The 56158-nt window shown below is 61.7% G+C and carries 56 protein-coding genes, 1 tRNA gene and 3 pseudogenes (1 of these 60 cut by a window edge); 29 read left to right on the top strand and 31 right to left on the bottom strand.

The window, feature by feature from the left end; all coding sequences use genetic code 11:
• Positions 1–696 carry the 5' portion of an MFS transporter gene (locus AC1AUD_RS12020; RefSeq protein WP_476574614.1) on the bottom strand. Its footprint begins 633 nt before the window's first position, so 696 of the gene's 1329 nt are visible here — the first part of the coding sequence; its start codon is at positions 694–696; its stop codon lies beyond the left edge, outside the window.
• Positions 697–1034: 338 nt separating this feature from the next.
• Here AC1AUD_RS12020 and AC1AUD_RS12015 point away from each other — a divergent pair, with 338 nt between their 5' ends.
• Genes AC1AUD_RS12015 through AC1AUD_RS12005 form a run of 3 tightly spaced genes read left to right on the top strand, consistent with a single transcriptional unit; the run spans position 1035 to position 2446 of the window.
• Positions 1035–1844 (top strand): YdcF family protein, encoded by an 810-nt coding sequence (locus AC1AUD_RS12015; RefSeq protein WP_476574613.1) that lies wholly within the window; start codon positions 1035–1037, stop codon positions 1842–1844.
• Between the two features lie 50 nt (positions 1845–1894).
• Positions 1895–2086: a hypothetical protein gene (locus AC1AUD_RS12010; protein WP_476574612.1), complete on the top strand. Its 192-nt coding sequence runs from the start codon at positions 1895–1897 to the stop codon at positions 2084–2086.
• 24 nt (positions 2087–2110) lie between these two features.
• Positions 2111–2446 carry a DUF2442 domain-containing protein gene (locus AC1AUD_RS12005; protein WP_476574611.1) on the top strand — a complete coding sequence of 112 codons (336 nt, stop codon included), beginning with the start codon at positions 2111–2113 and terminating at the stop codon, positions 2444–2446.
• Between the two features lie 115 nt (positions 2447–2561).
• On the opposite strand, the gene AC1AUD_RS12000 is transcribed toward AC1AUD_RS12005, so the two are convergent.
• A complete protein-coding gene (locus tag AC1AUD_RS12000) occupies positions 2562–3338 on the bottom strand; it encodes a class I SAM-dependent methyltransferase (protein WP_476574610.1) in 777 nt (258 codons plus the stop codon).
• A gap of 315 nt (positions 3339–3653) precedes the next feature.
• On the opposite strand from AC1AUD_RS12000, the gene AC1AUD_RS11995 reads away from it, so the two are divergent.
• From AC1AUD_RS11995 to AC1AUD_RS11980, 4 genes are all read left to right on the top strand, one after another.
• Positions 3654–4463, top strand: coding sequence for an ABC transporter ATP-binding protein (locus AC1AUD_RS11995; protein ID WP_476574609.1), 810 nt, complete (start codon positions 3654–3656; stop codon positions 4461–4463).
• Positions 4460–6988: an FtsX-like permease family protein gene (locus AC1AUD_RS11990; RefSeq protein WP_476574608.1), complete on the top strand. Its 2529-nt coding sequence runs from the start codon at positions 4460–4462 to the stop codon at positions 6986–6988. The genes AC1AUD_RS11995 and AC1AUD_RS11990 overlap by 4 nt, the downstream gene beginning before the upstream one ends.
• Before the next feature lie 391 nt (positions 6989–7379).
• A complete protein-coding gene (locus AC1AUD_RS11985) occupies positions 7380–8612 on the top strand; it encodes an ATP-binding protein (RefSeq protein ID WP_476574607.1) in 1233 nt (410 codons plus the stop codon).
• Positions 8613–8945: 333 nt separating this feature from the next.
• Entirely contained in the window at positions 8946–9869 is a 924-nt protein-coding gene (locus tag AC1AUD_RS11980) for a metal ABC transporter solute-binding protein, Zn/Mn family (protein WP_476574606.1), read from the top strand.
• 641 nt (positions 9870–10510) lie between these two features.
• Here AC1AUD_RS11980 and AC1AUD_RS11975 read toward each other — a convergent pair.
• The 4 genes from AC1AUD_RS11975 to AC1AUD_RS11960 form a co-directional block, all read right to left on the bottom strand.
• Positions 10511–11203: a Fic/DOC family protein gene (locus AC1AUD_RS11975; RefSeq protein ID WP_476574605.1), complete on the bottom strand. Its 693-nt coding sequence runs from the start codon at positions 11201–11203 to the stop codon at positions 10511–10513.
• The gene (locus tag AC1AUD_RS11970) at positions 11166–11351 is read right to left on the bottom strand and encodes an antitoxin VbhA family protein (RefSeq protein ID WP_476574604.1); all 186 of its coding nucleotides are present in this window, start codon (positions 11349–11351) and stop codon (positions 11166–11168) included. The genes AC1AUD_RS11975 and AC1AUD_RS11970 overlap by 38 nt, the downstream gene beginning before the upstream one ends.
• 126 nt (positions 11352–11477) lie before the next feature.
• Entirely contained in the window at positions 11478–12140 is a 663-nt protein-coding gene (locus tag AC1AUD_RS11965) for a hypothetical protein (protein WP_476574603.1), read from the bottom strand.
• Positions 12137–12529, bottom strand: coding sequence for a PadR family transcriptional regulator (locus AC1AUD_RS11960; protein ID WP_476574602.1), 393 nt, complete (start codon positions 12527–12529; stop codon positions 12137–12139). Before AC1AUD_RS11960 ends, AC1AUD_RS11965 begins: the two co-directional genes overlap by 4 nt.
• Positions 12530–12796: 267 nt before the next feature.
• On the opposite strand from AC1AUD_RS11960, the gene AC1AUD_RS11955 reads away from it, so the two are divergent.
• The 7 genes from AC1AUD_RS11955 to AC1AUD_RS11925 all read left to right on the top strand — a co-directional run bounded on the left by AC1AUD_RS11955 (position 12797) and on the right by AC1AUD_RS11925 (position 15946).
• Positions 12797–13582 carry an Abi family protein gene (locus AC1AUD_RS11955; RefSeq protein ID WP_476574601.1) on the top strand — a complete coding sequence of 262 codons (786 nt, stop codon included), beginning with the start codon at positions 12797–12799 and terminating at the stop codon, positions 13580–13582.
• 268 nt (positions 13583–13850) lie between these two features.
• Positions 13851–14111 (top strand): hypothetical protein, encoded by a 261-nt coding sequence (locus AC1AUD_RS11950; protein ID WP_476574600.1) that lies wholly within the window; start codon positions 13851–13853, stop codon positions 14109–14111.
• Positions 14095–14367 (top strand): DUF4160 domain-containing protein, encoded by a 273-nt coding sequence (locus tag AC1AUD_RS11945; RefSeq protein ID WP_476574599.1) that lies wholly within the window; start codon positions 14095–14097, stop codon positions 14365–14367. Before AC1AUD_RS11950 ends, AC1AUD_RS11945 begins: the two co-directional genes overlap by 17 nt.
• Entirely contained in the window at positions 14348–14572 is a 225-nt protein-coding gene (locus AC1AUD_RS11940; RefSeq protein ID WP_476574598.1) for a hypothetical protein, read from the top strand. The genes AC1AUD_RS11945 and AC1AUD_RS11940 overlap by 20 nt, the downstream gene beginning before the upstream one ends.
• 507 nt (positions 14573–15079) lie before the next feature.
• The gene (locus tag AC1AUD_RS11935; protein ID WP_476574597.1) at positions 15080–15361 is read left to right on the top strand and encodes an AbrB/MazE/SpoVT family DNA-binding domain-containing protein; all 282 of its coding nucleotides are present in this window, start codon (positions 15080–15082) and stop codon (positions 15359–15361) included.
• 68 nt (positions 15362–15429) lie between these two features.
• Positions 15430–15690, top strand: coding sequence for a hypothetical protein (locus AC1AUD_RS11930; RefSeq protein WP_476574596.1), 261 nt, complete (start codon positions 15430–15432; stop codon positions 15688–15690).
• Positions 15659–15946 (top strand): DUF4160 domain-containing protein, encoded by a 288-nt coding sequence (locus tag AC1AUD_RS11925; RefSeq protein WP_476574595.1) that lies wholly within the window; start codon positions 15659–15661, stop codon positions 15944–15946. The genes AC1AUD_RS11930 and AC1AUD_RS11925 overlap by 32 nt, the downstream gene beginning before the upstream one ends.
• A 341-nt stretch (positions 15947–16287) precedes the next feature.
• On the opposite strand, the gene AC1AUD_RS11920 is transcribed toward AC1AUD_RS11925, so the two are convergent.
• Positions 16288–16950, bottom strand: coding sequence for a DUF1129 family protein (locus AC1AUD_RS11920; protein ID WP_476574594.1), 663 nt, complete (start codon positions 16948–16950; stop codon positions 16288–16290).
• On the bottom strand, positions 16947–17345 hold the full coding sequence (locus AC1AUD_RS11915; protein ID WP_476574593.1) for a PadR family transcriptional regulator: 399 nt from the start codon (positions 17343–17345) through the stop codon (positions 16947–16949). Before AC1AUD_RS11915 ends, AC1AUD_RS11920 begins: the two co-directional genes overlap by 4 nt.
• A gap of 198 nt (positions 17346–17543) precedes the next feature.
• Here AC1AUD_RS11915 and ettA point away from each other — a divergent pair, with 198 nt between their 5' ends.
• Together ettA and AC1AUD_RS11905 are read left to right on the top strand one after the other, a co-directional pair.
• Positions 17544–19223, top strand: coding sequence for an energy-dependent translational throttle protein EttA (gene ettA, locus AC1AUD_RS11910; protein WP_476574592.1), 1680 nt, complete (start codon positions 17544–17546; stop codon positions 19221–19223).
• A gap of 131 nt (positions 19224–19354) precedes the next feature.
• Entirely contained in the window at positions 19355–20305 is a 951-nt protein-coding gene (locus tag AC1AUD_RS11905; protein WP_476574591.1) for an acyl-CoA thioesterase, read from the top strand.
• Here AC1AUD_RS11905 and AC1AUD_RS11900 read toward each other — a convergent pair.
• The 12 genes from AC1AUD_RS11900 to AC1AUD_RS11845 all read right to left on the bottom strand — a co-directional run bounded on the left by AC1AUD_RS11900 (position 20302) and on the right by AC1AUD_RS11845 (position 35585).
• Complete coding sequence (locus AC1AUD_RS11900; RefSeq protein WP_476574590.1) at positions 20302–20844, bottom strand: DUF3180 family protein; 543 nt, start codon at positions 20842–20844, stop codon at positions 20302–20304. The genes AC1AUD_RS11905 and AC1AUD_RS11900 overlap by 4 nt on opposite strands.
• A 56-nt stretch (positions 20845–20900) precedes the next feature.
• Positions 20901–22553, bottom strand: coding sequence for a 2-amino-4-hydroxy-6-hydroxymethyldihydropteridine diphosphokinase (gene folK / locus AC1AUD_RS11895; protein WP_476574629.1), 1653 nt, complete (start codon positions 22551–22553; stop codon positions 20901–20903).
• Positions 22554–22610: 57 nt separating this feature from the next.
• Entirely contained in the window at positions 22611–23489 is an 879-nt protein-coding gene (folP, locus tag AC1AUD_RS11890) for a dihydropteroate synthase (RefSeq protein WP_476574589.1), read from the bottom strand.
• A gap of 178 nt (positions 23490–23667) precedes the next feature.
• Complete coding sequence (gene folE, locus AC1AUD_RS11885) at positions 23668–24255, bottom strand: GTP cyclohydrolase I FolE (protein ID WP_476574588.1); 588 nt, start codon at positions 24253–24255, stop codon at positions 23668–23670.
• Between the two features lie 94 nt (positions 24256–24349).
• A complete protein-coding gene (gene ftsH, locus AC1AUD_RS11880; RefSeq protein ID WP_476574587.1) occupies positions 24350–26440 on the bottom strand; it encodes an ATP-dependent zinc metalloprotease FtsH in 2091 nt (696 codons plus the stop codon).
• Positions 26437–27000 carry a hypoxanthine phosphoribosyltransferase gene (gene hpt, locus AC1AUD_RS11875; protein WP_476574586.1) on the bottom strand — a complete coding sequence of 188 codons (564 nt, stop codon included), beginning with the start codon at positions 26998–27000 and terminating at the stop codon, positions 26437–26439. The genes ftsH and hpt overlap by 4 nt, the downstream gene beginning before the upstream one ends.
• The gene (gene tilS / locus AC1AUD_RS11870) at positions 26987–28108 is read right to left on the bottom strand and encodes a tRNA lysidine(34) synthetase TilS (protein ID WP_476574585.1); all 1122 of its coding nucleotides are present in this window, start codon (positions 28106–28108) and stop codon (positions 26987–26989) included. The genes hpt and tilS overlap by 14 nt, the downstream gene beginning before the upstream one ends.
• Positions 28109–28242: 134 nt before the next feature.
• Entirely contained in the window at positions 28243–29739 is a 1497-nt protein-coding gene (gene dacB / locus AC1AUD_RS11865; RefSeq protein ID WP_476574584.1) for a D-alanyl-D-alanine carboxypeptidase/D-alanyl-D-alanine endopeptidase, read from the bottom strand.
• 3 nt (positions 29740–29742) lie between these two features.
• Positions 29743–31446 (bottom strand): ABC transporter permease, encoded by a 1704-nt coding sequence (locus AC1AUD_RS11860; protein WP_476574583.1) that lies wholly within the window; start codon positions 31444–31446, stop codon positions 29743–29745.
• Complete coding sequence (locus tag AC1AUD_RS11855; protein ID WP_476574628.1) at positions 31443–32384, bottom strand: ABC transporter ATP-binding protein; 942 nt, start codon at positions 32382–32384, stop codon at positions 31443–31445. Before AC1AUD_RS11855 ends, AC1AUD_RS11860 begins: the two co-directional genes overlap by 4 nt.
• A gap of 479 nt (positions 32385–32863) precedes the next feature.
• Positions 32864–34090, bottom strand: coding sequence for a glycosyltransferase family 2 protein (locus AC1AUD_RS11850; protein WP_476574582.1), 1227 nt, complete (start codon positions 34088–34090; stop codon positions 32864–32866).
• 1 nt (position 34091) lies between these two features.
• The gene (locus tag AC1AUD_RS11845) at positions 34092–35585 is read right to left on the bottom strand and encodes an AI-2E family transporter (RefSeq protein WP_476574581.1); all 1494 of its coding nucleotides are present in this window, start codon (positions 35583–35585) and stop codon (positions 34092–34094) included.
• Positions 35586–35711: 126 nt separating this feature from the next.
• Between AC1AUD_RS11845 and AC1AUD_RS11840 the strand changes: the two genes are divergently transcribed.
• Entirely contained in the window at positions 35712–36593 is an 882-nt protein-coding gene (locus AC1AUD_RS11840; RefSeq protein ID WP_476574580.1) for a glycosyltransferase family 2 protein, read from the top strand.
• A gap of 145 nt (positions 36594–36738) precedes the next feature.
• Here AC1AUD_RS11840 and fucO read toward each other — a convergent pair whose 3' ends face one another.
• The gene (gene fucO / locus AC1AUD_RS11835; RefSeq protein WP_476574579.1) at positions 36739–37890 is read right to left on the bottom strand and encodes a lactaldehyde reductase; all 1152 of its coding nucleotides are present in this window, start codon (positions 37888–37890) and stop codon (positions 36739–36741) included.
• Between the two features lie 173 nt (positions 37891–38063).
• Here fucO and AC1AUD_RS11830 point away from each other — a divergent pair.
• From AC1AUD_RS11830 to AC1AUD_RS11820, 3 genes are all read left to right on the top strand, one after another.
• Positions 38064–38135, top strand: a tRNA-Glu gene (locus AC1AUD_RS11830).
• 127 nt (positions 38136–38262) lie between these two features.
• Positions 38263–39267, top strand: a complete 1005-nt coding sequence (gene rhuM, locus AC1AUD_RS11825; RefSeq protein ID WP_476574578.1) for a RhuM family protein — start codon at positions 38263–38265, stop codon at positions 39265–39267.
• 834 nt (positions 39268–40101) lie between these two features.
• Positions 40102–41571, top strand: coding sequence for an ATP-binding protein (locus AC1AUD_RS11820; protein ID WP_476574577.1), 1470 nt, complete (start codon positions 40102–40104; stop codon positions 41569–41571).
• A gap of 220 nt (positions 41572–41791) precedes the next feature.
• Here AC1AUD_RS11820 and AC1AUD_RS11815 read toward each other — a convergent pair whose 3' ends face one another.
• Entirely contained in the window at positions 41792–42652 is an 861-nt protein-coding gene (locus AC1AUD_RS11815; protein ID WP_476574576.1) for an aldo/keto reductase, read from the bottom strand.
• A gap of 44 nt (positions 42653–42696) precedes the next feature.
• Positions 42697–42843 carry a hypothetical protein gene (locus AC1AUD_RS11810; RefSeq protein WP_476574575.1) on the bottom strand — a complete coding sequence of 49 codons (147 nt, stop codon included), beginning with the start codon at positions 42841–42843 and terminating at the stop codon, positions 42697–42699.
• Between the two features lie 69 nt (positions 42844–42912).
• Here AC1AUD_RS11810 and AC1AUD_RS11805 point away from each other — a divergent pair.
• Both AC1AUD_RS11805 and AC1AUD_RS11800 read left to right on the top strand, forming a co-directional pair.
• Positions 42913–43026 (top strand): annotated as a pseudogene (locus tag AC1AUD_RS11805) (LysR family transcriptional regulator); the annotation flags it as partial.
• Positions 43027–43071: 45 nt separating this feature from the next.
• Positions 43072–43659, top strand: a complete 588-nt coding sequence (locus tag AC1AUD_RS11800) for a substrate-binding domain-containing protein (protein WP_476574627.1) — start codon at positions 43072–43074, stop codon at positions 43657–43659.
• Positions 43660–43935: 276 nt separating this feature from the next.
• Here AC1AUD_RS11800 and AC1AUD_RS11795 read toward each other — a convergent pair whose 3' ends face one another.
• The 3 genes from AC1AUD_RS11795 to AC1AUD_RS11785 are packed head-to-tail and all read right to left on the bottom strand — an operon-like array spanning position 43936 to position 47518.
• A complete protein-coding gene (locus AC1AUD_RS11795) occupies positions 43936–45234 on the bottom strand; it encodes an ABC transporter permease (RefSeq protein WP_476574574.1) in 1299 nt (432 codons plus the stop codon).
• Entirely contained in the window at positions 45221–46519 is a 1299-nt protein-coding gene (locus tag AC1AUD_RS11790; protein ID WP_476574573.1) for an ABC transporter permease, read from the bottom strand. Before AC1AUD_RS11790 ends, AC1AUD_RS11795 begins: the two co-directional genes overlap by 14 nt.
• A gap of 24 nt (positions 46520–46543) precedes the next feature.
• Positions 46544–47518 (bottom strand): ABC transporter ATP-binding protein, encoded by a 975-nt coding sequence (locus tag AC1AUD_RS11785; RefSeq protein WP_476574572.1) that lies wholly within the window; start codon positions 47516–47518, stop codon positions 46544–46546.
• 124 nt (positions 47519–47642) lie between these two features.
• Between AC1AUD_RS11785 and AC1AUD_RS11780 the strand changes: the two genes are divergently transcribed.
• The 6 genes and pseudogenes from AC1AUD_RS11780 to AC1AUD_RS11755 all read left to right on the top strand — a co-directional run bounded on the left by AC1AUD_RS11780 (position 47643) and on the right by AC1AUD_RS11755 (position 52281).
• A complete protein-coding gene (locus AC1AUD_RS11780) occupies positions 47643–49001 on the top strand; it encodes a sensor histidine kinase (protein ID WP_476574571.1) in 1359 nt (452 codons plus the stop codon).
• A 50-nt stretch (positions 49002–49051) separates the two neighbouring features.
• Positions 49052–49743, top strand: a pseudogene (locus AC1AUD_RS11775) (response regulator).
• Between the two features lie 417 nt (positions 49744–50160).
• Positions 50161–50616, top strand: a complete 456-nt coding sequence (locus AC1AUD_RS11770) for a PadR family transcriptional regulator (RefSeq protein WP_476574570.1) — start codon at positions 50161–50163, stop codon at positions 50614–50616.
• A complete protein-coding gene (locus tag AC1AUD_RS11765; RefSeq protein WP_476574569.1) occupies positions 50613–51503 on the top strand; it encodes a DUF1700 domain-containing protein in 891 nt (296 codons plus the stop codon). Before AC1AUD_RS11770 ends, AC1AUD_RS11765 begins: the two co-directional genes overlap by 4 nt.
• Before the next feature lie 269 nt (positions 51504–51772).
• On the top strand, positions 51773–52093 hold the full coding sequence (locus tag AC1AUD_RS11760; protein WP_476574568.1) for a KilA-N domain-containing protein: 321 nt from the start codon (positions 51773–51775) through the stop codon (positions 52091–52093).
• Positions 52054–52281 (top strand): hypothetical protein, encoded by a 228-nt coding sequence (locus AC1AUD_RS11755; protein ID WP_476574567.1) that lies wholly within the window; start codon positions 52054–52056, stop codon positions 52279–52281. Before AC1AUD_RS11760 ends, AC1AUD_RS11755 begins: the two co-directional genes overlap by 40 nt.
• Before the next feature lie 68 nt (positions 52282–52349).
• Here AC1AUD_RS11755 and AC1AUD_RS11750 read toward each other — a convergent pair whose 3' ends face one another.
• Positions 52350–53339 carry an XRE family transcriptional regulator gene (locus AC1AUD_RS11750; protein ID WP_476574566.1) on the bottom strand — a complete coding sequence of 330 codons (990 nt, stop codon included), beginning with the start codon at positions 53337–53339 and terminating at the stop codon, positions 52350–52352.
• Between the two features lie 175 nt (positions 53340–53514).
• Here AC1AUD_RS11750 and AC1AUD_RS11745 point away from each other — a divergent pair, with 175 nt between their 5' ends.
• The gene (locus tag AC1AUD_RS11745) at positions 53515–54258 is read left to right on the top strand and encodes a tyrosine-type recombinase/integrase (protein ID WP_476574565.1); all 744 of its coding nucleotides are present in this window, start codon (positions 53515–53517) and stop codon (positions 54256–54258) included.
• Between the two features lie 9 nt (positions 54259–54267).
• On the opposite strand, the gene AC1AUD_RS11740 is transcribed toward AC1AUD_RS11745, so the two are convergent.
• From AC1AUD_RS11740 to AC1AUD_RS11725, 4 genes and pseudogenes are all read right to left on the bottom strand, one after another.
• Positions 54268–54495 carry a hypothetical protein gene (locus AC1AUD_RS11740; RefSeq protein WP_476574564.1) on the bottom strand — a complete coding sequence of 76 codons (228 nt, stop codon included), beginning with the start codon at positions 54493–54495 and terminating at the stop codon, positions 54268–54270.
• Positions 54492–55220 carry a peptidoglycan recognition protein family protein gene (locus tag AC1AUD_RS11735; protein ID WP_476574563.1) on the bottom strand — a complete coding sequence of 243 codons (729 nt, stop codon included), beginning with the start codon at positions 55218–55220 and terminating at the stop codon, positions 54492–54494. The genes AC1AUD_RS11740 and AC1AUD_RS11735 overlap by 4 nt, the downstream gene beginning before the upstream one ends.
• Positions 55217–55534, bottom strand: a complete 318-nt coding sequence (locus tag AC1AUD_RS11730) for a hypothetical protein (RefSeq protein WP_476574562.1) — start codon at positions 55532–55534, stop codon at positions 55217–55219. The genes AC1AUD_RS11735 and AC1AUD_RS11730 overlap by 4 nt, the downstream gene beginning before the upstream one ends.
• 6 nt (positions 55535–55540) lie before the next feature.
• Positions 55541–56158 (bottom strand): annotated as a pseudogene (locus AC1AUD_RS11725) (SGNH/GDSL hydrolase family protein); the annotation flags it as partial.

Here is a 56158-nt window from a genome sequence, read left to right as displayed (position 1 = left end):
GGCCGGACATGACGCGGTTGAGGTTGCGGAGAATGTGGCCGCCGAAGTCTTCGAACGCCCGGTCTCAGTCGTTCCCGCCGTGCCTGAAACCGACTCCGACTCCCCCGCCGGCTCGCGCGCCAACGCCAGCATCGCCAATTGCACGATACTGAACGCCGCCATACCGAGATACAGCGCCGCCCATGACCAGCTCGCCAGCAGCGCGCCGAGCACGGCCGAGACTCCCAGCATGATCTGCTGGCCGGCGAGCGCCTTCGAACTAAACGACAGATATCGTTCGCGCCCTTCGCTCCGCTCGACCATCTCGTACAGCAACGAGGTGTCGGATCCAGACAGGAAAGTGTGTGCCATCGCGCACAGCGCCATCGACCCGGCGAAAGCCGCGAAGCCGCCGGAGGCCAACATCGCGAGATGATAGAGGCCGAGCAGCGCGATGCCGCAGCCAATCGAGATCTTGCGCCCGAAACGGTCGGACACCCAGCCGGTCGGCACCTCGAAAACGACCACCGCCAGCTGGAAGATCGCCTCGCAAAGCGCGGCTTGGCGCACATCGAGCCCGCGTTCGGTCATATAGACCAGAAACAGCGTGCGGTCGAGCGCGAAGCCGGTGGAGGCAAGGAACACACAATAGAGCCGCAGGTTGAACGCGGGCGCGGCGCCCCGACGGGTTGAAGAATGCCCAAAATACGAAAGCATGACGTTTCCATTCCAAGATTGTCCGAACGATGACAGCGGAATGGGAGCGGCGTTCCAAGGTTCGTATAACGGCTCAACAGGCTCTCAAAAAGCCTCAATCAGCCGAAAATGGATACACTACTCCCCGGAAAACGCCAAATGCCGCATTTTTGAGCCATGGGAATATTGAGGCCACGCACCCGCGTGCCCCATGCGCAATCGCAATTCCCATATGTCATGTGTCTCACATTAGCGGTCTCCGCGGACCCGACGCCATGCTCTCACGACGAAGGTCATCCGCGGTGAGCGGCAACGCAACGGCATTACACTGGGTGCGATATCCTGAAAGGACCGCCATCATGACCAATGCCGTCGACCGTATTCTTCTCGTCATCTGTCTGGTTCTGGCGCTGGCATGCGTGGCATATGGGTTGGCGGTGCTGGGCACGCATTCCGGGACGAGTTTCTGGCTGGTGTGGATGGCGTTCGCCGCATTGTTTGTCATACTTGGGCTGAGCTTCTGGTTCCATTGGTGGGCGCTGATGCCAAAGATCGCGCGTAATGCGATCATCGCGCTGCTGGCGGTCGGACTGGTGTGCTTCGGCGCGGTCGAGGCTCGCATCATCGCGGCGATGAATGCGACGGCGGAGCCCGGGCTGGATTACGTGATCGTGCTCGGCGCGCAGGTGCGTGAGAGCGGACCGAGCCGCGTGCTGCGCTATCGGTTGGACAAGGCCATCGAATATCTCGAGGCGAATCCGGACGCCACATGCATCGTCTCGGGCGGGCAGGGCGCCAACGAACCGTTCCCCGAATCACAGGGCATGGCGGAGTATCTTGAGGAGCACGGCATCGATGGCAAACGCATCGTTCAAGAAGACAAGTCCACGACCACCGAGGAGAATATCCGCAATAGCGTGAAGCTCATCAACGAAACGGCGCATGACAGCGGCAACGGCTCCAGCACCGGCACCAATGTCAAGAACGTCTCCGTGGGGCTAGTCACCAATAATTTCCATATGTTCCGCGCCCTGCAGATCGCGCATGCAAATGGCCTGCCGCAGGCGCAGGGTCTCCCCGCCGGCTCCCCGCCCGACATGCTGGTCAACAACATGGTCCGCGAGTTCTTCGCCGAGATCAAATTCCTGCTGGGTTCTGCGCTCGGGTGACATCCGCATCATACGTAGTTGTACTGGCACCGCGCAAATGATGGCCCGGCATGAATGGCTACACTGGATATCAGCATGATCTCGACGTTGGGAGGCCCGCCATGCCGGAATTGAGTAGATTCTACGGAATCATCATCAAGCTGGTTGTTGCCTGGCTGGTTCTGCACGAGGACGAAATATACGCGGCATGGAACAACGCGGTGGCGAGCAAGCCTTTCGATCGCGTGGCACCGCTGTCCTGAAACAACGTTGGCGAAAGGACCATCATGTACGAATTGAACGGCATCATGTACGCTGGCGAAACCGTGCCGGAGCTCAAAGTGACCGCCGCCCGGGTGACCAACGATTGGATGATGCTCGTCACCTTCTCCAACGGCGAGACCCGCGTCTTCGACGGAACACGGCTGTGGGACAAACCGGTTTATGAGCCGTTGCACAATCAAGCGATATTCGACGACTTCGCAATCGACCACGGCATCCTCACCTGGGACCAAGGACATATCGACATCGGAACGAACAACCTCTATGACCTGTGCTATCCCTATGACACTATCGATGGCACCGTCCACTCCCCCGCCACACAGCGCGAACTCGTCCATTAAACGTTTCCCCACAGTGACCGAAAGGAACGCCGCGCTTGGCCACTTTGGAGACCAAGCGACCAGCAATGAGACCGTGGTGCGTGGGAGAAATGGACGACGTCAAGGCGTCGTTTCGTTATGCCAGCGACCCAAACGTTGGTTCGGCGCTGGCAGTGGCGACGGCGCGGATACGTCGGTAGTCGGCGACCCATCGGTCAGCCCGGGCATCCCACAATGTCGGCTCGAGATCCGTCTCGACCTCGGCGATCAGCTCGGCTTGTCCTTCGTCGGGCAGGGATTCCAGATCGGCGGCATGGAACTGACGCAGCCACAGGCCGAGTCCCCCGCGCCCGTTGTTCAACGGCGTCGGCCGGTCATATGATCGCACGGCCAGATCACGGAACCCTGCCTGAGCCAGACATGCGCGGAAGGTCTCATCCGTCGGGAAATTGAATCGCTGGAGGCGTGCGAGGCCACGTCGCGACAGCGCGGCGTCCACCGCGGCCTCGATACGCGCGATGTTGCCGCAAGCCCCGAATTCACACACCAGCAGTCCTCCGGGGCGCAGGGCGCGGTGGATGCCGCGCAGCAACGCATGATGATCGGCGATCCAGCGGAACACCGCGTTGGAGAACACCACATCGAACTCATGCTCGAATGTCAGCGCACAGGCGTCGCCGATCCGGAAGTCGATGCCGGGATGCAGCCGGCGGGCCTCCTCAATCATCGCCGGAGAAGAGTCAAGACCAATCACATGCTCCACCGCCCCCGCCAACTCGGCGGTCAGGGTGCCAGTGCCGCAACCCAAGTCCAGAAGCGTTCGCGTTCCCAACGGAACCAACTGTTCCAACAACCGCCCATAGTCACTGACGAACCCGTGGACGGCGTCATATGCCTTCGCATCCCATCGCATGCGCACGATGCTAGGGGGCCGGCGAGCGCACGATATCAAATATTTCAAATATTGAACATATGCTCACTATATGGATATCTACGCGCAGCCGTTCGCTTCCCACCACCGCCCGCGAAGTGACGCTCATCCCCCGGCATGATATCCGGCTGCGCGCGTTCATTCCCAGGGGTGAGCGGCGGATCAGAAGCATCCCATCGAACGATGCCCCGCACGGGAACGGCGACCGTACCGTGTGGGTGACCGTTGAAGTTGGGACGGTTTTTCAAAAATCATATGGGAGGGCATATGTTCACCAATAGTGAATCCAATGCAGGAATGACCGGAATCGCAGCGGTGGAGGCGCGCGACGTGCGCAAGACGTATGGCTCGGGCCCGTCCGCGACCGTGGCCGTGGCCGGCGTCTCGGCCAAGTTCGAACAAGGCAGGTTCACAGCGATCGTGGGTCCGTCGGGCTCGGGCAAGACGACGCTGCTGCATTTGCTCGCGGGACTGGACACTCCATCGGCGGGCAAGGTGTTCGTGGCGGGAACCGATATCTCCACGCTGTCCGACGACGCGCTGTCGGATCTGAGACGAGACCGGATCGGGTTCATTTTCCAGGACTTCAACCTGCTGCCATATCTGACGGCGGAGCAGAACATCGAACTGACCTACACGCTGCGCAAGAAACGCCCGGATCACGTGGCCGTGCGGACCATCGCGCGTGAGCTGGGCATCGAAAACCGTCTCGGCCACAGGCCGCAGGAGATGAGCGGAGGGCAGCGGCAGCGCGTGGCCGTGGCCCGGGCGCTGGTGGGCCGCCCCGCGGTGGTGTTCGCGGATGAGCCGACCGGCGCATTGGACGTCAAGTCGTCACGCCAGTTGCTGGCGATATTGTGCGATATGGCTTCGCGCCGCGGACAGACGATCGTGATGGTCACGCACGATCCCAACGCGGCCGCATATGCGGACCGCGCCTTAGTGGTGCGCGACGGTGCGATCGCCGCCGACATCAAGCATCCGGCCGCGGTGGATGTGGTGCGCGTGCTGGAACAGAGCGCCGATCCCGCTTCCGGTGACGTATCCGTGCCCGCTCCCCTGTCCACCGTCGGTAAGGTCGAGTCGAACCGGGAGGATGCACGATGATGCGGCTGGCTTGGGCGCAGTTCCGCCACGCGCCGTCACGACTACTATCCGTGCTGCTGGCAGTGATGCTATCGGCGGCGATGCTTGCCGGCACCGTTGTGTTCTCCGCCACCTCGACCGCAAGCATGCGGGCGACCACGGCCGCCCCTTTGGAGCCAGTGGACGCAGTCATTGATCCCGGCGATGCCAATCTGACGGACTTGTCTCCGACATGGGCCGAGGATGTGCTTGACAAGGCCGATGTGGATTCCGAAGTGAAGTCCACAGCGCCTTATCTTGCCGCCACTTACACCGCATATGGCTCGAAGGCGCGCGGCGTGGCGACCATCACCAGCATCGCGGACTCCGCATCGCTGCGTTGGTTTTCTCTCGAACAAGGCGATTGGCCGAAGGGCGACAATCAGATCGTCATCTCGCAGGACACGGCCGACCAACTGGGAGTCGGAGTCGGCGACACCGTCACACTGAAAACCGACGATGGCACGGAGCGCACGGCAACGGTCAGCGGAATCAACGACGTCAAGTTCAAACCATTCACCGGAACCGATTACGCGATGTATGCCGCCCCGAGCTTCTTCGCCGGTGCAACGCCCACGGAACTGTTCGTCAAGCTCGCCGACCCATCGGAAACCGACGGGATCACCGCCAAGATAGCGGACGCCGCCAAGTCGGCGGGCGTGGCCGCCTACACCGGCGAAGAGCTGGCCAGGCAGTCGGCGTCCCGCCTGGCGGGCGGCAGCACCCAGCTGACCGTCATCATGGCCGTGTTCGCGCTCATCGCCCTGTTCGCCGCTATGATGGTGATCTCCAGCACCTACAAGACCCTGATTGCGCAACGCACCCACGACATCGCCATGCTGCGTCTCATCGGCGCGCGCCGTGCGAATGTGCGTTCGTTGGTGTTATGCGAGGCGCTGATCGTGGGACTGATCGGAACCATCGCAGGCGGTGCGATCGGACTGGGCGGCGGATATGCGGCGATGGTCGCGACGGGACAGGCGTTCGGCGGATTCGCCGCCAATCCGGCGCTGTTGGCCGGCGCGTTGCTGCTCACCGTCGCGGCGACCGTCGCGGCGGCATGGATGACCGTGCGCCACGCCACCCGAATCCCACCCGTCCAAGCATTGCAAGGTGCCGCCGCCGGCGAGACATCCCTCGGCGCTCCCGCATCGCAGCGTCGCATGATATTGATCCTCGTCATCGGCACGGCATTCGCCACGCTCGGAGCGGCGCTGTTGTCGCTGGGCGCAACCATGAACCAGATGCCCGCCGCGTTGATCGGCGGACTGGCGTTGGCGACCGGACTATTGCTCGCGCTGCCGAGGCTCACGACACTCGTCATGCCCGCCATCGCACGCATGCTGTCCGCATGCGGGCTGTCGGGCCGTCTCGCCGCATCCAGCATGGCGGCCAATCCACAGCGGGCGGGCGCGACCATCACCGCGATGGCCTTCGGCATCAGCCTCATCGCCGCGCTGTCTTCAGCGGCGACCACCGGCACCGCCACCATCGCCGCCGACAACGACGAACGCTACCCCATCACCGCGGCCCTCTACACGCCCGACGGCAGCCCCCTGTCCGGCAGGGTACTCGACCGCCGCTCCCAGATCGGCGACGCCAAGGCGTCCTATCCCGTGCGCACGGCCGCCATCGATCAGGCTCCGGACGGCGGCAAAACCACACCGGTCGTTCTGGAGGTCGTGCCGGACGAGGCGATGACCACCTTCGGCCAAATCGATCCGAAGGGCGGATCGGGCTCGTCTTCGGAGCCGATGGCGCTCGCGCATCCCCGCTATATGAGCACCATCGGCATCGGCGAAGGCGACGGCATCGACCTTACCGTCGCCGGCACACAGCTGAGTCTGAAGGTTCGCCCCTCGCAACTGGCCGAATCGCCGCGTCTAGCCATCGTCGTCACCGACTCGACGCTCGCCACCCTTCCGGAGGACGCCCGTGCCGGCATCGAACAGGCTCTCTCGACCAGCATGATCTGGTTCAAGGCAGCCGACGGCATCGACCGCGGCCGGCTTGCCGAACAGGTCAATCAGCTCGCCGTGGCCGATCCGAACGCAACCGTCGGCGGCGGCATCGCCGAAAGCAACGACATCATGAGCGTGCTCGACATGCTGCTCATGCTCTCCTATGCGATGCTTGCCATCACCGTCATCATCAGCCTGACCGGACTGGCCAACCAACTCGCCCTGTCCGTGGCCGAACGTCGTGCCGAAATCAGCATGCTGCGCGCCTTGGGCGCCAGACGAGGTGTCGTACGGCTCTCCATCGCCTGGGAGGCGCTTGTCCTGACCATCATCGGCACACTCGTGGGACTGGCGGTCGGTATGCCTCTTGGCATCGCCGGCGTCAAGGCGCAGGTCGGCGGTATGACCGACCGATTCACCATCGCCATGCCTTGGATGCAGATCGGCGTGCTCGTGCCGGTCATCCTCGCCGCGTCGCTCCTCGCCTCCGCCATCCCCGCGAACCACGCCACCGCTATCGCGCCGGCCGAGGGCCTGACCAGCTGACGGACTCAATCCAGGGTTCAACAAAAGAGGCCGGTTCGAACCGGCCTCTTTTGCATGTGCCAACTTATGGCACCGCTCATTCAGAGCCAGTAGTCCGGGAGCACGACGAGCATGCAACCAGAGATCACTCCCTTGAGCATCTGCGAGGGGATGTGTTTTTGTTCCATTCGTCGCCCCTTTGCCTAACTCAGTTCTCCTCTATCTTTTTCCAAGACACCACAAACTACCTTATATTGCAAGCTAACTGGAGGCACCGGCATGCAATTCACTGGATGAAATTCACCCCAAAGCTTATTTCATCCAATTTATTGGATAAAATAGCTTTTCATAGCAGTTTTATCCAAAATAATAGATAAAAAGACACATGGCGAACACCGAGGGAGGCTGTGACATGGACACCGCATCCAATCAGCTCGTGGCGAGACCAAGCTATACCGATTGGTTGCGCCGGTGGAAAGACCGGGATGTCATCAAAGTCGTCACCGGGCTGAGGCGTTGCGGCAAATCGACGATACTGCGCCTCTTCCAGCGCGAGCTGCGCGACAGCGGAATCGACTCGAGCCATATCATCTCCATCAATTTCGAGGATTTGTCCGAGCGTCATCCGAGAGACCCCCAGCAACTGTACGATTCCATCGTTTCACGGCTTTCCCCCAGCGGCACCAACTACGTGTTCCTCGACGAAATCCAGCACGTCGAGCACTTCGAACGGGCGGTGGATGGGTTATACGTGCGCGACGATGTGGATCTCTACATCACCGGATCCAACGCCGAACTGCTGTCCAGCGAACTAGCGACATTATTGACCGGACGGTATGTGGAACTACGCATGCTGCCACTGTCGTTCGCCGAATTCCGCGCCGCAAGGCAAACGACCGCAATGGGCGCGCGAGAAACCGTGGAGACCAGTTTCGAACGATACCTCACCTATGGCGGGCTGCCCTATGCGACGAATCTGGAGGACCCGCAGGATCTCTCCGATTACTTGGGAGGAGTGTTCAACACCATCCTCGTGGCGGATGTCGCCAAACGCAATCCGCGCATGGACATGCGCGCGTTCAACGACGTCGCCGCTTTTCTGGCCGACAATATCGGCAATGCCAATTCACTCAACAGCATTGCCGGCTCGTTGAAGGCAAGCGGACGGAAGATCTCTCCCACCACGGTCAGTTCGTACATTTCGGCCATGACAGAGAATTATCTGATGTTCCGCTCGCGACGCTACGACCTACAGGGCAAGGCTTGGCTTTCGACCGAAGAGAAGCTGTATCTGGGCGACCTGGGGTTCCGCACCTGGCTCCTCGGTAAATCACAGGGAGATCTTGGGCACCGACTGGAAAACGTCGTGTATTTGGAGCTGCTACGACGCAATGCGTCGGTCGCGACAGGCAAATGGGCGACCAAAGAGGTGGATTTTGTCACCGAGGGAACAGACGGCACAAACTACTACCAAGTATCGCAGTCCGTGCTGGATCCCCGAACGCTGGAGCGGGAACTCGCACCCCTGCGAGCGTTACGGGACAACCATCCCAAGACACTGCTCACGTTGGACCGCATCGGACTAGGCGATTACCAAGGCATCCGCCATATCAACGTAATCGATTGGCTACTCGGCAAGGAATGACACAGAACGGCAGAAAGCAGTTCGGCCACGCCCGCTTCCACGACCGAACTACTTGAATGCGGTCGAATCGACGATTTCGGCGTATATCACAACCCCGTCAACCACCGCATGATCCGCGAGCGCAAAACCGACCCCGCAACCGCGCTGTTCGAATATCTTTCATGCATCCTCGCCCATAACCGGAGCGCCAACGAACCGGAACTATCTCACTTGCAACGACCGCCACGCATTCGCCTTTCGACACACCATCCCTTTTATTTGATAATGATTCTCATTATTGTATTATGAGGACGCGGACGACAACGGTCCGACCAAACACAGAAGGGATGCATCATGTCCATAACGACCATCGCAAAACACGCTTTCTCAGCCGGGACGGCAATCGTCCTGCTCGCCTCACTGGCAGCCTGCGGAGGCAGCTCCACCGCCACAAGCGCAAACCCTGACGACGACGAAGCGACGATCAACGTCGTCGCATCCATCAACCAATGGGGATCGGTGGCCAGAGACCTCGGCGGCGATCTGGTGAGGGTCACCGACATCATGACCAACACCAACGTCGAAGCGCATGGTTACGAGCCCACCGCATCCGACGTGGCCACATTCACCAAGGCGCAGGTCGCGGTGGTGAACGGCGCCGATTACGATTCATGGGCCTCCAAGGCCGCCGGACACACCGACGCCGATGTGGTGGACGCAGCGCGGACATGCAATATCAAAGACGGCGACAACCCGCACGTCTGGTTCTCCTCCGCAGTGCGCAACGCCACAGCCGACGCCATCACCAACGCCTATATCAAGGCAAACCCCGAGAACAAAGCGCAATTCGACAAGCTCAACGAAGCGTGGCACAGGAAATCCGATGCGCTTGAGGCAAAGATCGACGGTGCCTCCGACAAACTCAAAGGTCTCGACTATGCCGCCACCGAATCCGTGGCCTGGTATCTTGCCGACGATCTAGGCATGAGCGACGCCACGCCATCCGGCTACGCCAAGGCCGCGGCCAACGAATCCGAACCCAGCCCATCGGACCTTCAGCAATTCGCCGAAACCCTTGGTTCGGGCGACATCAAGCTCCTCGTCGTCAATTCCCAGGAAGCCGATTCCACGACCGCACAACTCACCGACGCTGCCAAGCATGCGAACGTGCCCATCGTCGGACTCACCGAACAAATGCCCCGAAACCATAACGACCTGCTGGAATGGATGGACTCGCTCGTCGACGAGATTTCCCGCGCGGCGGAAGCAATGCAGTGATTCGAGCGTTCAATATCCGTTACAGTGCATAGACGGGACATAAGGGCGCATAAAGCATTTGCCCGGAATCGAGCGACACCCCACCGGGCGACAGGCAGGGCGCCGAGCTCCTTCGACTGCGTTCGCTCGCAGGGCACGCGTCGCTGGTGACCCCAAACCGTCTGCGACCCGTGAGACATCGTCATCCGTGAGGGAGGCAAACCATTCGCACAGATCTCCGGACAGAAATTCGTAGCGATGCCTGCACCGGACGAGGGACGGCTTCAACAATCCCATAGCCCGCCAGGCGAGCAGCAGGATAGCACCAAACTCATCAATTACCATTGCTCGAGATCTTGACGATGATGCCGGATATGGCATCATCGTCAACCCCGGTGGCAACGACCGGACGAGGCTTGCTAGTCCCCGGACAATCCGGATATTCAACCCACATAAGCCACACGTCATATGGCCTGATGCCAGGCATTGTCATACACAGCGTCCTCGGGGTCGTCCCAATCGGACGGCATAATCGCATGCCCCGATTCAGAGCGTTTGAATTTGCGCACGGTATTGACCCTGACCACACGGCGCGACTCTCCGTCTGCCCCGAAAAGCCTCTTGAGAGCAGCGGGAATGTTTGTCTGATTCCTTATCCACAGCTACCGCAAATGTCCGGTCGTCACAAAATCGGCGTTGATCGGCTTTGTGTCATCGCACGGCACGGTAATGCGATTGAACATCTGTTCCAACGGAGCAAAATCACGATTCTCGGCAGCCAATCGGCTTGCCTCGTCATTCTCCTCGCCACTGACCTGTCGCCAATCAAGGTCGTATCCGGCATCATGACAGAGCAGCGTCCACAACATGCGCTGGGTTCTGCCATTGCCTTCTCTGAAAGGATGAACGAAGTTGTAGTTGTCATAGTGGTAGGCGAGCCGATGTGCAAACGCCGGCTTCCCCATGCCCCGAAGCATATGGTCGCGCGCCAATTCGCTTTGTGCCCACGCCAATCCCCTGCTGATATTCTGCGATGGCAGAAAGAACGCAGACCCCTCTGTATTCTTACGAATTTCCACTGTGCGGATCATGCCGGCCCAAGCATAGACATCTCGGAACAGCCGCCTATGGATTTCCTGCAATTCAGCCAAGCTACCGTCACGTACCGACGGAGGATCGGCGATGATTTCAAGGATACGAACGCCGACAAGCTCACCTTCCGCCTGTCGCAGCTCATCCCATGTGGAAGCACCGACCAAATTGCCGAGCACACCGGTTTTCTGGTCGATATAGGGGTCGACGAATTCCTCCTGAGGTTCAGTCGACATGGGCATCAAGAGCTTGCGTGCGATCATTACGCCGCCACGCGCGACGCATCAATTCCTCGATGGTCATGGTCCCACGGACGAATTCATCGCTATCCGCGCGGAATTCATCGGACACATACGCCCCTTCCATCTCCCCCGAATGGATGGCCTCTTCCACCGCACGTCTGCGATCCATAATTCACCTCCGCTTCGTCGATACCCATTGTACTGCGCACGCTTTGCCCGCGGAGCGATGGCGCTTAGCCCCAACCACTGCCGGCACCCCGGCATAACCGCTGATGTTCAAGCCACCAGGGCCCACTCAGAGGAGATAATCCAGGAGCACGGCGAGCGCGGTGAGGACGGCAGCGATTATCGCCAAAGCCATCGCCGGAACAGTGAACGATGTGGTGACGAAAGTTGAGATCGTCGTTCCGACGCCCAGGATCAGGCAATACACCACCCAGATGGCGACCTTGCGCCAATTCATGGAACCATGCGTAAAGCCGAAATCAAACGCATGTCGAGAAAGGGCCTGCACCGTGCCCACCGCAGCCGCGGCATACATGGCGAAGGCCACGAGCAAACCGACCTGAACCGGAACATTCGGCAGCATACCGTGCTTTGTCGCATCGACAACACCGACCACTAGCATGATCCAACACACCGACGCTAAGGCAGCGAGTGCCAAGCCAATCCAACCCAACATTCGACGCCAGAGAGACGCCGGCGCGACGGCCGCCACAATCGCATCGCAGAACTCCCGATAATCGCCGCCGATGACATCGCTTGCCGTCTGCCCGCGTCGGCGGCCATCAATCAACATACCAATGATGTCCCGACGCACCTCCTCCTGCTGCGTGGCGGTCAGACTTGTGGAACGCAGGTAGCAGACGATGCCGGTCATCGTATCGAAATCCACCGGGTCGATGCGGTTTTCCATCGCATTGTTGATTTTTCTCAAATGACGTGATGCCCTGCTCATGATCTTGCCCCTTTGCCTTGTTCAGATACTGCATTGTCGTCGTTCACATGCCTGTCATCGGTGAGCAGATTCTTCACGGCGACGGACAGCATGCCGAATTCATCGCGGAAGTCCGCCAGTTCGGACTCCCCTTGCTGGGTGATGGCGTAGTACTTGCGTTTCGGGCCCAGCTCCGAGGGGCGGTAGCTGGCGACAATGCAGCCGTTTTTCTCCAGCCGCAACAGCACCGGGTAGATCGTCCCCTCGGCGATGGCCCCGAAGCCATAGTCGCTCAGTTTCTGCGAAATCTCGTAGCCGTAGGTCTCCCCCCGCGCGATGACGGCAAGCATGCAGCCCGCAATCACTCCCCTAAGCATCTGCGAAGGAATACGCTTCTGCGTCATCGCCATTTCGACCTCCTTCCCGATTTGCTTCCACTATCTTGCGTTCCAAGATACCATATACTGCCTTATATTGCAAGATAGCTGGGACGAGACCCTTCGACCGTATTCGCTACGCTCACTTCGCCCAGGACGACAGGATGGAATAGCTCACTTGGAACGATCGTCGAAGGGCAACCTCGCCCAATCTTCGTCGCCATCTGATTTGCCCCGAGCGAACAATCGGGCTATACGTGCCGCAGCGCCATCGCTATAATGATTTGCGATGGCCCCGGTATGACCGCTGATTTTCAAGTCACCGGGGCTCACTCATCTTCAACGCAGAGGGGAGCGTCGATATCCAACACCGCAACGCTTAGTCGAAGCTGGATTGACAGTTGGTTGTCATCCTCTCGCTTTGATGTTTATGTCACCGCATGCAGTGGAGATCTCGGGGACGCGCTTGCGCTTTACGAGTGGAATATCACTCTAGGGCAGGTCTTGCTCAGAGATCTAGCCCATTTTGAAGTAGGTATGCGAAACGCATACGACACAGCCATCGTCAATCATTGGAACGGCACCGCCCACTGGCTATTTGATGATTCTTCACCAGCCCGCAGGCCAATCATGCGCAAGAGCGGAGGAGGACGGCTGCTGGACTCAAACCACATCAACCGCAAACAAATCGACCAAGCTAAGAACACTTTGGGAAGCAAGGCCACGGCAGATCGGGTGCTGTCATCCATGACACTGGGATTCTGGACGCATATGACCGACCGCACACACGAACGCGACCTATGGATCCCTGCATCCACCATGCTTGGCCGAAAGGCACCCAACCACGCCGAACTACATCGCGAGATTCAAACCATCAACACGCTGCGTAACCGAGTCGCCCATCACGAACACCTATTCAACCCAACCGACACAAGTCTTCTGCCAACGAAAGTCGATGAAATCATCCTGCGCCTATTCCGCCAACTTTGCCCAGAAGCCGCCGAATGGCTCTATCCCATGGATCAGCCCACGCCATTGGCACAGTTCATCGAACGAAACCCCATCTCCGGACGGATCCGCCTATAAATCACCCACCCCGACCAGTTCACCCCTTTTGGAATAATGGGAATGTTTGACCGATTCCCTATTCACTCAACAGAGAAACGGAAAGTACTGTGGCTGAATTTGTGTATCAGCACTAAAACCGCGTCATTTCAACGTTTCTAAGGAATAAAATCGACACAAACGGTTGTGTCGATGCTGGTATGTGTCATCCCTGTGTCATCTGGTTCGTTTCGAGCAAACCCACACAAGCGCATGGACTGAATATACTTGGAATCGTAGGAGGTCTGTCATGCGTATCTTCGATTATTACGAGACTGGCGATGGGGTCAAGGTCACGCACTCCGAGCTGACGCCCGAAAACAACGTGCTCGTATTCTTCGATAAAGGCGACCGGCACCTTGAGGTGGCCATTCCAGAAGGTCGTATCGTCAAGAACACAGGCTTCAGTGACAGCCAAGCAACGACGTTTCTCATCAGCACGGTTCGCGGCATGAAGTCCATCATGGACTATGCGCAACGCGGAGGAGTCAGCCATGCCTGGGCTCTATAGGATCAGCGGCTTCCTCGTCTACTTCTGGGCCAACGAGAACAATGAGCCCATTCACGTGCATGTAGCACGAGGCAAGCAATCCCCGTCTGCGGCCAAGTTCTGGATACTGGAAAACGGCGACGTGCGATTGGAAAAGACCAGCCCGGATATGTCCATGAAGGAACTCCGAGGCATAGCGGACTTCCTTCGTTCCGTCGCTCCGGACATCACCGTGGCATGGCAGGAAGTGTTTGGATATGTCCGCTTCCACGACTGAGCTGCACGATTGCGGACACATCGGCGATTTCGACGTGTATTACAATCCCATCAACCATCGCATGATTTGCGAGCGCAAATCCGACCTCGCCACTGCACTGTTTGAATATCCTTCCTGCACTCTCACCCGCAACTGGGGCGTTAACGAACTCGAACTCTCCCAATTGCAACAGCAGCTGCGCAACAAAACATACACCGAAGCGTGATGCCGATTTAGAGGTAATCGCCCAGAATCATGACGGAGAGATCCTTCGGCTCCGTTCGCTGCGCTCACTTTGCTCAGGATGACAGGGAAAAGAGCGCCTCCGCTCGACCATCCATCATCTGCCCCGACCCGGCTACCCCTTTTGGAATAATGGGAATGTTTGACCGATTCCCTATTCACTCAACAGAGAAACGGAAAGTACTGTGGCTGAGTTTGTGTATCAGCACTAAAACCGCGTCATTCCAACGTTTCTAAGGGATGAAATCGACACAAATGGTTGTGTCAATGCCTGTCTGCGTCATCTTTGTGTCATCTTTGCGTCAAGACGCGAAAGCCGCCTTGACGCCACCGACCGAGATACGGTCAATCTATGACCAGATTCTGAATCGTTCTTACGCTCCGAACAAAGCGCACCCGCGCATCGTTCGCACAACCACTCATACTTGTGCGCCACTGTTATGAGAGCTACACTGAAAGTAATGATTACCTTACAAGTAAGGAGATGGCGATGACTTCGGTATTGGATATGGCCAAGGTGACTTCGAAGGGCCAGATCACGATTCCCGCCAGCATCCGCAAGGCCGTCGGAGTCCGCGAGGGCGACAAGGTGCTGTTCGTACGCGAGGACAACGGCACCATCTCGCTGCACAGCTCCAACCTAGAGGCGTTGCGAGCCACGCAGGATGCGTTCGACGGGGCCGCGCAGGAGGCCGGACTCAACGACATGGACGATATGGTCGATCTGGTCAAGAGCGTGCGGGCCGAACGTACCGTGCAGCAAAGCGACTGATTCCCCATCATTGATCATCAAACTTCCCTACCGTTGTCCGAATATAATGAAAATGCAAGGAGGCCGAGATGCGTATCTTCGATTATTACGAAACCGGCGATGGAGTCAAGGTCACCCATTCCGACCTGACACCGGAGCATAATGTCTTGGTGTTCTTCGATAAAGGCAACCAGCATCTCGAAGTAACGCTCCCCGAGGGACGCATTGTCGAAAATCATGGATTTGATACCGCTGAAGCCGGCTCTTTTCTCATCAGCGCGGTGCGAGGCATGAAATCCATCATGGGCTACGCTCAGAATGGCGGAGTGGAACATGCCTGGACTGTATAGAATCAGTGGTTTCCTTGTCTATTTCTGGACCAACGAGAACAACGAGCCCATACACGTGCACGTAGCGAGGGGCAAGCAGTCGCCGTCCGCAGCAAAGTTTTGGATACTTGAGAACGGAGACATACGACTGGAGAAAAGCTCTTCCGACATGACGGCGAAGGAACTCCGAGGCATCACCGAATTCCTTCGTTCCGTCGCCCCGGATATCACGATGGCATGGCAGGAGATGTTCGGATATGTCCGATTCCACGACTGAGCTGCGGTCATGCGGTCAGATTAACGGCTTCGACCTCTACTACAATCCCATCAATCGTCGTATGATATGCGAGCGTAAGTCCGATCTTGCCACTGCACTGTTCGACTACCCTTCCTGCGTACTGGTACATAATTGGGGGGCCAGTAAGCAGGAGATACGACAGCTGCGCGAATACCTTGAGATAAGCGTATCCGCATTGCCGACCTCAACCAAAAACGGAGTGCCCCTGCCCGCAAACAAATGACCCCGGGTAAACCGGGGCCATCGGCGTAGAGCGCCTCGACTTTGTCCCGAAGCAACACAACAAGGGCACCAAGATCAACCGACAGCAGCGCCATCATTCAGTTGAAATAATCCAGAAGCACTGCGCACACAGCGAGAACACCAACAGCCATGGCAAGCACCGCCACCGGAACCGTGAATGATGCGGTGACGAAGGTCGAGGCCGCAGTCCCAATAACCAGGACCAGAACCCACACCACAAACAGGACGATCATGCACCAATTCATGGAACCGAATATATTGGCGAGATCAAATATGTGACGAGTGAAGGCCCGCACCATGACCACCGCAAACACGGCGTAGATGACGAAGGCCACCAGCATACCCACCTGAATCGGAACATCCGGCAGCATGTCGTGCTTCATCGCATCGACAACGCTGATCACCAGCATGATCCAACTCATCATTGCCAACGCCGCGAACAGCATTGCGATCCAATCCACAGTCCGTCGCAAAAGAGACACCGGAGCGACAGCAGCTACTATTTCGTCGCAGAACGCCCGATAATCACCGCCTATCACGTCACTCGCCGACTGTCCACGCCGACGACCATCGATCAACATGTCAATAATGTCCCGACGCACTTCTTCCCGCTGCACGGCTGTCAGACCCGTGGATTGCAGGTAGTTCACGATGCCCCTCATCGCATCGAGATCCTTAGGATCGAGACGGTTCCCCATCTCATTGTTGATTTTCCTCAGACGGCGTGCCGCTCTGCTCATGATCTTGCTCCTTTGCTTTGTTCGATTGATGTATGGATTGACACATTGTCGTTATCCGCATGCCCACCCTCAGCGAGCAGGTTCCTCACCGCAGCGGACAGCATGCCGAATTCGTCGCGGAAGTCCGCCAGTTCCGATTCACCTTGCTCGGTGATGGAGTAGTACTTGCGTTTCGGTCCTAGTTCAGAGGGACGATAGCTGGCGGTGACGCAGCCGTTCTTCTCCAGCCGCAGCAATACCGGGTAGATCGTTCCCTCTGCGATGGTCCCGAAACCATAGGCACTCAATTTCTGAGAAATCTCATAACCATAGGTCTCGCCTAGAGCGATGATGGCGAGCACACAGCCCGAAACGACTCCCTTGAGCATTTGCGAGGAAATCCGCTCTTGCCCCATCACTTACCTCCTTTCGTTGGTTTCAACTTTTTACTATCTTGCAATCCAAGATACCATAGACTACTTTGCATTGCAAAATAGTTAGGTATGAGATCATTAGACTTCGTTCGCCACCCGCCCCAACCCGTTCACCCCTTTTGGAATAATGGGAATGTTTGACCGATTCCCTATTCACTCAACAGAGAAACGGAAAGTACTGTGGCTGAATTTGTATTCCAGATGATCAAGGCGCGCAAGGCGTTCGGGGACCGCGTGATCCTCGACGACGTGACCCTGAGCTTCCTGCCGGGCGCGAAGATCGGCGTCGTGGGCCCCAACGGCATGGGCAAGTCCACGCTGCTCAAGATCATGGCCGGCATCGAAACCGTCTCCAACGGCGAGGCGACGCTGACGCCGGGCTTCACGGTGGGCATCCTCCAGCAGGAGCCGCCGCTGGACGACACCAAGACCGTGGGCGAGAACATCAAGATGGCCTTCGGCCCGATCGCCGAGAAGGTCGCGCGCTTCAACCAAATCGGCGAGGAGATGGCGAATCCGGACGCCGACTTCGACGCCCTTATGGAGGAGATGGGCACGCTGCAGAACGAGATCGACGCCGCCAACGGCTGGGATCTCGACTCGCAGCTCGAGCAGGCGATGGACGCGTTGCAGTGTCCCGACCCCGACACCCCGGTGAAGGTGTGCTCCGGCGGCGAGCGCCGCCGCGTGGCCCTGTGCAAGCTGCTGCTCGAAGCCCCCGACCTGCTGCTGCTCGACGAGCCCACGAACCACCTCGACGCCGAGTCGATCCTGTGGCTAGAGCAGTTCCTGCACCAGTACAAGGGCGCCGTCATCGCCGTCACCCACGACCGCTACTTCATGGACAATGTGGCCGAGTGGATCTGCGAGGTCGACCGCGGCCAGCTCTACCCCTACAAGGGCAACTACACGACCTACCTGGAGACCAAGGCCAAGCGTATGGAGATCCAGGGTGCCAAGGATGCCAAGCTCGCCAAGCGCCTGAAGGACGAGCTCGACTGGGTGCGCTCCTCCCCCAAGGCCCGTCAGGCCAAGAACAAGGCCCGTCTGGAGCGTTACGACCAGATGGAGCAGGAGGCGCGCAACAACAAGAAGCTCGACTTCTCCGAAATCCAGATCCCGGCAGGCCCGCGCCTGGGCTCGCAGGTGCTCGAGGCCGAGCACATCCACAAGGCCTTCGGCGACCGCGTGCTCATCGACGACCTGTCCTTCACGCTGCCGCGCAACGGCATCGTCGGCGTGATCGGCCCCAACGGCGTGGGCAAGTCCACGCTGTTCAAGACGATCGTCGGCCTGGAGCCGCTGACCAGCGGCGAGCTCAAGATCGGCGACACCGTCGAGATCAGCTACGTCGACCAGAACCGCGAAGGCCTCGACCCGAAGAAGAACCTGTGGGAGGCCGTCTCCGGCGGACTGGACTTCATCGAGGTCGCTGGCGTGGAGGTGCCGACGCGCGCCTATGTGGCCAGCTTCGGCTTCAAGGGATCCGACCAGCAGAAGCTCACGGGCGTGCTCTCCGGCGGCGAGCGCAACCGTCTGAACCTCGCGCTGACCCTGAAGCAGGGCGGCAACCTGCTGCTCCTCGACGAGCCCACGAACGATCTCGATGTCGAGACGCTGGAATCGTTGGAGAACGCGCTGCTGCAATTCCCGGGCTGCGCCGTCGTGATCTCCCACGACCGCTGGTTCCTCGATCGCGTCGCCACGCATATCCTCGCATGGGAGGGCGATGACGAGAACCCGGCGAAGTGGTATTGGTTCGAGGGCAACTTCCAGGCCTATCAGGAGAACAAGGTGGCGCGCCTCGGCGAGGAAGCGTCCCGCCCGCACCGTCTGCATCGCAAACTGACGCGTGTGTGACGTCTAAGCATCTTTCGCGATATACTCCCCGCCTAGGAAATGTTTCCGGGCGGGGATTTTCATATATTGTGCACACGCCCGTCACACAGCGTCGATAGACTGACGCGCAACGACACAGAATCGAGGCAGATATGACCGACGTGACCGCAGCGTCCGAAGACAAGGCGAAGGCGCCCATCACCCCGTTGGAGCATCTGGTGAACGTGCTGAGGCTCGGCTCCCCCTCCGACTATCGCAACCACACCTACGTCAACGGCGAAAGCCTCTACTTCCCCACCGGCCGCGTCTACGGCGGTCAGGTCATCGCCCAATCGCTGATGGCCGCCGCCAAGACGGTGCCGGAATCCCGTCTGCCGCATTCGATACACGGCTATTTCATTGCCGCGGGCGATATCCATCAGGATCTGCTGTTTGATGTGGAGACGCTGCGCGACGGCCGTTCCTTCTCCGCGCGCCGCGTCAACGTCACCCAGGCCGAGGGCCCGATATTGACGGCGATCGCCTCATTCCAAGAGTCCGGTCAGGAGGGCGTCGAGTTCGCCGACCAAATGCCGGAGAACGTGCCCGATCCCGACGCGCTGACCTCGGCCAAGCAGTTGATGACGCCGTTCGCCGACAAGTCGCCGTTCGCCGATTACTATGCGCAGCGTTCCCCCTTCGACATCCGCCACGTCACGCCGACCGTGATGCTGCGCCCCGACGCGCGGTCGGCCGGGGCGGATTCCGGCCGCCAGATGGTGTGGATGAAGGCGGACGGCCAAGTTGACGTCCCCCAGCTCATGCACCGCGCGATGCTGGCGCTGGGCTGCGATCAGGTGATGATGGAGCCGGTGCTGCGCCGCGCCGGCCTGTCGATTGCCACGCCGGGCATCTCCTATGCCTCGATCGACCATTCAATGTGGTGGTATCGCGACGTGGATGTCAACGAATGGCATCTCTACGTGCAGGACACGCCGACGGCCGCGCACGGACGCGGACTGGGCGTGGCGAAGGTGTATTCCGCCGACGGCGAACTGGTCGCCGCGATGGCGCAGGAGGCGATGATCCGCGTGCCCGAGGGGACACGGCGGGCGCAAGCCTAGTCGCGCTCCTTGGCCGCGGTGGGCGCCGCCAGACCGCGGGAGCGATCGGCGGCGCGCTTCATCTTCGGATGCTCCGCGCCCTCCGAGGGCGGCAGTTGGCACAGCCATTCGCCGATGATGCCGACGACCATATCCGCCAAGCAGATCACGCCGGTGACCGCGCATTCGAGCACGGCCTGCTGATAGAACGACGCCTCGATATGCGGCAGACTCACCAGAATCTGCCCGCCGTAATATCCGGCCAATGCCGCGCCCGCCAAGCCAAGCGCCTTGGCCAGCACCAGCGTGTAGAGCGCGCGCGTCGGATTGATGAAGGAATGCGGGCGCTTCTTCGGATCGGTGGAGGCGTATTTATGCACCTGCAGGGCGAGGACCAGCACCACCACGCCAAGCAGCGCGAGCAGACCCGCGACCAGCCAAGGCGCGCCGACCAGCGACAGGCTGGAACGCTCGCCATATGTCGCGATGCCCGCGCCCGCCAACAGGCCGAGCGCAATCGCGACGGCGAAATGCCACCACGGGGTTCGTCTCGCCTTCATAGGTCCTCCTTATCGTCCGCCGAAAACCGCTGAATTCCGCCGATTCCCGGCAGCACTCAGCCCACCTGTCCCAAGATCCAATCATCCGATAGCATGCCGACTCGCGCGGCATCCGGTGCCATCGCCAGCAGATAGGACACCGGATCGCCGCCGAGACGCGCGTCCGGATCCATATCGAGCCACGGGGCGAGCACGGCCGCATGTTGGCTCGCGGTGGGCCACGGCACGCGGCAGTCGGGATCGTCGCACGTCACGCCCTCCATATCCACCAGATCGAGATCAATCGCCTTGCCGTGCGTTTCCTCGATCGCGCCGAGGGCGACGATCAGCTCGCGCGCCGACATACGGCAGGTCAGTTGGATGACGGCGGCCATGCCGTCCGGCCCGTCAAAATTGCCGATGTGATACAGCGGCGATATGCCCTCGACCTGATTGCCGGGGATGCCGTCGAGCGCGACGATGGCCTCGCGGAACAGTCGCTCGGCATCGGTGGAGGTCGAGTCCATGGAGATCACGGCGCGGCGGGAGCGAAGAGCGTCGACGCCGGCGTTGGGATCGACGCCGAGGTTGGCATCATCGCGGGTCTCGCCATTGCCGTCGGTTTCGGACACAGGCTTGCTCACAGCGTCACCGGACCGGGAATCAGCCATATCGGCGGCGGATCCGTAGGCGCCCGAATCACCGCTCATCCAGTCGCGGGCCACGAGTTCAACCGGCGGTTCGTCGCCATCGGCCTCCTCCATCAGCCCGTCGGCGAGCTGGCGGACAGGGCCGCCGTGCAGTCCAGGCAGATCGGCGTCGGGGTCGAGCGCCGCCCATGGCACAAGTACGAAGGCGCGCTGCCAAGCACGCGGATGCGGCAGGCTCAGACCGGGTTCCTCGCTTTGCAGGCCATCGAAGTCGACGATATCGAGGTCGAGGGTGCGGCTCGCCCAATGGTCCTCGCGCGTGCGCCCATGCTCGGCCTCGATGCAGTTCAGGGCGGCGAGCAGTTCCCGCGCGCTCAGCGTGGTGTTGGCCTCGACGACGGCATTGAGGAAATCGGGCGTGCCGTCGGCCATGCCCCAGGCCGCGGTGCGATACAGCGGCGATATGCCTGTGATCTGCGTGCCTTCCAGCGCATCGATGGCACGCACGGCGTCGCGAAGCGTGGCGGTCACGTCGCCGATGTTGCCGCCGAGCGCCACGACGGCATGGTGGACGAGGGGCTTGGAGTCTGAATCGTGGGCAGGCGCCGAACCAAACATGGTTCCGGAAACAGAACCAGTGTCACCGATAGCAGTGATATCAGCGATATCGGCATTGCCGAAAGCAGTCTTCCCATGCCCCGCGCCGACCGGCCCTTCGCTTCCCATCCGCTCGCGCGTGATGGTCACGGCCACATCGGCGAAAGGCACGGTGATCGGAGCGTGCGGCTTGTGCACGGTGACCGTGGCGCGCCGCACCGCGGGGAAAGAGAGGATCATATCGGCGATGCGCGCGGCAAGGCGTTCGATCAGATCGACGTGCTCCCCCTCGATGATGGCGACGACACCCTTGGCGATGGCGCCGTAATCAACGGTATCGCCCAGCGCATCTGTGCGGCCAGCACGCGCAAGATCGAGGCCGAGCGTCGCGTCGACGACGAAAGTCTGCGCACGCTCGTGTTCGAAATCAAGCACGCCGTGCGTGCCGTTGGCGGTGATGCCGGTGATGGTGATGGTGTCCACGTCAGCCTCCTCGTACCGTTGCTGTTCTACCGTCATACTGTCATGCGGTCGCGTCCGTCACGCCGCCTCGTCCTGATACCGGCGCCACAGATCGCCGACGGCGACCGCGGCGCGGGACTTGGCGACGTCATGCACACGCACGGCCCACGCCCCATGTTCGGCGGAGAGCGCCGAGATGGCGGCGGTGGCATCGTCGCGCGCATCCATATCCGGCTCCGCCACACCCACGCCGTTGAGGACAGCGGTGACGAAGCGCTTGCGGGAGGCGCCGATCAGCACCGGGTATCCCTCGGCGCGGAAAACGTCGAGTCCGGCCAGCAGCGGCAGATTGTGCTCGATGCCAGGCTTGGAGAAGCCCAAGCCCGGGTCGATGATCACCTGCGCGGGGTCCACGCCGGCAGCGAGCACGTCGTCGACCTGATGCATGAGTTCGTCGTGCACGTCCTTCAGCACACCGTGCTCGTAGTGCGAGGTGTCCGCGTCGGGGGTGGCGCCGGCCGCGCCGGCCAGCCAGCCGCGCCAATGCTGCACGATATAAAGGCAGTCGGTGTCGGCCACGACATGCGGCAGCTCGCGGTCGAGCGTGCCGCCGGAAACGTCGTTGATGATATCCGCGCCGAGTTCGAGCGCGGCTGCGGCCACGCTGGCGCGGGTGGTGTCGATGGACAGGGGGACGCCGGTGGGGACCAGCGCCTTCACCGCGCCGGTGATGCGGGCGAGTTCGTCCTCTTCGCTGACGCGCTTGGCGCCGGGGCGGGTCGATTCGGCGCCGATATCGATGATGTCGGCGCCGGAAGAGGCCATATCGCGGCCGTGTCGGGCCGCGGCTGCGGGGTCGAGCCAGAGACCGCCGTCGGAGAAGGAGTCCTCGGTGATGTTGAGGACGCCCATGACCAAGGTGTGGTCGGGGGTGCGTAGGGTTTGTGTGGCGGGCATTGTGTGGTCCTTTCCGTGGGCGCTTCGGTTTTTAAGTTTTGGACTACCCCTCAGTCAACTTCGTTGACAGCTCCCCTCACAAGGGGAGCACTATTCGAGCTTCGCCGTTTGCGGCACTTGCTAAGCGAGTGCCGTCCTTCAGTCAACTTCGTTGACAGCTCCCCTCACAAGGGGAGCATCAGCGGTGGCTCATGATGAGGCTCATGGCTTCGGCCCGGGTGGCGGGGTTACGGAGCAGGCCGCGCACGGCGGAGGTGACGGTGCGGGCTTCGGACTTCTTGACTCCGCGCATCGACATGCACAGGTGCTCGCATTCGGTGACGACGATGACGCCGCGCGCGCCGGCGTATTCGACCAGTGCGTCGGCGATCTGCTGGGTCAGGCGCTCCTGCACCTGCGGACGACGGGCATAGACCTCGACGAGGCGCGCCAGCTTGGACAGGCCCATCACGCCATCCTTGGCCGGGATATAGCCCACATGGGCCACGCCATGGAACGGCAGCAGATGATGCTCGCATACCGAATACAGCTCGATGTCCTTGACCAGCACCAACTCGTCGGTGTCCACGTCGAAATGCTTCTCCAACACCGCCGCTGGCGAAGAGGATAGCCCGGCGAACAGCTCACGTCCGGCGCGGGCGATGCGATCCGGGGTGTCGACCAGCCCCTCGCGGTCCGGGTCCTCTCCAATCGACGTGAGGAACAGACGCACGGCGCGGCGCACGCCCTCCTCGTCATAGGTCCGTTCGACGTTCTCCTGGGTCATATCTCCGTCCTCTCCTTTGCTTTCCGTCATTGCGATATCGTCAAAACCCCACGGCAAAGGGCCCGGCCTTGCGGCGCGTGCCCTTGCATTCAGGTCACTCCCCCGGCTTCATTCCCACCGAGCGCTTAAGCGACTCGGGGATCTCCACCGGCGGCTTGTCGGAATCCGGCCGACGATCGTCGCTCAACCACACCGGGCGTTCCGGTGCCTTCTTGAGGTTCGCGAAGATGGCGGCGAGTTCCTTTTCGTTCAACGTCTCCTTGACCAGCAACTGGCGCACGAGTTCGTCGAGCACCTCGCGGTTCTCGTTAATGATGGTCCACGCCTCGGTGTGCGCGGTCTCGACGAGCTTCAACACCTCCTCGTCGATGATCTCGGCGGTGCGGTCGGAGTATTTGCGCGGGGCCAGGCCGTCCATGACGGTGGTCTGGTCGTCGTCATCCGTCCACTTGATCGCGCCGAGCTTGGCGGAGAAGCCGTATTCGCCGACCATGGTGCGGGCGATGGCCGTCGCCTTTTCGATGTCGTTGGACGCGCCGGTGGTCGGGTCGTGGAAGACGACCTCCTCGGCGGTGCGCCCGCCCATCGCGTAGGCCATCTGGTCGAGCAGCTGGTTGCGGGACTGGGAATAGCGGTCCTGGGTCGGCATGACGGCGGTGTAGCCGAGGGCACGGCCGCGCGGCAAAATCGTCACCTTGGTCACCGGATCGGTGTTGTGCAGCGCCGCGGCGACCAGCGCGTGGCCGCCCTCGTGATAGGCCGTGTTGCGCAGCTCTTCCAAGGCCATGCCCTTGGACTGGCGCTTGGGGCCGGCCTGCACGCGGTCGATGGCCTCGTCGATGGCGCGGTTGTCGATCAACTGCGCGCCGGCGCGGGCGCACAGCAACGCGGCTTCGTTGAGCACATTGGCCAGATCGGCGCCGGTGAAGCCCGGCGTGCGCACGGCGATCATATGCAGATCGACATCCGGCACGAAAGGCTTTCCCTTGGCATGCACCTTGAGGATCGCCTCGCGGCCTTCCAGATCCGGGGCTTCGACGCCCACCTGACGGTCGAAGCGCCCCGGGCGCAGCAGGGCCGGATCAAGCACGTCGGGACGGTTCGTCGCGGCGATGATGATGAGGTTGGTGTCGTTGTTGAAGCCGTCCATCTCGACGAGCAACTGGTTCAGCGTCTGCTCACGCTCGTCGTGACCGCCGCCCATGCCGGAGCCGCGCTTGCGGCCGACGGCATCGATCTCATCGATGAAGATGATGGCGGGGGCGTTCTTCTTCGCCTCCTCGAACAGGTCACGCACACGGGAGGCGCCGAGGCCGACGAACATCTCGACGAAGTCGGAGCCGGCCATCGAATAGAACGGCACACCCGCCTCGCCGGCGATGGCGCGGGCGAGCAGCGTCTTGCCGGTGCCGGGAGGGCCATAGAGCAGCACGCCGCGCGGGATGCGCGCGCCAAGCGCCTTGTATTTCGACGGATCCTTGAGGAAGTCCTTGATCTCCTCGACCTCGGCCACGGCCGCGGGCTCGCCGGCCACGTCGGAGAACTTGGTCGTCGGGGTCTGGCCTTCGAGCAGCTTGCCGCTGTTCTTCTTGCCGCCCATGCCGAACATGCCCCCGGCGCCACCCATGCGGCTCATGAGGAACCAGAACAGGCCGAAGATGATGATGAACGGCAGCAACGAGCTGATGAGATAGCTCAGCATGCTGGTCTGCTGGATGTCGGCGGTCCAGCCCTTGGCGGGATCGGCCTTCTGCACGGCCTGCAGCACCTGCGCGCCCTGGGCGAAGGTGTAGTAGAACTGCACGTTCTTGCCGTAGTTGCGCACCTTGCCGGTGTCCGGGTCCTTCTTGGAGAACTCGCTGGTGAGCTCGAGGCGCACGGCCTGCTTGTTGTCGGTGATCTTCGCATAGCTCACCTGGCCGTCCTTGAGCAGGGCCAGGCCATCCTTGGTGTCGATGGTCTGGGTGCCGCCGCCGGCGAACATCTGGAAGATCATGACGGCCATGAGCACGACGAGCACGCCCCACAGCCACGGGGAGCGCCACATCGGGCGCGGCCCGTCGGAGCGGTTGCCGTTGTTCGCGTTGCCGTTGCTATCGGCGTTGCCCCGGCGGAACGGGTTGGTGAATGGGTTGCCGTTGCCGTTGTTGGCATTCGGCTGACCCGGTCCCTGCGGATATGTCATGCCTGCTCTCCTTGGTAGACCGCGGGTTTCAGGACTGCGATCGAATCGAGGTTGCGGAAGCGCTCGTCATAGTCGAGGCCGAAGCCGACGACGAATTCGTCGGGGATTTCGAATCCGCGGTATCGGATCGGCACCTCGACCTCGTGGCGCGCCGGCTTTTCCAACAGCGCGAAGATCTCGACGGAGGCCGCGCCGCGCCGCTTGAGTTCGTCGATCAGCCAAGCTAGGGTGCGCCCCGAATCCACGATATCCTCGACGATAAGAATGTGCCGTCCGCGAACGTCGGCGGACAGGTCCTGGCGGATGGTGATGCTGCCGCTCGACTCGGTGCCCGAGCCATAGCTCGACAGGCTCATGAAATCCATCTCGACCGGAATGCTCATGGCCTGGGAGAACGCGGCCAGCGTGTTCACGGCCCCTTTGAGCACAGCGATCAGCAGCGGTGATTTGCCCGCGTAATCCCGGCTCGCCTGCGCGGCGCATTCCTTGATTTTGGCGTCGAGATCGGCCCTGCCGATCAACTCATGGTCGATGCATTCCTCTACGTCAGCGATTCGCATGCGCACCATCTTGGCATACGCGAATGACGTGTTTCTTGCGATTGGCTGAGTGCCCGCTGGGAAGATCGACGGGGCCTTGGCCATGCCAGTCCACGATGAGCCGGTCGATGGCTTCGACCTGCCGCGCATTGGCCGCGATGCCCGCCGATGACAACGCATGGGCGATGACGCGGCGCCGGATGGCCGGATGTTCGCCGGCGAGCGCCTTCGCGTCGAGGCTCAGGATCTCGGAGTCGGCTGCGCCCGGACGGACGACGGTTCGGGCGACGCGGGCGGCGGCTTGGTCGAGATAGTCCTTGTCGTCGCGTGCGAGACGCGCCCCATCCGCAAGTCGTTGGGTGACATCGGCGCCGGAGAAGGCGTTGATATACGGCAGCAGGTCATGGCGGATGCGCGAGCGCAGCGGATAGTCGCGCGGCAGCGGCACAGAACCGTTGGCCTCGCTAGATACAGGGGCAATATCCGGTCCATTGGTCGGATCGTCCCAATACTCAAGGCCGAGATCGTCGCAGATGCCGGTGGTATCGGCGCGGGTGAGGGACAGGAGGGGACGCAGGAACGGGACGCCGCCGCGTTCGACGCGCGCGGGCATACCAGCGAGCGCATCGACGCCACCGGAACGCAACAGTCCGATGAGCACGGTTTCGGCCTGATCATCGAGGGTGTGGGCGAGCAACACGGCGGCCGCGTCGAGGTTATGCGCGGCTTCGATCAAAGCGGCATACCTTGCTTCGCGGGCGGCGGCCTCCAGTCCTTCGCCGGCGGCATCCGCAACCTCCACGCGCCGTACCTCGACCGGTCCCAATCCAAAGGATCGGCACCGCCCAGCGGCTTCCTCGGCGACATCGGCGGAACCGGTTTGAAGACCATGATCGACGATAATCGCTCCGCAGCGCACCCCCAGCGAGGCACAGACCGTGCCGGCCACGGCGGCCAGCGCCATCGAATCGCGTCCGCCGGAACAGGCGACCAGCACCAACGGAGCATCGGCATCCGGCTTATGCTCGCCATGCTCGGCGAATCGCGGCGATTGCAGGCCGAGTCCGGCCGCCTCAAGCGCGGCGCGCACGGCGCCGACGGCGGCGCGCAGACGAGGTGAGTAGGCCATGTCATTCCTTTCCGAGACGAGGACACACAATCCATACGGATGGCATGGATGCCGCGAAAAACCGCAGCCGTGCGGATGACGCGAACAATACTGGCGGAACGGATCGCAGGACAAGCGTCATAGGCGAATCCGCCTCAGAGCTCCGCCAACTGCCCGACGAAGGCATCGATGGCCTCGCGGGCCGCGCCATAGTCCTCCGGATCGTTGACGATCACCGCGAAGGTGAGCGCGCCTCCCTCGATGCGCGACACATTGCCGCTCATCGAGGTGACGTTGGACAGGCTGCCGGTTTTGGCGCGCACCAATCCGGCGGAATCGCCGCCGATCCGCTTGCCGGCGGTGCCGACCAAGCCGGCCACGGACAACCCCTCCGCCGGGGCGGCCGCACCGCCGACCTCGATATTGCGGCTTTGGACGCCGACCAAGGTGCGCGCGCTCAGCACCGACCCGGGTGACAGGCCCGAGCAGTCCGACATCACCAATCCGGTGGTGTCGATGCCAAGGGTGCGCAGTTCCTCCCGCACGGCTTCGGTCGCGCCGGTCGGCGAGTTATCCTTGCCCATCGCCAACGCGGTCAGCCGCCCGAATTCCTCGGCGAGCGTATTGTCGGAATGACGCAGCATATAGGCCATGATCTCGCCCAGCGTGGCGGAGCTGACGGAGGCCAAGGACGAGCCAGCGGGGGCTGTGCCGGTGGCGACCTCGCCGTTCACGGCGATGCCTTGGTCCGCGAGCAACCGCGCGAAGGTGGCGGCCGCATCCTGCGCCGTGTGCTGGGATAGCGGCGGATATCCGGGCGCGTCGTCGGGATTGGCGGGCGCCTGGTTCGCGCCGGTCCACTGCCGGCCGCCGTCGACGGCCATCGAGGAGACACCGGTGTAATACACCTGGTCCGCGTTGATCTCGTCCATCCGCGCCGGATATCGTTTCTCGCCGAACAAGCCGTCGTCATATTCCAGATGAACCTCGGTGATGCCGCGCTGACGCAGGGCCGCGGCGGTGCGTTTGGCCAAAGTCGCGAGCCCCGCGCGACCGTTGGTGTGGTCGGGATCGGAGGCTCCGGCGGACAGCAGCATATCGCCGTTGCCCTTGAGCACCAGCGTGTCCGCGGATTCGCCCTGCCGCAGGTGGATCTCGGTGTCCAGCGTGGAGGCCATGTCAAGCGTGGAGGCGGCGGCAAGCGCGGTCAGCGTTTTCATCGTGGAGGCGGGTTCCAGCGCCTTGTCCGCGTCATGCGAGGCGACGATGGAGCCCGTGACGTCGCCGATGGCCGCGGACAGCGAACCGATGCCTTCGGTGGCGGCCAGACGGTCGATCAACGCCTGCGCCTTGGCGGCATCGATGGCGCGAACCTGCCCGAGGTCGGCGACCAATGCACTATCCCCCACGCCTTTCGCCGTCAGCGTCACGGGCACGGCGCGCGGGGCGACCTGACGCAGGGTCAGCAATCCTGGCGCAAGGTCGGCGATGTCCGCGGCGATATATCCCGCTCCCAACGCAAGCGTCAACGCGCAAGAGATGGCGACGGTCGCCACGCGGCGCGCACCATTGTTGCGATAGGCGCGATGTGCGCGACGAGCCCTGCGTGCCAACGGTTTCCTCCGTCCGCGGAAAATCTTCCGCGTATGCATGTGTTATTTCTGCAGCGACGCGAAGGATTCGAGGGTGGCGACGATCCTCACCGCGCGCGCATCCAGTATCTTACCGCCGAGGTGGGTACCGATGATGAGCACGATGACGCCATTGAGCAGACCAACCGGACCGATGGCCCATGCCAGCGCATCGAGACCGGCCGTGAAGCCGACGATCAGCGCGATGATGCCGGTCGGCAGCATCAGCAGGATCGAGCCGAAGATATGCACGAAGGGGAAGATGCCCGAGGCGGCGGCGCGGCCCTGCGGCGAGGAGAACGGTTTGTCGATCGAGGGCACCGGATACATCAACATGCCGGAGACGACCTCGGCCAAGCCCAGCACGGTCAGCAGAGTGCCGATGCCGACCAGCGTGCAGGCCATGCCCGTCGCCAATCCCTCGGGCGTGCGCCAATCGCCGCTGACCACGAGGATGCCGACGGCCAGCACCAGCAAGTAGGCGATGGAGATGCCGGCGTGCACGCGGATGCGGCCAAGCCGGTCATCGCGGCCTTTGAGCCCGGCGAGCACCTGCATTGTGAAGCCGCCGCCGTCATAGGAGATGCCATTGCCCTCGGTGGTCAGCATCAGCAGGCCCATCCACGTCAGCGACTGCCAGACCACGATCGACATGCCATGCGATTGCAGCGCGAAGATCGCCACCATCAGCACCGGGAACAGGAACATCAGCGATTGACGCGGATCGCGCTTGAGATAGGTCAGCAACCGGGCGGAGACCGCGCCGGAGGGGCTGTCGGGCATCCAGCCGAAGGCGCCGATGCCCTTGGCAACGGCACTGGAGGTGTCGGCGCCGACGGTCATCCGCTCGTGGCGCAGGCACCAGGTCACGCCCATGAAGCACAGGACCCAGGTCACGGCCAGCACCGCCAGTCGCCCGAGCAGAGCCAGCCATGCGCCGGCCGCCACATCGAAGGGCAGCTGGAAGGCGGCGCCCAGCGGCGTCCATGCGAGCACATCGGCCATCCGCACGCCAGCGGCCCCCAGGGCCTCGGCAAGTTCGGCGAAATCACGGTCGCCGGCCGTGGCACCGTTGAGGCTGCCGTTGATGATGAGATTCGGCAGCTGCATGCCGACGATGAAGACGACCATGACGATCAGATAGAAGGCGGAGCGACCTCGGCTCGACGTGACCAGCGTGGTGGCCAGCGCGATGATGAGGCGGCACAGGCTCATGATCGTCACCACCGCCAGCGGCGCGGCGATCACGGCCGCAACCACCGGCACCGGGCCCATCCACCGATAGGCCAGCGCCCACAGCGCGAAGGCGATGGTGCCGGCGATCGCGGGAATGCCGGACAGACCGGCGATCAGCAGACCGGCCGACAGCGTGCGGTCGGGAATGCCATACAACGCGAATTTGCGCGGGCTCAGGGTCGATCCCTCGCCCACATACATCAGCTGAATGATCACGACGAAAAGCGTGCCGAAGGCGGCCATGATAATCGTCAGCGCGCGGACCAACGCAGTATATGCCACCTGCGTTGCAGCCGAATCACGGCCCATGAAGCTGAAATCCAATGTTTCCGGCCCTTGTCCGACGATCACGGCGAGCCAGACCAAGCCCACGACGCCGCCGAGGGCGAACAGCAGACCGATGATATAGCCGACGACCTGCCAGGGGGATTTGCGCAGCGCCGCCAGCGTCAGCGCCCAACGCAGGCGCACCAGTGTCAGGGCCATGCTCATCGCGCGGCTCCGTCGAGAGGAGACGGCATATCGGGCACGGCTCCCGCGGCATTGCCGTCGCCGACCGCAGGCGGAATGGTCGCCGCCGGAGCGACCGACATATCCGTTCCATCATCCCCTGCGCCGCCGTCGAGCCAGTCGAGTTTGGCCGCCGCGTGCCGCCCGCCGACCAACGCGAGGAAACGCTCCTCGAGGTCGCCGCCGGCGGCCACCTCGTCGACGGTGCCGGCCGCGCACACCTGCCCGGCGTTGATGACGGCCACATGGGTGCACATCCGCTCGACCAGCGACATCACATGCGAGGAGATGATGACCGTGCCGCCGGTGGCGGCGTATTCGGCCAGGATGTCCTTGAGATTGGCGCTGGACACCGGGTCGACGGACTCGAACGGCTCGTCAAGCACCAGGATGCGCGGGGAATGGATCATCGCCGACGCCAGGCAGATCTTCTTGGTCATGCCGGCCGAATAATCGACGACCATCTTGTCGGCCGCACCCGTCAGGTCGAAGGCTCTGAGCAGATCGTCGGCGCGGCGCAGCGTCTCCGCGCGCCCCATGCCGCGCAGCATGCCCGAATAGACGAGCAGCTGACGTCCGGTCAGACGATCGAAGATCTGCCCCGCCTGCGGCATCACGCCAATCTCGCGCTTGGCGCGGTTGACATCGCTCCACACGTCGGCGCCGAGGATCATCGCGGTGCCAGCGTCGGGCACCAACAGGCCGGTGACCATATTGAGCGTCGTGGTCTTGCCAGCGCCGTTGGGGCCGACGAGGCCATAGAACGAACCGACCGGGATATCGAGGGCGAGGCCGTTGACGGCGATCTTGTCATCGAAACGTTTGTAAAGTCCGCGGATGGATACGGCGGCGTCTGGATCGGGCGGCAACGGTGCGGCGGCGACTGCCTCAGCCGGGGCGGCCGGCATGGAGTGGCCCATGGGGTCGTATGTCATACGGCCAGCTTATCCCATCGTTCGTTAGGTAGTCAGACCTCGTCCACACGCGTTTACCGGAGACCCGTCGGCCTCTCTTCGTCGGCTCCGTCCTCGCTTTCGCCGGAGCCATCCGCTGGTTTCGCCCACCGGCGCCACTTGCCGCCCTATCGGAGCCGTCCATCGGTTTCGCTCGTCGTTCCCACTCGCCGAACCCGCCCCCGTCGGAACCATATTGATCCCACTCACCGATCCCGTTCCATCGGAACCATATTCGTGAGCCATTTCTCCCTTTTCTCGTGCTAGGCACGATGTCACTATAAGAAAAGGGAGAAAATACGCCTTGATTTTCTTGCTTTTCTCGTGCTTATACCGTTGCTAGCACGAGAAAAGGGAGAAACAGGGAGGAGTCGGGGCTCGTTCGTTTGCGCCGAGGGCGCGCGTCCGGCTCATGCAATTCTCGGAGAGAATTACGGCCGGCCGCCTTATGCGCCTTTATGCTCGATGGGCTTCCACTGGGCCTTCGAGAAGATGGCCTGGAAGGAGATCGGAATATAGCTGAGCAGATAGATCGGGAAGCTCAGCGCGTAGGCGAAGAGCTCCTTGTTCGACGCACCGATATGGTCGCGCTCTGCGACGATCGTCAGCCCCGCGAGCGCCATGAAGCCAATCACGGAGAACACGATGCCGCCAGCCCAACCCGACAGCGCGGCAAGCTGACCGGACCATGTGACGAAACCAAGCGCGGCGAACAACGCGCCGAGGATGACACGGATCACGCCGAGCACCGTGAACGGGCACAGCAGCAGCGTGAAGTCGATGCAGGAGAAGTCGCGCTCACGCACGGCGCGCTTGATCAACGCCGGCCCGTAATACCGGAACACCTGCAGGAACCCCTTGCTCCAGCGCAGACGCTGCCGCCAGCTCTGCGCGAAGGTGACCGGCTGCTCGTCGTAGAGGATGGCGGTGCCGCAGTATCCGATGCGGTCGCCGTGCAGAATCGAATCCATCGTGAACTCGAGGTCCTCGGTCATCAGATGGAACTTCCAGCCCTTGTTGCGACGCATGACCTCCTGGCTGAACATGAAGCCGGTGCCGCCCACATGGCAGCTCGAGCCCAGGATCATGCGCGAGTTGTTGAGGAAACGGCTTTCACGGATGAACCACAGCGCCGAGCCGGAGGAGACCCAGTTGTCGTTGAGGTTGACGGAGTTGCGGTAGCTGGTCAGGATGCGGAATCCGGAGGCGAAGGCCTTGTTCATCTCCTCGAAGTAGTGGCGGTCGAGTTTGTTGTCGGCGTCGAAGACGAAGAACGCGTCGTAGGGGTCGGCCGCGCCGGATTCGATCATCGAATTGAGCAGGAAGGTCAGCGCGTATCCTTTGCCGACGAGCTCCTTGTTCTGTCGTTCGATGACATGGCAGCCGCGGGCACGCACGACCTCGGCCGTGTCATCGGTGCAGTTGTCGGCGACGAGCCAGATGTCGATGAGTTCGGCCGGATAGGTCTGCGCGCGAATCGAGTCGATGAGATTGCCGATCACATTGGATTCGTTGCGCGCCGAGATGAGCACGGCGTAGCGCTTGTCCATCGGCGCGTCGGGGAAGCGCACCGGTTTGGCGAACAGCGACATGACGATGCAGGCACCTTGGTAGATGAGTCCGACGGCGCCGATGACCATGAGCAGGATATCGAGGACTGTCAGCAATGCCATGTCAGCGCCACCCACTCCGCGGGTTGCGCATGGATTCGTCCCCGCCCTTGTCTTTGTCCTTGTCCGTGTCGCCGGACGCATTGTCCGCGTCATCCATGTCGTCCGCGTCCCGCGTGCCCCTGAGACCCTTGCCCGCGTTGCGGTCAAGCACACCCTTGGGGATGGCGACCGTGACGGACTCGTCCTCGTCGCGCCGCCCCTGCTCGTCGGCATCGATCGCGTAGACGGCCTCCTGCAGGCGGCGCAGCTCCTCGTTCATCGGCACATGCCCGCTCGACCCCTGCGCGGCGCGCGGCATATGACTGCTCACCGGCTTGATGACATGCTCGGCGAAGGCCTCCGCGCCCTCGACGACCTTCGACTTGTGCTCGGGCTCGGGATCGTTCATCAACGGCGAATCGACCAGCTCATATCGGCGAGCGTAGGTCTTGAAAATCGCCTGCAGGCTGGCAGTCATCGGCAGCGCGAGGAAGGCACCCAGCGCACCGAACAGCGAGCCGCCGACCAGCACGGCGAGGAAGGCGACCGCCGCGTTGATATCCATCGTGCGCTGCGAGATCTTGGGCGACAGGATGAGGTTCTCGACCTGCTGGTAGACGACGATGAACACCAGCACGGCGACCGCATAGGGCCAGCCGCGGTTGGCCCAGGCGAACAGCACCGGCAGGGCGCCGCCGATATAGGTGCCGACCGTCGGGATGAACTGCGAGACCAGACCGCAAAACAGGGCCAACGGCAGCCAGTAGGGCACGTGGATGACCTCGAGAAAGATCGCGGTGCACACGGCGTTGATCGCGGCGAGAATGGTGCGGGAGAACAGGAAGCTCGAGATCTGCTCCTGCACGATGGTCCACATGAGCAGGAAGCGGCGCTGCTGGCCGTCGCCGAGCCACTGGCACATCGAGCGACGCAGCTTGGGTCCGGCCGCGGAGACGTAATACGTGACCATGACGACGGTCAGGAGATTCAGCAGGAAGGAGAAGAAACCGGCCGCCGTGTTGATGGCGGTGCCGGCGATATTCGAAACCCACGAGGCCTGCAGGTTCTTGAAGATCTCGCCTCCGATGCTCGAAATGTTGGGCATCTCGAAGCCGGTGCGCGCGACCTGCTCGGCGATCTGCTGGTAAAGCCCGGGAAGGCCCTGCATCATCGAGATGACCTGCTGGACGAACATGTTGCCGAACAGTGCGAGCATACCGACCACGACGACGGCGAGCCCGACGAGCGTGACGCCCGAGGCGACGCCGCGTTTCCAACCGTGGCTCACCAGCCGCAGCACCAGCGGCTCGATGGCCAGCGCGATGAACAGGGAGATGATCACGTCGAGGACGATGGAATCGACCCTCCCCCACGAACGCCACAGGAACACCGCGACGAACACCGCGATGGCGGCGTATAGCAGCGCCCTTCCCCACCATTCCGGAGGCCTGCGCGCGTCCCCTTTCGCGGGGAACACCGAAGCCAGGTCTATCGTCTGTTGGTCGCGTTGGGTCATGGCCCCTTATTGTAGCCGGGGCGCGTCCGTGAGCCTTCTGTCATTCCCGTGGGCAGACCCCGAACGGACCCGGAGATATCCCTGAATATGGGATGGCGTGTACGCCCGCCCACCTATTCTGAAGGCATGCTGAACGTCTCGATCGTCATCCCCGCGTGGAACGAGGAGGAACGCATCGCCGATTGCCTGACCAACGCCACGCGGCAGACCGTCCAGCCGCACGAGGTGCTGGTGGTCGACAATCGCTCCACCGACGGCACCTGCCAGGTCGTCGAGGAATTCATGCGCGACCATCCCGGCGCCCCGGTGCGGCTGCTGCATCAGAACGAGGAACAGGGTCTCATCCCCACGCGCAATTACGGACTCAACCACGCCACCGGCGATGTGCTGGGGCGCGTGGACGCCGACTGCATGCTGAAGCCCGACTGGGTGGAGGTCGTCTCGGGCATCTTCACCGAGGACCCGCAGGCGATGGGCGCGACGGGACCGGTGACGTATTACGATATGCCGGCGCGGCACGCGAGTCTCAAGGGCGACGACAAGCTGCGCCGCCATTCCTATCGCGCCGACGGCGGACAGGTGCTGCTCTTCGGCTCGAATATGGCGCTGCGCGCGAGCGCATGGCGGCAGATCGCCGACGAGGTGTGCCTCGACCGCTCCGATGTGATGCACGAGGACGTCGATGTGTCACTGCATCTGCTGGGCAAGGGCATGCGGACCGTCTATTCCAAGCGGATGATCTGCGGGATCTCGGCGCGGCGCATGGACACGTCCTTCAAATCGTTCCATGCCTATATGAAGCGCTTCAAGAACACCTTCGAGGCGCATCCCGAGCATTGGCGCAAGCGCAAGTCCGAGCACACGCTGTATCTCATGTATCCGTGGCTGCGGGCACTCTACCCTGTTTATCAGCGGCTGCTTGACGCGCGTGACATCAACCCCGCCGAGCGCATGTGGTTCGAGGAGCAGGCCGCCATGGCCCGCCGCGACGGCGAGGAGCTGGAGTAGCCCGCCTAATAGCATTGTGCCCCCTCTGATGAGGGGGCTCCCGCGAAGCGGGTGGGGGAGAGAAATAGTGAGTTAGCTGGTTTTTCTCTCCCCCAGTCAGCTGTCGCTGACAGCCCCCTCGTCAGAGGGGGCACAATGCGTTCAACTACATCAAAGAAGCGTAGATCGCGCGGATGTCCTCGAGGGTGGCCTGACGCGGGTTGCCCGGGGTGCAGACGTCCTTGAAGGCGTCCTCGGCCAGACCGTCGAGATCGGCCTCGGTGGCGCCGACCTCGGAGATCGTGGTCGGGTTCTTGAGGTCCACGGTCAGCTTGTGAACGGCCTGCACGGCCTCCTCGCGCACCTTCTCGAGGTCGCCGGTGTAGGCGTCCTCGACGCCGAAGGCGTCGGCGATGTCACGGTACTTCTCGCCCGTGAAGTCCTTGTTGTATTCCATGACCGGGGCCAGCAGGATGCCGTTGGCAACACCGTGCGCCACGCCCAAGCGGCCACCCAGCGGGTGAGCCATGCCATGCACGAGGCCCAGGCCGACATTGGAATACGCCATGCCGGTGATATAGGAGGCGTAGGCCATCTGCTCGCCGGCCGGGATGTCGCCGTCGGCGGACTTGGCCAGGTTCTTGGCAATCATGCGGATCGTCTGCATCGACAGGCAATCCGACAGCGACCAGGCGCCCGGGGTGATGTAGCCCTCGATGGCGTGCGTCAGCGCGTCCAAACCGGTGGCGACCTTGAGGCCGCGCGGCATCGAATCGGTCAGGTCCGGGTCGACGAAGGCGACGATCGGGATGTCGTGCGGGTCGACGGCCACGAACTTGCGCTTGTTGGCGGTGTCGGTGATCACATAGTTGATCGTGGTCTCCGAGGCGGTGCCGGCGGTGGTCGGCACGCCGAAGATCGGCACGCTCGGGTTCTTCGTGTCGGCCACGCCCTCCAGGGAAAGCACGTCCGCGAACTCCGGATTCGCGGTCACGATGCCGATGCCCTTGCACGTGTCCTGCGGCGAGCCGCCGCCCAGGCCGATCAGGAAGTCCGCGCCGGAGGCAGCGAACTTCTCGACGCCGTCCTTGATGCACTCCACCGGCGGGTTCGGCTTGACGTTCGAGAACACCTCATAGGGCATGCCGGCCCCGTCGAGCACGTCCATGACCTTCCTGGCCGTGCCCGTCTCCAGCAGCACCGGGTCGGTCACGATGAACGCCTTCGTGAAGCCATGCGACTTCGCGACGGCGGGGATCTCCCTGATGGCGCCACGGCCGAAATACGCGGTCTGATTGAAAATCATGCGAAACACCATGTGGTTCTCCTTTGATTATGGATTACGCGTGAGGACCATCATTCTTCGGTGGTCCAACGGTTTCTCAGTGTAGTACTCGACACGCGGTTGAGCTGGAAATTTCCTGTGTGCCGCCATGACACGCCCGCATTTGCATAAATGACCAATAGCACGTATCATCACTCAAGTTGACTGCCCCCATCGTCTAACGGTTAGGACACCAGACTTTCAATCTGACAACGAGAGTTCGACTCTCTCTGGGGGTACTTCTCGAACCCGCTGGAAACAGCGGGTTTTAATGTATTAAGGATTAAACGCATTGTACGCACCTTGTTTTTGGTGCTCGGATGTGGCGAGAATAAAATACAAAGCCACAGCCGGAGGAACAGCGCAATGCCGTCTGATTTCGATCCTTCCAATCACGGTCAGGTGATTCTCTATAGAGCGGACGGTGTGAACGTGCCGGTGGAGGTCACCTATTGGGAACGCACGTTCTGGATGCCGCAGAAGAACATCGCGCAGCTTTTTGGCGTCAACGTGCCGGCGGTGTCGAAGCATCTAACGAACATCTATGCCGAGGGCGAGCTAACCGAATCGGCAACTATGTCGGAAATGGAAACAGTTCGGAACGAAGGCAACAGAACGGTTCGACGCACCATCCGCTTCTATAGCTTGGATGCAATCATCGCAGTCGGATACCGAATCAGCAGTCCGCAGGCCACCCGATTCCGCCAGTGGGCAACAAGCGTACTGCACGAATACATGATCAAGGGTTTCGCGCTCAATGATGACATGCTGAAGAACGGCAATACATTCGGCGAGGACTATTTCAAGGAACTCCTCGCCCGCGTGCGCGACATCCGCACCAGCGAGAAAAGGCTTTACAGGCAGGTATGCGAGATCTTCCAAGAGATCTGCATCGACTATGACAAGGACAGCCATATCGCCCGCGAGTTCTATCAGAATATGCAGAACCGGTTCCACTACGCCGCCCACGGACACACCGCGCCCGAAATCATCAACGAGCGCGCGGACGCCGGCCAACCGCATATGGGTCTGACCACATGGCAGGGTTCTCCCGAGGGACGCATCCATAGATCCGACGTGACGGTGGCGAAGATTTATCTGGATGAAGGCGAGCTGAGGCGGCTCAATTCGTTGACAAGCGGTTTCCTCGACATGATCGAGAACCGCGTCGCGGCAAGGCTGACCACTACGATGCCGGAGTTCATCGGACTTGTCTCGCAATACATCCAACTTGCCGGCGGCGCGGCATTGACCGACAAAGGTTCGGTCACGCGCAAGCAAGCCGACAAGAAGGCTATCGGCGAATACGAAAAATTTAATCAGGGGCAACTGTCGGACTTCGAAAAGTTCGCCAAGGAACTGAAAGCCTGACCGTCACGAACACAGCAATAGGCATCACAAGCCGGTTTCGTATGATTACCACCACCGTCCCGAGCAAATGACAGCTTCCCTCTGTCATTCCGAGCGAGCGGCAGCCCCCCTCGCTGTCATTCTGAGCGAGCGAAGCGAGTCGAAGAATCTCAACCGAGGATCCTTCGACTACGGCCTTCGGCCTTCGCTCAGGATGACAGTAGGGCATTGGCTTTCATTCAGGATGCCGAGTGGTGTCTTCAGTCCTCGCTCGGGATGAGCGCGCGTTTTGAAACAGTTGGTGGATTAGGCGAACAGTTGGCGGGTTCATAGGGAAGCAGCCCCGGAGTTTCGCCTATTTCGCGGGATGATAGCGGAGAGCCCCCACCAACTGTTCGCCTAATCCACCAACTGTTCGAGCGTTGTTCTCCCGACTGCTGTCATTCTGAGCGAGGGACAATTCCTCATTGTCATTCTTAGCGAGCGCAGCAAACTGAAAAATCTCTTTGCCGCGATGAGATGCTTCGACTTCGGCTGCGCCTCCGCTCAGCATGACAGAACGATGGGGCTCAGCATGACAATGCGACGGCACACCTCCGCTCAGGAGGATAAGAACATCAAGCATGTTGCTTCTATGAAACGGTTTATTTAAGTTGGTAGGCCCGTTCAAGCGATACCACCGGTCAAATCGTTGATATTCCAATGTTTCTTTATTTAAGGGAAAGCTGTCCGATATCTGCTCGATACGAACAGCTATCAGCTACCAGCAGAATCGACAACAGTTTTGCCGCGTTCGTCAGGTTTGCCTGCTTGTAGGCTTGAGGCAGCGAATGGATAAAGCAAGAGGAGACTGGCATGCTGGTTCAACTGGATGAAGCCACCCGATTCTCGCGCATGCCGGAAAGTCAATATTTCGACCGCAAGAGCGCCAGAATCAAGCCGGAGGATGCGGTTCGGCACATCATCGCATTCGCCAACGCCTCGGGCGGCCAGCTGGTCATCGGCATCGAGGACGATGGCACGGTCACGGGGTTCAGGCGAGAGAATGCCAAGCCGATCGAATCCTTCGAGCAGCTGCCGATCACGCTGTGCGCGCCCGCTCCGGTGGTGCAGGCGAGAAGAGTCCCTTGCGTCAACGATGCCGGCGAGGATGACGTGGTTTTGGTGCTGGACGTGGCGCCATCGTCGAACCACGTGGTCGAGAAACGTCTTGGTGGCGACGTGTACCTGCGCGAAGCGGACAACAGCGTGCGCTTGGATCGCGAGCAGGTGCGCGCCCTGGAGTACGACAAGGGCCAATTGTGGTTCGAGGACGAACCGGCTCGCGGCAACGCGAGAATCGACGACGTGGACCATGAGTTTCTGGCTCGGTACAAGCGGGTCATCGGCGCGGAGCACATGGACGACGAGCGTTTGCTGGAGGCCCGTGACTTCCTGCGCGATGGCCGGTTGACGAACGCCGGTGTGATTCTGTTCGCCGCCGATCCGATGCGCTTCCTGCCCTCGGCGTGGGTACGCGTGCTGCGCGTGGATGGCACCGAGCTGCGTACCGGGCGCAATCTGAACATCACCAAGGACGTGGAGTTCTCCGGCCCATTGGTCAGCGTGGTCGAGAAGGCCGGGGCGTTGATCGAAGCATTGCTGCGCGACTTCCAAATACTCGACGACAACGTGCGGTTCAAGACAGTGCCCGAATACCCGCGTTTCGCATGGTTCGAAGGCTTGGTCAACGCAGTGGCTCACCGCGACTACTCATTGCAGGGCGACTACACGCGCGTGATGATTTTCGACGACCGACTGGAGATCACAAGCCCAGGCACACTGCCCAACCGGGTGACCTTGGAGAACATGCGCACCACCCGGTTCGCACGCAATCCGAAGATCTGCCATGTGCTCACCTCGTTCGAGATGGTGCGCGAACTCAACGAAGGCGTGCACCGCATGTACGAGGAAATGGACGAACTGGGCCTGCCCGCGCCCGAGTTCAGCGAGCCCAGCGGCATGGTCGTCAAGCTCGTGCTGCGCAACGACATCGCCCGGCGAGTGCCCTACGTGGCCGCAGCCGACGCAGCTATGGATATGGTCAGGAACAAAACAGAAGACCACAACCATGCGACGAGCAGCCGAAAGCCCACTCCCGTAGAACGCATAGCACTGGACATCGTTGCACGCGATGGCAAGGTTAGTACACGGATTCTGGCAGACAGCGCCGCAGTGAGCACTAAAACCGCCTCCGGTGTGCTGGCATCTCTGTCAGAACAGGGATTGCTGACATGGCATGGTTCCAGTCAGCGAGATCCCAAGCAGTACTACTCCACCCGATAGCTTCGGAGTATTTCGGAGTAGCTTCGGAGTATTTCGGAGTAGCTTCGGAGTATTTTGAATCGCGCAAAACTATAGCGCAGACTCGCAAGGAGATGAAGAGAGCCAGATTCTCCATGCTCCGCAAGCCCTGCGCCTGCGTTATGCCACGACTTCCCCGTTGCCATTCCGAGCGATTCCCTCCTCTGTCATTCTGAGTGAACGATGCCTAGGCAACCGCGTGTCATTTGCCGCTGAAGACGGGGAAATGGGTGAATTCGACGTAATCCTTGAGTGGTTCGATGGACTTGAGGCGTGCCATGTCGTCGTCGGTGATTTCGAAGTCGAGGGCGATGTTGGCGCGCATATGCTCCGGGTTCGCGGTTTTGGGCAGCGGCAGCGTGCCGAGTTGCAGGTCGTAGCGGATGCATAGCTGCGGCACCGTCACACCATAGCGTCCGGCCATTTCCACAAGTTCCGGGCGGTGCAGGATCTCACCGTGCGCCACCGGAGAGTATGCCTCGACGAGGATACCGAGGGATTGGCAGTGGTCGATGAGCGCGGTGGGCGTGTTGCCCACGTGCACGAGCAGTTGGTTGACCATCGGCGCGACCGCGCAGGAATCCATGATGGTGGCAAGATCGGTTTCCTTGAAGTTGGATACGCCGACGGCGCGCAGTTTGCCGGCCTCGTAGGCCTCCTCCATCGCGCGCCAAGTCTGACGGTTGCCCTCGGCATAGTCGCCGCCGCGGAAATCCGCCCACGGTTGCGGGCTGTGGATGAGCATCAGGTCGATATGGTCGAACCCCATGCGTTCCAGTGATTCATCAATGGCTTTGGCCGCGCCGTCATAAGTTTTGACCTCCGCTGCGAGCTTCGTGGTGACGAACACCTCATTGCGCGGCAGTCCGCAGGTGCGCACGCCTTCGCCGACGCCGGCCTCGTTGCCGTAGGCCTGGGCCGTGTCGATATGACGGTATCCGGTCTTAATGGCATCACGCACAGCCTGCGCGGCCGGTTCGCCGTCCTCGATGAACCACGTGCCCAAGCCCAGCTTCGGGACGCGCACGCCGTTGGACAGTTCATAGGTTTCCTGTGCGATCATGACGTTCTCCTTTGCGGTAGTGATGACAATAGTGGGACACTGTGCTATCTCGCGGCGTCAAGCCGCACGGACAACGCGATGCAGACGATCAGCACATCAAGACAGCTCAGGAAGAACGCGGTGGCCGCCGCGACCACGGGGAGATGCAACGTGCGCGCGGGCGAAACCGGGGAGGCGTGAGGCGCAGCCATTTGCAATGCCTTTCTTACGGGGTTACGGGGGAGAGAAAATGCCGCGCATCATGGTAAACGGCGGCGGCCGACGTGCTGCGCATGAGCCAGCCGACGCTATCCCGCCAGATCCAAAACCTCGAACAAAAGGTCGGAACGCCCCTGTTCGTGCGCGGAACCCACGGCCGAGCTCCGGAACTGACGGAAGGGGGACGCTTACTGCGCCGTCGCGCGGAAGGGCTTGTAGCGTTGCACGACAAGGCGCTGGCCGAATTGGAGGAGCTGTCCGGCGAACCGTCCGGCGAGGTCAGCATCGGCGCCGCCGAATGCGAGACAGTACGCCTGCTGGCCCAGGCAATGGTCAAAGTGCGCGAACGGCATCCCCGCATCCGATTCCATATGTATGACGCGAATGTGTCCGATGTGCTCGAGCGCATCGATGCGGGCTTGGATGATTTCGGGCTGGTGCTTGAACCGGCGGATCTGTCCCGCTACGATTTTCTGAATCTGCCGCCCCTGGACCAATGGGCGCTCGTGATGCGGCGTGACCATCCCCTTGCGGGGTGCACCTCGATCCGCAAGGAAGACCTTGCCGGTGTTCCCCTGATCGTTCCCCGCAATTCATCCAAGCGCAACGACCTGTCGGGGTGGCTTGAGGGCGGCGTCGACGCACTGAACGTGGTCGGTACCGCGAACATCCTGCATAATTCCGAGCTGATGGTCGAGGAAGGGTTCGGATGCAAGCTGGCGTTGGCCGATTCCCTGATCGCCGGCAGGTCGGACCGGGCTTCGGGACTGGTCGCAGACCACTTGAGCCACCCGTCATGGCGCGGATGAGTCTGATCTGGCGCAAAGGCCAGCCGATGTCGCGCGTCTGCCGAACATATCTGGATGCAGTGCGCCGTCTGGCTACGGCGTGACGCGTCTTCCGCCAGTGACGCCACCCCAGTTTTCTCCCATATCGTTATGAAATATGAAAGTAGGAGCCGAATTCCCTGTGCATCATGGGGCCGGCTCCCGCGCTATGCGGGATGGACACTTGCAGTTCTAAGCCTATGGCCTATAGGAACGTAGCGCTTAAGAGTTCGCTTTGGCTGCCAGTCCTAGGCAATCTCATATGGCCGCCATGAAGCGTTGGCTCGTTCTCACCCGTCCGACGGCCAGGCCCAGACTTATGAAGGCGGCGGCGAAGAGCAGGAGGATGCCGACCGACGTGCCCCACGAGGTCAGGTTGGGCGAGCCAACGACAATGGAATCTCGCCCGCCAAAGGAGTCGTAGACCGCTTGGACGAACCACCATCCGGGTGTGAAGCGGCACAGGGCCACCATCGGTCCGGCCATCATCGAGGCGGGAACCCATGCGCTTGACAGGAACACGAGCGCCAGGGAGACCACGTTGGAAATGCCGCTGAGCGCGTTGGCGGACACGCCGAATTGGCCGACCATGAATCCGAAGGCCAGGGCCATGACGGTTAGCGCGAGCGCCGCAACCAATGCGAGCGCGACTCCCGGCGAGTTGATCAGCGCGGTGCCGCCCGGCGTCAGGGCGAGCATGACCAGCGCGAGCAGCGAGTAATACACCCACGCCATCAATCCGACGGTGCCGCTGGCGGCCATGATCGCCAGCCCGGTGCCCGCACTCGTGGCGGGCGAGGCGGCGAGCCGGGAACGGATGCGGCCGGTGGTGAAACGGGTGACCACCAGTCCCACAGCCAAGGTCAACGCCGCCATCATCGGATAGATCATCGAGGAGACGACGGTGCCGAAGGCCGTGGCGGCAATCGCGGACTGGTCCTGCGTCTGGGCGGATTTAGTGGCGACGACGCGCACTTCGGGAACGTCGCGCTGGTTCTCCGTTGCCGTTGCGATGGCGTCGCTCAGCGCGGATCGAAGGTCGGAGCCAGAAATATCGGTGGCACCCGCCGATGCCTCGACCGCCAGCGCCGAGCGGACGGCGGACACGAATCCATCGACCTGGACGCGCGCCAACGCGGCCGAACCGGAGGAATAACTGGTGACCGTCTCCAATTGAGGAAGGTCGCCGCCCGTTTGCGCGGCTTGCGCGAGGTCGGCGGCGTACCCTTCTGGCACAACGACCATCAGCTTGACGGCATCGGTGGCGACGGCGTCCTGCATGGTTCGCAGGTCGTCGCGCACCTCGACCAACTCGGACTTGCCTTCAAGCGCTTTGCGCAATCCACGGCCGAAAGCGTGACCGGATTCAGTATCGCGGTCGACGACGGCCACCGTGGCTTTGTCAGGGCTGAAGGACATGCTGTCGCCGCTGGAAGCAAGCATGCTCACGACGCCCACGGACAGAACGACCATCAGCGCGGATGTGCCGAGCAGGTACCCCAGAATGGCTCCCAGATGGCCCCGGATGACGCGGAGCGCGGCTTTACAGGTGCGCATAACGATGCCTCCTCAGCAGGACGACGGACAGAACCAGGCCGACGCCGCCCATGACCAGCAGTCGGCCGATGGTGACGGCGAACGGGGTGAGCGAATCGTAATACAGCAGGTCGTAGAACAATTCCGAGACTTGCTTGACCGGGGAAATGAGATGAAGGATGGGCACGGATTGGGCGATGCGATCGTTGATCTGCATCGAGAAAGTCCCCATGAGGCCGGCAAGCGTGGACAGGCCGACCGACAGCGTGGTGGCCACCACGCTTTTGGCTTCGATGGTGAGCTTGGGCACGGCGCCCAGCGCCAGGCCAAGCGCGCTGGCGACGAACGAGGCGACCAAAATGCCCAGTTCGGCCAGCCATTCGCGCCCACCCACCGCGATGCCGAGCACGAAGCGGATATAGAGGAACGCGACGCTCAGGGACAGGAATGACATGAGCCAACCGGAGAGGAACACACCAAGTGCCATGCGTGCTTTTGGTAGCGGGCCGGCGCTGAGGCGCGCACCGGAGTCGGACAGGTTGGCTTGGAGACTCACAATCGACGTGCAAGCGAACAGCATGCCCATCATGGCCGCCATGCCAAGCAGGGCGAAATGGTAGCGGGCCATCGCATCGGGTTGGAAATGGGTGAGTGTGATTTCGCGGGTCGCGGATTGCTGGGATGCGGCGGCATCTGACGTGGCGGCCTGGACGAGTCGTTCGAGACGCGCCGGGTCTGAGGCGAGCGTGGAGTCGGCTTGTATGGACCGGCCTACGGCCCCGGCGATGGTGGCGCGCTGTGTGTTGAAGGAGTCGACCGCGCTCGCCAGCGCGGACAGTGTGATGGAGATTGGGCTGCCGCCATTGGCCTTGGCCGCTTGGACCTGCCCCGCCGCCGAAGCGGAGACGGACAGGGCGATATCACCCTCGCTATCGGCCGTCATCATGGCCTGCACGTCCCCATTGTCCAGCATCCGCCGCGCAGCGGTCTCATCAGCCGCCTCCCGGACGCGAATAAGTGCCGTATCCTCCTGGGACGGCGCTGTATCCTGTTGCGTCGCGGACTGGCTGTCGGCTTGTGGCTTTTCGGATATGGACGTGACGAATTCCTCGGCGCCGGTGGCTTTGCTCCAGGCGTCGTCGCGCACGACGGCGACGGGCATGGAATCGATGACATTGGCTTCGTCCATGTTGCCGAACACGCCTTGCAGCAGTGTGGCGAGGATGATCGGGAAACAGAACATCCAGAACAGGCCCGTTTTCTCGCGCAGGCTAATACGCGTCATGGCCAGGAAAGTGCTCCACATGATGCCGCTCCTTTCGCTTCGCGCTCACTGGTCGCGCAGTGCGGTTCCGGTCAGTTCGAGGAACACGTCGTTCAGGGTGGGTGGACGGCTGGTCAGATGTCCGAAGGCCACGCCGGCGGATTTGAGTGTGTCGAGCAGATCCACGAGATTGTTCTCGCCGCGCCGGCAACGCACATCGAGTTCCTTGCCGTCCCAATCCGCCTCGATGACGAAGCCGAGCATCCGCACCCGTTCGAGGACGCCATCGGGCAGGTCGAGCACGGAGATGGTGATGCGCTCGCCCATGCCGATCATGTTCTTGAGTTCCTCGGCGGTGCCGAGCGCCAGATGCCGCCCGTGGTCCATGATGAGGATGCGGTCGGCGATCTGTTCGACTTCCTCCATGTAATGGCTCGTGTAGACGATGGTCGCGCCCTCGCGGTTGAGCCGTTGGATGCCTTCGAGGATGGCGTTGCGACTCTGCGGATCGACGGCCACCGTCGGCTCGTCCAGGAAGATGAGGTCGGGCCGGTGGACGATGCCACATGCGATGTTGAGGCGGCGTAGGAGTCCGCCGGACAGCTTGCCCGGGCGGAAACGCCGGAACTCGCTCAACCCCACGAAATCGATGGCCTGGTCCACCAGTTCGGCGCGACGGGCGCGCCCGGGCACATACAGCGAGCAGAAATAATCGATGTTCTCGCCCACGGTCAACTCGTCGAATACCGCCACGTTCTGCGGCACGATGCCGATGCGGCGCTTGAGCTCGTAGGAGTTGGACCCCATTCTTTCGCCGAACACGCGGATATCGCCCGCGTCATAATTCAGCAGCGCCAGGATGCAGTTGATGGCCGTGGATTTGCCGGACCTGTTGGGGCCGAGCAGGCCAAAGACCTCGCCTTGGCGCACCTCAAGGTCGAAATAGTCAAGCGCCAGCATATCCCCGTAGCGTTTGACCAATCCGTTGACGGACACGGCCGCGGGGCGCTCCCCGCGCGCCGGTTGCGTTGACGCGTTCATCCTTTCCTCCTTCGTTTGCTTCCATCATCCTCCTCGCACGCCGCGCGACACCGGTGCCATCCGTCACATTCCTCGCCCTCTCAGTGACATTTGTCACCATGCGGCCGGGGTTAGACTGGCGGATATGCGAGGATTATGCGCCAAGTTGCTGCTGGCGGCGTTATGCGCGGCGTTGGCCGCGTCGGACGTTCCCACGGCAGGACCGGGCGCGCCCGCCGTGGGAACGTTGACGGCGCTGCTGTGCGCGGTATGCGCCGCTGGACTGGGCGAATGGCTTATCGGCGTGTATCCCGCCAGCGGACACACGGCGGTCGTCACAGGGAAGTCGGCCGACATGCGAGCCATGTCACGGCTTCCCGTTGCCGCCATGCCCGGGGCGCTCCTTTCCCTGTGCGCGTTAGTGTTTGTTCCTTTCGAGGCGATGCTGCCGGTCGTCGCCTTCGACAGTGCGAAAGCCGCTGAGGCTCCCTCGCACTCGGCCGTCTCACGCGCATCGTTGTCAAGCCCTTCTCTGCCTGTCATCATCACCATCGTCATGAGGCTCGCATGGCTGATGCCGTTGGGGTGGCATGCATTCCGCGCCCGTGACGAGATAAGCGAACTGGCATCTCTGGCGATTCTTGCGTTGCTATGCGCGGTCGCGTGGGCGTGGGGCGCGTCATTCGGCCGGGAGGAACGCTTGCTCGCCGCCTTGCGCCAAGCGCAGGACAGCCGGCGCGGCACAGTGCGCGATCTCAAAGCGCAGATTGATGATTCGCAGGAGGCGCAGCTCTCCGCCGTCCACGAGGCGCGACTGTCAGAGCGCACACGCATCGCACGGGATATCCATGACAATGTGGGCCATCTGCTCACACGCGCCATCATGCAGACCGAGGCGGCGCGCGTGGTGGCCGAAGCCCGCGCGGACGGGCCGGCCGCCGATGGATTCGCACAGGTCTCGGCCACGGTGAACGAGGCGATGACGATGGTGCGCCGCTCCGTGCATGATCTGGATGACGCGGGGCAGGATTTCGCCGATCTCATCCGTGCCGCATCCCTCGGCAATGGTCACGACGGCCCCGAGGTGACGCTGCGCAACACCATCCAGCAAGCGCCGGCGGTCGTGGGCCGTTGTTTCGCGGCGATCATCCGCGAGGCACTGACCAATGCGACGCGCCACGGACACGCCGCGCACGCGACGGTAAGCGCGCAGGATTTCCCCGCGTTCTGGCAACTGGTCATCCAAGACGACGGTGCGACGGCGAACGATACGCAAGCTGGTTTGGCAACAGCCGGAACGCGTATCCCTCATGATTTCTCCGCCGACGCGTTCGCCTTGGATGCGCGAGTCATGGGGCTGGCGGATATCGATGCCCGCGTGGCGGCAATGGGCGGCGTGTCCACCCACGGACCGCACGGGTCGGGATGGAGGGTGTTCGTTTCGATACCCAAAAGCCGGTTCGGCGCATCGTTCGACACAAGTTCGATGCCGGCGGACGATTGACGGACACTGCGGATTAGGACGGGACGCAGCAGGATAAAGGACGGAAAGATATGAAGGTTGCGATTGCGGATGACGACGCGATCGTCTGCTCGTCGTTGTCGACGATTCTGACGGCCACGGGCGCGGCCGAGGTGATATGGACGGCGGGCGACGGGGCTGAGGCGATGGCGAAGTATGAGTCGGGACCGGCGATGCGCCCCGATGTGCTGCTTCTCGACGTGCAGATGCCCGGCACGGACGGGCTGGCCGCCGCCGAACAGATCCTAGCCTTCGATCCAGCGGCGCGCATCCTGTTCCTGACCACCTTCGCCGACCGGGACTATATCTCGCGCGCGATGGCCCTCGGCGCAAAGGGCTATCTCATCAAACAGGACGTGGCTTCGGTGGCCCCGGCCCTCCAGGCCGTCATGGCCGGGCAGGTCGTGCTCGGCAGCGAAGTGCTTGGCAAACTCACCGCCACGCCGCCGCAGCATGGCATGACGGGCGCCGTGGCGGGCGATACCGGCGATGCCAAGGGCACAACGCCGGCCTTGCGCTCAGCGATCACGACATGGCGCGCCTATCCGACAGGGAACGATCCATCGCCGCGCTGGTCGCGCAGGGACTCGACAACCGCGACATCGCCTCACGGATGTTCCTCTCCGAAGGCACGGTGCGCAACCGCATCAGCGACATCCTCGACAAACTGTCGCTGGACAACCGCACCCAACTGGCCATCGCCTGGCTCCACGCTCACCACTGACAAAAGATCCACCTGGGCGACCCGTGCAAGAGCAAGCCCGGGAACCTGCGCACCGTCATCCGCCACCCCATCGTTTGACGAAACAAACGTGGGCCCATGGCGCCCCACTGTCATTCTGAGCGAGCGGAGCGAACGAAGAATCTCTCTGCCACGTTGAGACGCTTCGGCTTCGGCTACGCTGACAGGCCTCGCCTGTCCGTCGCGGTCTGAAGGCCGCTTCCCTCGCCTACGGAAGCCCCACCGGGGCTTCCGCTTAACGGCTCAGTGCTCAGCATGACAGGGGGCAGCCACATCGCAGTTCAGCTTCATTTTTTATCCATGCGACACACAATATTATTTGTTACGTTATACTATGTGCTATATAGTATTATGTAACGCATAGCGGGCAGCAATGCCATGACGCAGAAAGGAGGGCTTATGGACAGCAAAACCAGGCGCGGATTCCTGGAGGCGTGCGTGCTCACGGCCGTGAACGAGCGTGAATCATATGGGTATCAGATCATACGGGATGTGCCGGCGGCGCTCGGACTGACCGAATCGACGCTGTATCCGCTGCTCAAGCGATTGGAGGCGGCGCACTGCATCAGCGTGCGGTCGGCCGAGCACAACGGGCGGCTGCGCAAGTACTACCGCACCACCGACGAGGGCAAGGCGCGCATCGAGGACTTCCTCGCCGACTGGCCCGATATCGAGGCTGTCTACCGGTATGTCGCCGGGGAACGGCAGAGGGCCGACACCGAATGCATACCCGTTGGTGCCGTCGATCCCGTAGATTCCGCCGCCGCATATCCCACCGATTCCAGCACCACCAATTCCAATACCCCCGATTCCGACACCGACAACCGCACCACTGACGACAAGGACGCATCATGAACCGCACCGAATATCTGAGCAAGCTGGCCGCGCAGATCGCCACGCTGCCCGACGAGGAGATCACCCGCTCGCTCGCCTTCTACAGCGAGGCGATCGACGACCGCATGGAAGCGGGCCTGAGCGAGGAGGAGGCCGTCGCGCAGTTGGAGCCGCCGGCGGTCGCGGCCCGCATCATCATCGAGGAACTGCCCATCGTGCCGCGTGCGGTCGCCGTCACGAGGCGGCGCAGCGAAACCCTGTTCCTCACGCTGGCGATCATCGGCTCACCCATATGGCTGAGCTTGGCGATCGGCATTGTCGGCGCCGCGGCGGGCATCTATATCGCGATCTGGGCGATGGTATTCGCGCTATGGGCCATCGTCATCTGCTTCATCGCAGGACCACTGCTCGGCATCGGCGTGCTGCTCTGGAACCTCGCCACCACGGGATTCACCACCGGCGCCTTCGCCAATGGACTATGGCAGTTCGGCATCGGTTTGATTCTCGGCGGACTGGGCCTGCTGTTGATCCGCCCGACCATCGCGGCCACACGAAGGCTGGCCGGACTGTCCGTGCGCTGGATCAAGGCCGTGGCCGCGCGATTCGTGCGGCGTGACGCGGCGGCACCGGCAGCGACATCACGGACGCAGGCACCGACGAAGCCGCTCACCGCCAGCGACAATCCCGATTCGGCAACCATTGCCGGCACCATCATCGCAGCGCGCAACGCAAAGGCTGAACGCATCTGGCACACCGTGTTCATCGCCGCCCCGATCTGCATCAGCGCAGGCATCGTCGTACTCGTCGCAGCCCTCGCCATCAATCACTGGGGAGTCAATCAGCTGGTAGACGTCGCCGGAACACTACTGGCGGACCATTTCGTCCTCCTGCGCATGCTTGGAGTGTGATAATTCATGCTGATAGGCGCAGAAAGCATTGCCCAATCATATTGATGCCACGCAACGCTGTTCTATTGTCTAAATACAAGTGCGACACTTGAGGCTAGTCAACTGTCCCCCTAGATTGCAGCCTAGTGACGCTCGTTTCCCCAAACGAACGTCACGCTTCTATTACGCAGTGGGCGAACGTCATTGCGTCGACTTCGCTACAATGGCCGGACACAGCTGGTTTTCCGAAGCGGGAATCAACCGGAAACATGGGGGAAGCGAGGAAGGGCATGAGCAAGGAAACGCAAGGCACATTCAACGTGAATGGTCTCGAAGTCAGAGTCGTTTCGCACGGGAAAGACGATGATTACATATCGCTGACCGATCTGGCCAAGCAAAAGGTCAGGCCTGGCGAGGACCCATCAGTTGCCATTCAAAACTGGATGAGGAACCGAAATACCGTGGAACTCCTCGGAATCTGGGAAACATTGAACAACCCAGATTTTAAACCCCTCGAATTCGATGCGTTTAAAAAACGAAGCGGGACGCAAACCCGGATGCGGACGGAAATATGCGCGACCACGCCAGCGTCACGCAGAACCTCGTGCTGAGCAATCTAGAGAATCTCAACGCCGTCATGCTGCGCGACGGTATGGATAGACGCGAACGCACGCTACGGCTCAACGAAATCGCCAGGCAACAGATGGAGGCCTTCAGCGACAATCCGACCATCAAGAGACTCGAATCCGGCAACGGCAAGCGGCACATCAATCCAAGTCATTCCACACCAAAAGAGTGACGATGCGCCACCTTGTCGCATCCACAAGACGAACGTAACAAGCTAACGCCCTCGTGGCATAACGACGCTCATTTGTCTTTGCGGAAGAGGTCGATGATGAGGGTGGCGATGCCGCAGAGCATGCCGCCGATGGGCCAGGCGAGCCAGAAGAGGCCCTGGCCGGTCTGCCAGCCGCCTGCATCGTCCATCTCGTTCACCGGTTTGCCGGTGAAAAGCAACACCAGACCGACGATGGTGGCGATGAGCATGATGACGCCGCACACCGTGCCGATGAGCCGGTCATGGAAATCCTCTTCTCCCGCACGTTCTCGGCGTTCCTTCTCGGCGTCCTTGTTGTAGTCGGCGATATCCATAAGCCCTTTGCGCATGCCGACATGGACGATGATGCCCACGCCGGCCCCGATCAACACCAGCAGCAGACTCACCGGCCAACCGTCCGAAATGCCCTGCACCTCGTCGAACCATAGCATCGTCGCCACACCCATCAGAATCAGGCCGATGCCGACGGTTATGCCGACCGCAGTGCGGCGCGTGGCGCGGGCATGGTCCTCGTCGACGTAGAAATCCTCGATGAATGGATGCCTGCGTTGGAATTCGGCATGAGCCATGCCAGCCGGGATGATGAACGCCAGACCGACGATCACGCCAATCACGACGCAGAGGAAGGTCAGGAACGAATTGGTCGGATTGATCCCAAGGATGGAATTGTCCTCGTCGAACATCAGCCCTGCGGCCACACCCCAGATAATCGCGGCGACGCCGGCGGGAATCATCAGCGAGAAACGTCGACAATGTTCGTCATATCCGGTCATATCCTGCGCCGGCGCAACGGCGGGCGTCATCAGCGGAGCGGTGCCGAGGATCGTGGAGGACGCACCGTCAGCGGCAGCAGTGGCGTCCGCTGTCTCAGCGGCATCGCGCATGGCCGCGCCGGATGATACGGCAGCCGCGGCCTCATCATCGGCCGTTCTGTCCGCCTGCGCCCGGCTCACATCGCCCATGACCAGATCGTCGAGCGTGCAGCCGAACAGATCGCAGATCACGAGCAGCTTATCCATCTCGGGATAAACGACTTGGGCCGGAAATGGTCGCAAAGTGCGTGGAACATGCCGAGTACGCCTTGACGGCGTAGAAAGTTGGTGTGTCATGCCGAATAGTCGTTTGGATGTCCCTAATGCTTGGCGGGGGCCGATAGCCGAATGGCTGGCCGTCCGACGCGCCGCCGGACAGAGCGTGAAGACGGTCAAGAACAGGCGTTGCGAAATAGAATATGTGGCACGCGGGTTGAAAACCGGCCCGGCGAAGGTCACCGGCCGCGATCTGGTGAATTTCTTCGCCGCGCAGTCATGGGGCATCAACAGTCGCAAGAGCTACAAGGCCACAGTGCGAACGTTTTTCGAGTGGTTTCAGACTTCCGGCTATCGAGCAGACAACCCGGCTTCTATGCTGCCGTCGATCAGGAAACTTGAACCGGCACCGAAGCCATGCCCCGACAAATGGATACTTACCGCGTATCAACGCGCGGACGATGACGAACGGCTTATGCTCCAACTGGGCGCTGAAGCAGGGTTGAGGCGTGCCGAGATAGCGGCGTGCCATGGCAACGATGTTGTGCAAGACCTGTTGGGTTACAGCCTCCGCGTGGTCGGCAAGGGTAGCAAACAACGGTATGTGCCAATAGGCGACGATCTGGCCGCCAAGATCATGGACCGCGAGGGCTGGTGTTTTCCCGGACGTTTCGGCGGCCACGTCACGCCTGAACTTGTCGGTTCCAAGCTGTCCGCGCTACTGCCCGACGGATACACGGCCCACAGCCTCCGGCACCGGTACGCCACGCGCACGTATGAGGAAACGCACGACATCTACGTGGTGTCGAAGCTGCTGGGCCATGCGTCGGTCGAGACTACGCAAACATACGTCGCAATTCCCGAACGGGATTTAAGGTCGGCGGTTGGCGCGGTGGCACTGGTCAACTAAGCCATTGTGTCATTTGCCGGCCATGCGCAGCGGGTTATAGGCAACGCCCATGCCGGCTGCGATCAGGCCGCCGACTGTGGTGATGTAGTCGCCCACGGTGGGGTCTCCGAACTTGGTGAAGCCGAAGCCGACGGCCACGGCTATGAGTCCGAGCACGTACACGATTGTTCGCACGGTTTCGTTGAACACGGGTGTGTATCCGGTGTTCTCGCTGGTGGCGTGTTGTGGCTGGCTCATTGCTGTGTTCCTTCTACGGTGATTTTGAGGGTTTCGAGTTTGGCTTTCACGGCGTCGGTGACGGCGTTGGCGATGGTGCCGGGGTCTGCGCCCATGCTGTTTGCCAGTGTCTCGATGGCGGCTTGCTGGGCGGTGATGGTGGCCGTGAGTTGCGGCACTTGGATGGCGTCGAGGCCGTAGAGTCGGTCGATGGCTTTCACGCCGTTGAGGTCTCGCGCCCACACGGCGTCCGCGATTTCCTGCGCTGTTGGCATGGTTTGGGTTCCTTCCACTAGTTGTTTGAATTGTTCCCAGCTGTATCCCCAGCGGGAAAAATAGGGGTGTGGGTCGGTGTGGTCTGTGCCTCCCCACATTTGCCGGGCGTCGTCGTGGCAGATAAGCCGGTCGATGCCCCAGCCGTGCGCGTCGAGTCGTTCCCTGACCACCTGCGCGGCCAGTTCGATGCCGTTTTGGAAGTCGGTCTGGTTGGTGGCCTCGCAGATTTCCAAGCCTTCCACGTAGGCGTTGCCGTTGCCGACCTGCCAGCACAGGGCGTCGTATGGCACGGTGTGGTATGCCTCCGTCCAGTCGCTGACTAGGTGCGCGTTTGGCACGTCGTTGTTGCGCCAGTAGTTGACGTGGTTCGCGGCGGTCGCGCCGGGGTTCGCGGTCGAGTGAACGCAGAAATAGGTTGGGTTCAACGGCCCGTGCCCGGCCCTGACTATGGCTTCCTTGATGACGCTCATTGCGTGTCCTCCGTCGTTTTGGCTATGTGCGCGGCGCGTATGTCCTCGATCATCTGGATGCCCAAGCCGTTGCCTCCGAGCGCGGCGTAGGCGTTGTAGATGGTCTCTGCGGTTTGTTTGGTGTCAACGTCGCACACGCCGCCGTTGGCCACCATCGCGGCCTGTATGTGCTCCAGCTTGCAGAACAGGAGCACGCGCAGGCCTTCCTTGGTGGGGGTGTCGCGGTCGAGCCGGTTCAGCCACCATTGCACAATGCTGGTAGCCGTGCCGGAGCCGATGACGGCGGCCAGCAGGGTTATCAGTTCGCTGTTCATCGCTTCTCACATTCCCGCCGCCCAGCTGGCTTCGATCATCACCCATTTGTCGGTCGGCAGGTTCGCCATTTCGACCTTCAGGCCTTGCGTGCTCACGCTCAGGTAGCAGTTGGTAACGGCGTTGACGGCCAGATACTTGGTCTGGATGTTGCTGCACAGGTATTTGTCCGCCGTGAACGCGGTGAAGCCGGCGTCGATGGCGCGCCCGGTGTGGGCGGTGATCTGCAACGTGATGACGCCGTTTGCCTCCGCGAAGCGTTTATGCTGAATCTGGTCGAAGATGGGGTCGCCGCTGATTCTGGTCACGGTCAGGTCTCGCGCGTATTCGGGCCAGAACGTGTTGTGGCCGGTGAGCATGAGCTTGGTTGCGATGCTGGCCCATTTGCGGTAGCCGGCGGCCTTCATGTGTATGTATCCGTCGGCGTCGCTTTCGGCGATCATCTGTCCCCACCGGTGAACGCCCTGCATGAGCACGACGCGCGGGTTCGTGGTGTCGGTCAATGCCAGCGCGGCGTTGTTGATGGAATGCAGCGCGGTGTAGTGTTCGTGCAGGCCGAGGCCAAGGCCTCCGGCGATGGGGAACACGTAGGTGGTCGCGTTCGGCGCTTCCTGCCTGATCTTGTT

This window comes from Bifidobacterium sp. LH_730 (assembly GCF_056355835.1).
This window is presented reverse-complemented; position numbering and strand designations above follow the sequence as displayed.

Excerpts from the sequence above, each read along its gene's own strand:
- AC1AUD_RS12015 (WP_476574613.1), top strand. The coding sequence starts at position 1,035 with ATGACCAATGCCGTCGACCGTATTCTTCTCGTCATCTGTCTGGTTCTG.
- AC1AUD_RS12010 (WP_476574612.1), top strand. The coding sequence starts at position 1,895 with ATGAATGGCTACACTGGATATCAGCATGATCTCGACGTTGGGAGGCCC.
- AC1AUD_RS12005 (WP_476574611.1), top strand. The coding sequence starts at position 2,111 with ATGTACGAATTGAACGGCATCATGTACGCTGGCGAAACCGTGCCGGAG.
- AC1AUD_RS12000 (WP_476574610.1), bottom strand. The coding sequence starts at position 3,338 with ATGCGATGGGATGCGAAGGCATATGACGCCGTCCACGGGTTCGTCAGT.
- AC1AUD_RS11995 (WP_476574609.1), top strand. The coding sequence starts at position 3,654 with ATGACCGGAATCGCAGCGGTGGAGGCGCGCGACGTGCGCAAGACGTAT.
- AC1AUD_RS11990 (WP_476574608.1), top strand. The coding sequence starts at position 4,460 with ATGATGCGGCTGGCTTGGGCGCAGTTCCGCCACGCGCCGTCACGACTA.
- AC1AUD_RS11985 (WP_476574607.1), top strand. The coding sequence starts at position 7,380 with ATGGACACCGCATCCAATCAGCTCGTGGCGAGACCAAGCTATACCGAT.
- AC1AUD_RS11980 (WP_476574606.1), top strand. The coding sequence starts at position 8,946 with ATGTCCATAACGACCATCGCAAAACACGCTTTCTCAGCCGGGACGGCA.
- AC1AUD_RS11975 (WP_476574605.1), bottom strand. The coding sequence starts at position 11,203 with ATGATCGCACGCAAGCTCTTGATGCCCATGTCGACTGAACCTCAGGAG.
- AC1AUD_RS11970 (WP_476574604.1), bottom strand. The coding sequence starts at position 11,351 with ATGGATCGCAGACGTGCGGTGGAAGAGGCCATCCATTCGGGGGAGATG.
- AC1AUD_RS11965 (WP_476574603.1), bottom strand. The coding sequence starts at position 12,140 with ATGAGCAGGGCATCACGTCATTTGAGAAAAATCAACAATGCGATGGAA.
- AC1AUD_RS11960 (WP_476574602.1), bottom strand. The coding sequence starts at position 12,529 with ATGGCGATGACGCAGAAGCGTATTCCTTCGCAGATGCTTAGGGGAGTG.
- AC1AUD_RS11955 (WP_476574601.1), top strand. The coding sequence starts at position 12,797 with ATGACCGCTGATTTTCAAGTCACCGGGGCTCACTCATCTTCAACGCAG.
- AC1AUD_RS11950 (WP_476574600.1), top strand. The coding sequence starts at position 13,851 with ATGCGTATCTTCGATTATTACGAGACTGGCGATGGGGTCAAGGTCACG.
- AC1AUD_RS11945 (WP_476574599.1), top strand. The coding sequence starts at position 14,095 with ATGCCTGGGCTCTATAGGATCAGCGGCTTCCTCGTCTACTTCTGGGCC.
- AC1AUD_RS11940 (WP_476574598.1), top strand. The coding sequence starts at position 14,348 with ATGTCCGCTTCCACGACTGAGCTGCACGATTGCGGACACATCGGCGAT.
- AC1AUD_RS11935 (WP_476574597.1), top strand. The coding sequence starts at position 15,080 with ATGACTTCGGTATTGGATATGGCCAAGGTGACTTCGAAGGGCCAGATC.
- AC1AUD_RS11930 (WP_476574596.1), top strand. The coding sequence starts at position 15,430 with ATGCGTATCTTCGATTATTACGAAACCGGCGATGGAGTCAAGGTCACC.
- AC1AUD_RS11925 (WP_476574595.1), top strand. The coding sequence starts at position 15,659 with ATGGCGGAGTGGAACATGCCTGGACTGTATAGAATCAGTGGTTTCCTT.
- AC1AUD_RS11920 (WP_476574594.1), bottom strand. The coding sequence starts at position 16,950 with ATGAGCAGAGCGGCACGCCGTCTGAGGAAAATCAACAATGAGATGGGG.
- AC1AUD_RS11915 (WP_476574593.1), bottom strand. The coding sequence starts at position 17,345 with ATGGGGCAAGAGCGGATTTCCTCGCAAATGCTCAAGGGAGTCGTTTCG.
- AC1AUD_RS11905 (WP_476574591.1), top strand. The coding sequence starts at position 19,355 with ATGACCGACGTGACCGCAGCGTCCGAAGACAAGGCGAAGGCGCCCATC.
- AC1AUD_RS11900 (WP_476574590.1), bottom strand. The coding sequence starts at position 20,844 with ATGAAGGCGAGACGAACCCCGTGGTGGCATTTCGCCGTCGCGATTGCG.
- folP (WP_476574589.1), bottom strand. The coding sequence starts at position 23,489 with ATGCCCGCCACACAAACCCTACGCACCCCCGACCACACCTTGGTCATG.
- folE (WP_476574588.1), bottom strand. The coding sequence starts at position 24,255 with ATGACCCAGGAGAACGTCGAACGGACCTATGACGAGGAGGGCGTGCGC.
- ftsH (WP_476574587.1), bottom strand. The coding sequence starts at position 26,440 with ATGACATATCCGCAGGGACCGGGTCAGCCGAATGCCAACAACGGCAAC.
- hpt (WP_476574586.1), bottom strand. The coding sequence starts at position 27,000 with ATGCGAATCGCTGACGTAGAGGAATGCATCGACCATGAGTTGATCGGC.
- tilS (WP_476574585.1), bottom strand. The coding sequence starts at position 28,108 with ATGGCCTACTCACCTCGTCTGCGCGCCGCCGTCGGCGCCGTGCGCGCC.
- dacB (WP_476574584.1), bottom strand. The coding sequence starts at position 29,739 with ATGCATACGCGGAAGATTTTCCGCGGACGGAGGAAACCGTTGGCACGC.
- AC1AUD_RS11860 (WP_476574583.1), bottom strand. The coding sequence starts at position 31,446 with ATGAGCATGGCCCTGACACTGGTGCGCCTGCGTTGGGCGCTGACGCTG.
- AC1AUD_RS11855 (WP_476574628.1), bottom strand. The coding sequence starts at position 32,384 with ATGGGCCACTCCATGCCGGCCGCCCCGGCTGAGGCAGTCGCCGCCGCA.
- AC1AUD_RS11850 (WP_476574582.1), bottom strand. The coding sequence starts at position 34,090 with ATGGCATTGCTGACAGTCCTCGATATCCTGCTCATGGTCATCGGCGCC.
- AC1AUD_RS11845 (WP_476574581.1), bottom strand. The coding sequence starts at position 35,585 with ATGACCCAACGCGACCAACAGACGATAGACCTGGCTTCGGTGTTCCCC.
- AC1AUD_RS11840 (WP_476574580.1), top strand. The coding sequence starts at position 35,712 with ATGCTGAACGTCTCGATCGTCATCCCCGCGTGGAACGAGGAGGAACGC.
- fucO (WP_476574579.1), bottom strand. The coding sequence starts at position 37,890 with ATGGTGTTTCGCATGATTTTCAATCAGACCGCGTATTTCGGCCGTGGC.
- rhuM (WP_476574578.1), top strand. The coding sequence starts at position 38,263 with ATGCCGTCTGATTTCGATCCTTCCAATCACGGTCAGGTGATTCTCTAT.
- AC1AUD_RS11820 (WP_476574577.1), top strand. The coding sequence starts at position 40,102 with ATGCTGGTTCAACTGGATGAAGCCACCCGATTCTCGCGCATGCCGGAA.
- AC1AUD_RS11815 (WP_476574576.1), bottom strand. The coding sequence starts at position 42,652 with ATGATCGCACAGGAAACCTATGAACTGTCCAACGGCGTGCGCGTCCCG.
- AC1AUD_RS11810 (WP_476574575.1), bottom strand. The coding sequence starts at position 42,843 with ATGGCTGCGCCTCACGCCTCCCCGGTTTCGCCCGCGCGCACGTTGCAT.
- AC1AUD_RS11795 (WP_476574574.1), bottom strand. The coding sequence starts at position 45,234 with ATGCGCACCTGTAAAGCCGCGCTCCGCGTCATCCGGGGCCATCTGGGA.
- AC1AUD_RS11790 (WP_476574573.1), bottom strand. The coding sequence starts at position 46,519 with ATGTGGAGCACTTTCCTGGCCATGACGCGTATTAGCCTGCGCGAGAAA.
- AC1AUD_RS11785 (WP_476574572.1), bottom strand. The coding sequence starts at position 47,518 with ATGAACGCGTCAACGCAACCGGCGCGCGGGGAGCGCCCCGCGGCCGTG.
- AC1AUD_RS11780 (WP_476574571.1), top strand. The coding sequence starts at position 47,643 with ATGCGAGGATTATGCGCCAAGTTGCTGCTGGCGGCGTTATGCGCGGCG.
- AC1AUD_RS11770 (WP_476574570.1), top strand. The coding sequence starts at position 50,161 with ATGGACAGCAAAACCAGGCGCGGATTCCTGGAGGCGTGCGTGCTCACG.
- AC1AUD_RS11765 (WP_476574569.1), top strand. The coding sequence starts at position 50,613 with ATGAACCGCACCGAATATCTGAGCAAGCTGGCCGCGCAGATCGCCACG.
- AC1AUD_RS11760 (WP_476574568.1), top strand. The coding sequence starts at position 51,773 with ATGAGCAAGGAAACGCAAGGCACATTCAACGTGAATGGTCTCGAAGTC.
- AC1AUD_RS11755 (WP_476574567.1), top strand. The coding sequence starts at position 52,054 with ATGCGCGACCACGCCAGCGTCACGCAGAACCTCGTGCTGAGCAATCTA.
- AC1AUD_RS11750 (WP_476574566.1), bottom strand. The coding sequence starts at position 53,339 with ATGGATAAGCTGCTCGTGATCTGCGATCTGTTCGGCTGCACGCTCGAC.
- AC1AUD_RS11740 (WP_476574564.1), bottom strand. The coding sequence starts at position 54,495 with ATGAGCCAGCCACAACACGCCACCAGCGAGAACACCGGATACACACCC.
- AC1AUD_RS11735 (WP_476574563.1), bottom strand. The coding sequence starts at position 55,220 with ATGAGCGTCATCAAGGAAGCCATAGTCAGGGCCGGGCACGGGCCGTTG.
- AC1AUD_RS11730 (WP_476574562.1), bottom strand. The coding sequence starts at position 55,534 with ATGAACAGCGAACTGATAACCCTGCTGGCCGCCGTCATCGGCTCCGGC.